A 57,671-nucleotide genomic window follows, 5' to 3' on the forward strand; every position below is an offset into this window, starting at 1 on the left:
CTTGCCAAACTAAGTGGCTTGGATCTAAGTTACAATAATTTCCCCTGTGTGTATGATTTTCTCAAGATGTTCGACTAATGGCATCAATACTCAAAATTCGATCCTGATGGGTGTAAACATTTAATCCGTTTCCACGGATAAACCCTACTGCCGTTATCCCAAGCTCATCAGCAAAACCGAGAGCCAGATCGGTCGGGGCAGATTTCGAAAGAATAATTCCTACCCCAATCTTGGCTGCCTTCAGCAGCACCTCTGAGAAGATTCTGCCGCTAAAGGCAATAAGCTTATCTTTCAAGGAAATCCGGTTTATAAGGCAGTGTCCATACAATTTATCTAAGGCATTCTGCCGGCTAATATCCGCTCTGGATAAAACAATCCCATCCGTTGTACATAAAGCTTCATTATGAACGCCGCCTGTTCGTTGGAAATGGCTTGAACTTTCCTGCAAATTTGCCATTAACTTTCCGCATTGCTCCGGTGCAATTGTTAATTTCGTCTTCACTGTTTTTGCTGTTTTGACATCATTATAAAAGTAAAATTGCAGGCCTTTACCGCAACAGCGCCAGATTGGCCACCTATTGAATTGGACTGACCCAGTGTTTTGGTGCAGGGACTTTTGAAATTTTTTGCGGCCCCGGATGTAATGTTTTTCCCATTCGCTTACCTCCTTGAAAATATTCCAATAAAAAACAGAATCATCCCTAATAAAAACGAACTCCTTTTAAAAAGAAGTTCGTCTTCCATCATAAAATTAATGACTTCCCTAAATAATTTAAGGTACTATATTCTCAGCAACTTCACTAGATACTTCTCTTGAACGATATGGAAACAAAGTCGTTAAAGCGTAGTATACAATCGCCCCAACAAGCGCAGATGAAGTAAAACTTAAATCAATGCCGCCGACGGCAGATACGAATGGACCGGTGAAAATGCTGGTGCTTGTAAACAACAATCCCACAATCAATCCAATCGTCCATGAAATAACAGCAGGAATGTTAAATCCGCTAGAGTACCAATAGCTGCTTGACGTAGAACTATTGTGTAAATCTAATGGTTTATAACGCCCTTTCACCAAGTAATGTCCGACAAGATTGATCGCTAACCAAGGTGACACACCCACGATAATGATAATAACAAACCCGTCGATTAGGTGTATCATATTGGACACATCCTGAACTCCGATGAATACCAAGAGAAAACCGACAATTGCCATAATTATGGTGGTTGTTACCCGTTTAAGCGTCCATCCGAGGGACTCGAGAGAAAGTCCGGCACTGTATAAACACAACCCACCGTTCGGCAGAGCACCAAATATCCCTGCAATCGTAATTGGAGCAATCCACCATGATGGAGCCCCCCCAATAATTCCTGTTACGAATGGAGTAGATAAATCCTTCACCGTTGACATCATAAATGATGCTGGTACCATTGCTAACCAACACCCGACAAACATTCCCAGGGATGTGGCCCCTGCCAATTTCGTCGAACTATGACTATTGGGAACATATCGGCTATAATCCCCTACAAATGGTGCATACGAAATAGGCACCGAAGCTACTACCAGCATGGCGAGTGCCCAAGTCGGCCAAAAACCTCCTAATAAATAATGACCACCTTCGTAACTAACATTGAACCTTGAAGCAAATATAAACACAGATAGAATGACAATACTTCCTACCAGGTAGGTTCCTATTTTTTCAAACAAAACTACTACTTTATGCCCCATTATTGCTACTATTGCGGTTATGACACTGACGATGATACAACCTATCAATAATGTACCTGTTCCTTCTGACCAGCCAAACAACCGGTGACCTCCCGCGACGAAGGCTTGAGCACCTGTCCAAACCATAAGAGCATAGAAACCAATCGCTATTACAATATTAAGAAGCGAACCAATAATACGGCCCTTTACCCCAAAATGTGCTCCGCTAGCTAGTGCTCCATTCGTACCTGTTCTCTGAGACAAAATAGAAATCGGTCCGATTGCAATGGAGCCAATCGCAAGCCCCACCGTCAATGCCCAGAATGCTGCCCACCAGCCAAGTCCGAACACAATCGGTAATGAACCGATTGCCATAATGCCAAAAGCAAACTGCGAACCACATAGGACGTAGAATACATTGGATGCCTTTGAATTCCGCTCATTCTCCGGAATCATATCGACACCCCGTGTTTCAATTGAAGAATGCTCTTTCATCTTAACCGTTTGGTTGCTCAAAATACATACCTCCGTTTAATGGTCATAATTTCTTTAAAAAGTACCATCTCTCGCAAAGAAGTTGTATTAAATCGCAGTAGAGTGATTCCATCTTTATTCAGTTTTTTCCATATTCAATGATACAAAATCATCCTTTTACCACAAGGGAATAATGAGTTTAGTAAATCAAGCCAGCTGTGGTTTAACAGCTTTCATTTCATCGATCACAATATCTCCATCTTTAACGATTAACTTGCCGTCCAGGTATAACGTACAATTTTTCATTGGCAAATCAAGATGGCATGGGGTATCGTTGTTCCCCCCTAATTCAGAGTTTGGCCCCAAGGAGAATAAGACATTTCCATAAAAGGCACGCCCATCCATGCCAAACACTTGATCATCGAAAGCGAGACTATGCCATTGTGCCCTTTCGTTAAGTCCCCAGCCAATGTGAGATATCGCGTAAGCTCGCGGGTCATTAAAACTTTCGATATAATCCCTCATCAGCATGGCGTCAAAACCGCCTTCAATGTCCGTAACAAATCCACCTTTTATCGTTAACTTTACTTGGTCTTGAAAATATCGGTTAAACGGGAAAAATATGTCCCCTTTATCCAAAACTACAACCCCGTCAACTCCGCCATCATTAGATGTCGCAGCAGAAAAACAACTTGGCAAGTGGTCCCATCTGCCTGGTTCATCAGCAAAACCGTATTCCGTAAGGATTGGATATTGACCTAGCTGATAGGTAACATCGCTGCCCGCCTTATTGGTGAATCTTAATTCTTTTGCATTCCTTAATAATTGGGTTGCATAAAGCACTCTCTCTTTGTCGCTTTCCTTTGGAAACATTCTTTTAATTACATCGAAAGGTTCGACAACCAGCAGAATTCTTACTCCTGCATCCTGCAGTTCCAATTGTTCTTTAGAAAAAAGGAGGAGAACTAAGTCAATGACAAGGTCAGCCTTCTTCAAGCACTCAACTGCAACTCGGTTATCGGTTAACGGTGTAATGCCAAACGAACCAGAAGCTCCTTGTTTAGCTGGCGGCAGTTTCAATTCAAAGGCGTTCGCCCCGATCTCGGAAGCTGCCGTCAGGAACGCTTTCGCATAATCTGCTCTAATCTCGCCCGAAGTTAATACCGCCATCGTTTCAGACCGCTTTAATTTACACAATTCAAGTTGTTTTTTAAACAGGGAAACCATTTCTTGAAATTCAACAGTCATTTATTAACACCTCGTTTATTTTTTTGTAATTCCTTCAATAAATGAAACAATATAATCAACTGTTTGTTCTGGTGCATCTTTATACACCATGTGGCTTACTCCTTTAACCCTTTCAACCTGCATCGAAGAGTTGATCGTTTTCAAAACCTGAAGTTCGTTTTCACGAATGGTATCTCCATGTTCTGCCGCTAATAGGGATGCAGGGACTGAAAGCATTTTGATATATACTTGAAAAGGCTCCAATAACAGAGATTGGTAGGATTCAATAATCGCTGGCAAACTATTATTTCGATATTCTTCCGCTCTTTCAGCTATTTGTTCATCTGTAAATGAAGGAAAGAAGCTGCGGAATAATTCCATATCCCCTTGATCAACAGCCTCCTTTTGTTTTAAAAACATCGACAATGGATTAGGATAGATCTCTCTCTGTCCTGGTCCGTTAATAGGAGGATCGATTAATACGATGCCGGAAATGAGAGACGGATATTGGCTGCCAAATGCAGCCGCAATCCGGGCTCCCATGGAGTGGCCAACCAATACCGGAGCAATGGGATTATCTATTAAAGCGTTTACAATATTCAGTAAGTCCTCTGTATAATCTTTTAATAGATAGCCTTCCTTAGGACGATCGGACAGCCCTCTGCCCCTGGCATCCATTGATAAGGAATAATAGTTTTCAGGCATTAAATTTAGGACTTTTGCAAATGAAAGGCTGTAACTAGTAATTCCCGGCAAAAAAATGACGGGAGTACCGGCCTTATCTCCTTTAGTAATGAGGTGAATTTTTGCATTTAGACCGTTTACAAAAAGGTCCCCAAAAGAATGATTTTGCTTCATATTTATATCTCCTCTCAGGCGAACGAACCCAAATTAAAGCTATTCTTCTATCAAGCGACTTCCATTTTCACTAGTGATTACACTTCTTTTGGAAGACCAATAGATTTACGTATTTGGTTCATAAAAGGTGTTCGATCGTATTCATGGTATAGACGCTCACGAAGCAATGGAGCTGGGAGTGCATTGACGTTTTCAAAAAGACCAACACGACCTGCATGAGAATCTGTGGTAATATCCCAAATAAAGTTCATCAATAAGTTTTTCTGCTTGGATGTTAAATCCCGTCCAACGAGAAGTTCCTCCAGTTTCCCGCCAATAAATGGATGATCATAGTCTTTTTCAGAGAATCTCATGACCAATCCCTGTCCGCATAATTCCTGAAGATGATGGATAATCCGCGGATAGTGTGTAATACCATAAAGTCGCCCTGCGGTAAGCATATTGACATCTGGCCACATCACGTCATCTTCAGTTGGTTTAGCCAGTTCCTCTGAGGCCAATACATATGCTCTCAAGGTTTGAGCATACTGAATCACTTCTGATACGATAGAACGTACACCTGGAATCTTCCCCGTTCCCAAAGCATCAACAATCAGCTGGGCAGCTCCGGCATACATTTCCGCTTTGGTTGCCAAACGAGAGAGAATATGCCAGTGCGCTCCTAATACAACCCCTCCATATAATTCATTAAGTTCTGGTACTCCATAGTTAAAAATTCTCCACTTTTCCACGAAAACGTTATCAAAAATCAAGAAGGAGTCCATTTCTTCTCCTCGTGATTTAACCGGGTGATCATAGGTACTTGCCGCATCGGAAGAGACTGTTTCCCGACAGACAATGTGAATGCCTGGTGAATTTATCGGTACTGATAACCATAATGACTCTTCAGGTAACAAACCAGGACGCATCAGATTAGAGAGGATCATCTCATTTCCTTGGGACGAAATGGAACCTACCGCTTTCGCTCCGCTAATATAGATTCCTTCTTCCGTTTCCCTCACCACCCGGAGTAAAGCAGGAGTAGAATCGCCGCCTTTTATTTGGCTCCCCAATTCGACATCAAACAGGCGGGCACCAGCTGCCGCGGCTTTTGAACGGTCATTTTGAGGATCAACTAATACCTCAGGACCCATCAAGTTATTTTTTTGGGCATAGTCAATATAGTGGAGGACATTATCTGCATATTCAGGCCTTTTGCTGCGGAACTTTGAAAGATATGCCGCCATTCCCACAGGCACGAGAGGCGCTAAATCAAACGGGCGGCCAAACACCCCGAAGGTTTCCTGAGCAATATAATCCGTTAATTCCCTTCGGCTCTTCAAATCTTCTTTTGTTCTAGGAATCATCCAGGCTTTGGTCACTCGTTCCCCTATGTCTGACCTGATGTACGTAAGCTTATCTTGTGTTTCTGGGTTATGCTGGGCATCAAAGATGTTAGCCATAATATTTATACCACCGCTAGTGGCTGGGTGAGTGGTTACATCCTGAATCAGTTCGCCCTTATAATAAACGGTCCTGTCATCACGAAGACTCTCCTTATACATCTCGCCTGTTTTTAAATACTTTGAAACTACCGAAATATTTTCCATCCTTCTCCCCCTAAAAAATATTTACGAGAATCCTTGCCGATCACATTTTGAAGTTATCGAAGTTTAAACAGCTTATTATATTAGCCTCAAGTTGCTAAACTTGTCGAATTTATCATAGATAAAGTCTAAGGTGAGTATCAAAAAGTGTCAATATTCTAATAAATTCTCACAATATAGTATAATGAAATGAACAATTTAACTTAGTATAGAATGACGCTGGATAGCTATTTCTAAGTCAATTTCCTTAGGAACTGCTGTAGACACAGACTGAAGAAACTCTAAAGTAACCCTATCTTTAGAAAAACAATTAATCGCAGCCTGGTCTAAATTCATTTCAATAAATTGATTGGTAGGGAAAATAATTGCTTTAGTAAAGTATTTGTTAGTAGAATTTTTCAGATTGACCCAATACTCCCCTGCAGGCGGCAGAATAAGGGCGGCATCTGGCACAAATAGTCCTTTATAATCATTCAACCTCTGGACAATCCTGCCGCACATTTCGTGTTGTTTACCCATAAGATCAGAAGCAAGCTTAAGATCGCCATTATTTATCGCCTGGCGCACTCTAGTGCTGGAGATACGCTCATCACCCAAATGAGTAAATTCGAAAATATCCGTCTCAAATCCCAATCTGGCACCTGTTTGTTTTAAAACTTCGGGGGTTCCTGAACCTTTATAGCCAAACCTAAAGTCCTTTCCAACAAAAAATTTTTTAGGGTTTAAACCCAATAGAACGCTGTCAACAAAATCATCGGAGCTAATGGTTGAAAAGCTATTATCAAAAGTATATTCAATGAGGATATCGACTCCAAGAGCAGCTATTCTCTCCGCTCTGGTGTGCGGACTGGTAATAAGAGACGATGGTAATTCAGTGTTGCTAAAAAAGGTTTTCGGTAGAGGGTCAAATGTTATGACAATCGTGGGGTAGTTATTTTTTTTACCCTCCCCTACAGTGCTTGAAATTAATTGCTGATGGCCTTTATGTACGCCATCAAAGGAGCCAATCGTTATATAAGAGCCATGTTCTAATTCTGCTAAATGCGGGTTGAATAGGTTTTTATAATATTTCAGGATTTTCCCTCCTCACTATCTATTGTTTTAGTTATAAGGGAATCCAACCTGGCCTTCTTTTTCATTAATCAAAAACGTTTAAGGCCTAAAGCGTTGATTGAAAAATTTATTCTTTTATTAAAGCTGTAAATGAACCCTTAGGATATTTAGCAGATACTGTTGTTATGATTTCCTCGGTAGTTAATACATCGGCATATTTCTGGCGCATATCGATAATACTTTGTTCATGGGATGCTAATGAACGATCCCCTACAGCATCCTCCACAACGATTGGTCTGTATCCGTATTGCAGCGCATCAACAGCTGTAGCACGAACACAGCCACATGTTGTACAACCTACAATTATCACAGTATCAACATTCTGTGCATTCAGACGTGCAATTAAATCGGTCCCAAAAAATGCAGAAGCATATTTCTTAACAATTAAGCCGTCCCCATAACGAATATCCAATCGGGGATCCACATTCACCGCACTGGTACCTGCTTTTAAAGTCTTTAACCCCTCCATCTTTTGGTACCATAATCCTGAATCAGCAAATGTATCATCATCATAAGAAATGGTAGTAAAGAATACTGGCAGATCCTTATTACGGATAATTTCCAAAAGCGCATTTACTTTATTTATTTGCAAGGTTAAATCGGAACCCATAGGCATACTAGGATCAGTAAATCCTTCAATCATATCAACAACGATCAACCCTGGTTTCTTACCAAAACCCAATAATTTTCCAAAACCTCTTTCTTTATACAAATCCTCATCACCTTGCTGATGCACCACAACAACTCTCCCTCCATAACCCTCCAAGACTAGTAACATACCAATCTTGGAAAGTCATTCACTTGAATTAGTTCCTTACAGCTGGATTAAATTCTCCAAATTGTCTATTAAAATGAAGCAATGGTGATTTAGATTCACCTAATATCACATCTTCAACGAACCCGATAAAAATAGTATGATCACCAGCTGTCACTGTTTGTTCAACTCTGCAATGAACATTGGCTAGAGCATTTTTGACATCATAATTAAAACTGCCCTTACTTTCTGCAAACTCCTCAAAAAACTTTGGTGCACCTGCTTTTGCTCCAGATCTTGCTACTTCAATTTGATCCTCAGCAAGCACGCTGACACTGAAACGTTGGTTATTAATTATCGCTTGTGTACTAGCTGCTTGTGTAGCTAGGCTTATTAAAATTAAAGGCGGCTCCATTGAAATTGAACAGCACGCACTAACAGTTAAGCCCCAAGGCCGGCCCTCGATTTCAGTCATGACAATTGTTACTCCAGTAGCAAGCCGGCTCATCGACTCTCGAAATTTATTTTTTACTTCATCCATTATAATTTCCCTCCTCAATTGGAAGTTTAGAGATGATATCCCCTGATAGTAGCTTACCCGCATTTGGCACATACGGGTGCAGATCAAGAGTTTTAAGAATGTTGTATACGGTTGCAACAGCTGCTGAAAGCACTGGTTTTCCGATTTCATTCTCAACAAGCTGAATTGCTTCTAATGAAGGCATCTGAACACAAGCGGATAAGACAACCAAATCAGCTTGGCTAATATCTAATTTTTTAACAATCTCTAGTAAACGCATAGGGTCTTGACGTCCAACTTCCAAATTATCAGGGATTTCCAGACTAATCGAATCTGTTACTTGTATGCCGCTTGCCTCAATATAGTCAATCACCTGTTTGGTTAAAGGCTTCATATAAGGGGTAATAATAGCGACTTTTTGAGCTCCTAATGTTTTAATGCCATCTACCAGAGCACCAGCACTGCTAATAACCGGTGTAGCTGCTCCATTTTCTTTTGTTGCATTAAATAGGCGCTGTTCAGACTCCATATGATAACCGGGCCCCTGGCACATAATAGCGACAAGGCATGCATACGCAAGAACATCACATCTGGCATCCGAAAGTTCGACAGCACAGCGGTCACTTTCTACATCCATTGCTTTTAATTCTTCTTTTGTAACATGTTTCATTCGCATCCTACTTGAGTGAAAAGTAAACGACAAATTCGGATCAACTTGTTCTCTCCAACGAAGCATTGCTGGAATTTCCGTTTCCATCGTTGTATTGGAACTAGGAACAACTAATCCTATTCGGTAATTTTTTTTCATTTACACGCCTCCAAAATAGATAGAACCTATTAAGCTATTGTTCTTATAAACTTCACCTACATAGGAAGTCCGATCGACTTACGAATATGGTTCATAAACGGTGTTCGATCATATTCATGATACAAACGCTCACGAAGCAGCGGTGCCGGCAAAGCATTAACGTTTTCAAATAGAGCGACGCGGCCTGCGTGGGAATCTGTAGTAATATCCCAAATGAAGTTCATCAACAAGTTTTTCTGCTTCGAAGTTAAATCGCGTCCAACCAGTAGTTCCTCTAATTTTCCTCCAATAAATGGATGAGCATAATCTTTTTCAGAGAATCTCATGACCAGTCCTTGTCCGCATAATTCCTGGAGATGATGGATAATTTGCGGATAATGCGTGATACCATAAAGGCGTCCAGCTGTAAGCATATTGACATCCGGCCACATAACGCCATCTTCAGTCATTTCAGCTAATTCTTCAGAGGCTAAAACGTAGGCTCTTAACGTTTGAGCATATTGAATAACTTCCGATACGATAGAACGAACTCCTGGAATTTTTCCTGTTCCAAGTGCATCTACGATTAGCTGAGCAGCACCGGCATACAATTCAGCTTTGGTAGCTAGACGGGACAACACGTGCCAGTGTACTCCTAATACAACGCCGCCGTACAATTCATTGAGTTCTGGGACACCATAATTGAATATTCTCCATTTTTCTACGAAAACGTTATCAAAAATTAAGAAGGAATCCATTTCTTCTCCGCGTGATTTAACCGGGTGATCATAAGAACTGACAGGATCTGAAGAGACCGATTCACGGCAGACAATGTGGATTCCTGGTGCATTGATAGGAACAGCTAACCAAAGAGATTCTTCCGGTAACAGCCCTGGACGCATAAGATTGGAGAGAATCATTTCGTTACCTTGGGAAGAAATCGAACCTACTGCCTTTGCACCGCTAATATAAATCCCCTCTTCAGTCTCTTTCACTACCCGGAGCAAAGCAGGTGTGGAGCTGCCTCCTTTTATTTGGCTTCCTAATTCAACATCGAATAGGCGGGCACCCGCAGCGGCTGCTTTGGAACGGTCATTCTGAGGATCTACTAGTACTTCTGGACCCATCAAGTTATTTTTCTGAGCATAGTCGATATAGTGAAGAACATTTTCAGCATATTCTGGCCTTTTACTGAGGAATTTCGAAAGATGTGCGGCCATACCCACTGGAACAAGAGGAGCTAAATCGAATGGTCTGCCAAACACGCCAAAGGTTTCCCGAGCTACATAGTCAGTCAATTCTCGGCGGCTCTTAAGGTCTTCCTTCGTTCTAGGAATCATCCAAGCTTTACTGACTCGTTCACCTGACTCTTGATTGATATACGTTAACTTATCCTGAGTTTCGGGGTTATGCTGAGCATCAAAGATCTTAGCCATAATATTGATACCGCCGCTAGTAGCTGGATGAATGGTCACATCTTGAATTTTTTCCCCCTTATAGTATACTGTTCGGCCATCACGAAGACTTTCCTTGAACATTTCACCCGTTTTCAAAAACTTTGATACTACCTGAGTATTTTCCATTTGTACTCCTCCTAAAAATAATAGAAAATCATGAACACCGATAGTTTGAAGTTATCAAAGTTGTATTCTTTCTCTAAAAGTTACCTCAATCTACTAAACTTACCAAAGCTTCCATGGTTTTATTTTATCTCACGGCACTATTAGTGTCAATATTCAATTTTATTAAATTTTTCTAAAAATAAAAAAACCATGATTACCTGAGGATAATCATGGTTTTATTCAAATGCGCTGCTCATGGTTTCATACCTTTAAGAACCTTATCCAGATTCATTACGTCTGCATACCTTGCGTTTAAATCTACTAATGTTGAGTTCTGTAAGGTTTGATTTCGATCTCCTACAGCCTCTTTAGGAATGATAACTCTATAACCTCTTTGAAGAGCATCTACTGCAGTTGCTCTTATACTCCCACTTGTAGTAGTCCCAGCTAATATTAATGTATCAATTTGTCTGTCTTTCAAGAAATCATCTACTTGATCATCGTACAAAGAAGATATATATACAGTTGCTTTAATCAAATCATATGGATAGTCAGATAAATCTGGATGAATATTGACCCATGTACTTTCGCGGTCTAAAATTTGAAGCGAGGGGAATTTTTCACACCATAATCTAGAAACCTTATTTTCAGTTTCATAAATCGTTTTACTAAAGATTATCGGAAACTTATCGGTAAGAGCTTGTTCAATAAGTTGTTGGGTAGCAGTGATTTGATGATCCATTTTAATAGCTAATTGGGAATGCGGTTCAGTAAATGCTATGGTAAAATCACGAATTAACAGAGCAGGTTTTGTACCAAATCCAATTTGTCCGGAAAACCCCTGATTAGAGAAAAGCTGTTGAACCTCATCAAGAATATATCGTCTTTGACCGCCAGGGGTATAAATAACCTTTAAGCCATATTCTTCAATATTTCCAGTTTTCTCCATCCGCCTTAATGTACTCGGCGACACTCCCAATAGCTTGGCAGCGTCAGATATATTTAACAGGTTTTCAAACATATGTAATCCTCCCGGCTTAAGTCAGCAATAAACTTTCTAAAGTTACAATAAATTACCCATTATGTATTAAACTTACCATCATTATAGCATAGCAAAATAATTACTGGAACTTATTCCCTATAAATAGTAGAATATTCTTGTGTTTTTCCTGCGATGCGTTTGCTTACTTAAATATTTTCACTATCTCTTATAACTTATGAACACTATAAGAGGCTTCTCACAATCTTGTGAGAAGCCTCTTTTTGAAAAATTCAATTTGTTTTTTCTAATTTAGAGATAGATAAAAAAACAACCACCTTACCCCCGATTGACTGTTGGGATAAGGTTATTGTATTGATTTAATCATCACTTTTAAAGATTGGCGGCAGTAGTGGTCGTAATAGAATTTACCACGTTCTTTGGACTTCCGGCGACAAACCCTTTTATATTATCCACTGCCAAATCCAAAAGACGACTCCGTGCTTCCTTTGTAGCCCAAGCGATGTGAGGAGTGATAATACAATTTTTTGCTTTAAGCAAAGGGTTGGTATCTTCTGGAGGTTCCACCGCCAGTACGTCCAATCCAGCGCCGGAAATAACTCCTGCATTGAGAGCCTCCGCTAAATCCTTATTGTTAACAAGTTTCCCGCGCGAAGTATTAATAATGAAAGCGGATGGTTTCATCATGGATAAATTTTCTGCGTTAATTATACCTTCTGTAACCGGGGTTAACGGACAGTGCAAGCTGACAACATCGGATTGTCTCATTAAATCAGGCAGATCCGCCCATTGAAAATTGGGCAGGTCAATATTCCGATGATTGTTGTTATATGCAAGTATGCGCATACCAAAAGCAGAAGCAATCCGTGCCGTCTGAAGCCCGATTCGTCCAAGACCGACGATTCCTATTGTTTTACCGGCTAGTTCAACAAGTGGGTAATTCCAGAAGCACCAATCAGGATTCCTTCCCCATTGTCCTTCCATAACAACATCACTGTGACGTTGAACATGATGGCAATGTTCAAGCAGCAGTGCAAATACCATTTGGGACACCGATTCCGTCCCATATGTTGGAATGTTGCTGACTACGATTCCCCGTTCTTCAGCAGCCTTCGTATCAACTATGTCAAAACCGGTTGCCAAGACTCCAATATACTTGAGATTTGGCAGTTTCTCCAGAGTTGCCTGGCATAAAGGAGTTTTATTGGTCAAAATAATCTCTGCGTTTGAAGCCCTTTCTATGATGAGGTCTTCCGGAGTCCGATCGTAAACCTCTGTCTTACCGATCTGCGACAATCCGTCCCAGCTTAAGTCACCGGGGTTCAAAGTATATCCATCTAAAATACAAATATTCATAAAATCACCCCTCATTTAATTGTTTAATGGCATAGGCAATTTTTTTACGCCAAATTCACAACCTTTTTGTTCAAGTGTTTGATCTACCCATGAACGGTTAACCGTACCGTTTTGGATTGACTGGAGTATATCCTCCTCTCGAATTTGTTGTTCCTTTATTAATTTTAATAGTTCTTCCGCGTGTCCAAGAGGAACAACCGCTAGGCCATCTTCATCTCCAACAATAATATCTCCGGGATGTACAACCAACCCTCCGACGGAAATGGGTACATTGATTTCGCCCGGCCCATCTTTATATGGGCCGCGGTGTGTTACTCCTCTCGCATATACCGGGAAAGTCTCGGATCTAATGGCCCCTGTATCCCGTATAGCACCGTCAATAATAAAACCTGCAATTCCTTTTTTAATTGCTAACTTTTGCATGATTTCTCCTACAATTGCATTGGTGAGGTCACCTCCGGCATCGACAACAATGACATCTCCCGGTTCGGCCAAGTCAATGGCCTTGTGTACCATTAAATTGTCGCCAGGCCGTGTTTTCACCGTAACAGCAGTACCTACGAGTTTTCCTTCTTTATGATATGGTCGAAGTCCGGAAGCGATCGCGTGCATGCGGTTTAAATTATCACTGATATGCGGGGTGACCACATTTTCAAACTCCTGTATTAATTCTTTGCTTGGACGGGCTTCAATGGGATAAATGCAAAATCCTAGATTCATAGTTTCTCCTCCTGGTCATTTTCTCCATGGCAGTGCTAACAAAGCGATTAACTTACTAAAGAACGCTCCACAATCTCAGCAATATCCAACGTTTTAACTTGTTCTTCTACTTCTTTTGCCTTAGTCCCATCACTGAGCATCGTTAGGCAATATGGGCAGTTGCTTCCAATAACGGTGGGATTTAACCTCAAGGCTTGTTCTGTCCTCTCGATATTAATTCGTTTCCCCTGTGTCTCCTCCAACCACATCATTCCGCCACCAGCCCCGCAGCACATGGAATTTTCACGATTTCGCTCCATTTCTGCTACTTTGACTCCAGGAATGGCTTTTAGAATTTCTCGTGGAATATTATAGATTCCGTTATAACGGCCTATATAACACGAATCGTGGTACACAATCGTTTCATTCACTTCACGGGTTGGTTTTATTCTTCCTTCTTTTATTAACTTGTGGATCACTTCCGTATGATGGTAGACCTCTGCCTCCAACCCAAATTCCGGGTATTCGTGCTTAAAGGTGTTATAAGCATGCGGATCGATGGTGACGATTTTTTTCACGTTGTTAGCTTGAAAGTTTGCTATATTTTCTTGGCAAAGCTGTTGAAATAAGAATTCATTCCCTAATCGTCTCGCTGTATCTCCTGAATTCCGTTCTTCATTTCCTAGAATGGCAAACTTAACGCCCGCAAGGTTGAGAATCTTTGCAAACGATTGGGCAATTTTTTGACTTCGATTATCATAAGAGCTCATGGAACCGACAAAGAACAAGTATTCAAATTCTTCCATCTCCTCAACCGTTGGGACATTGACATCGTCTCTGCTTTCACGCCATTTAATCCGCTCCCTGCGATTAAGTCCCCAAGGGTTGCTTTGACGTTCAATATTTTGAAAGTAGCGTGTGGCCTCATGCGGCATTTTCCCTTCAGTCAATACAAGAAACCGGCGCATATCGATAACTTTTTCAACATGTTCATTGGCTACCGGGCATTGATCTTCACAATTTCTGCATGTCGTACAAGCCCATAATTCTTCTTCTGTAATCACATCTCCAATTAGATTTGCCGTTACAGCTTCCGACGTTGCCGCTGCCTCATGACCTGGAAAAGCAAACGAAGGCATCCATGGTGTTCGCGAGGTAATTGCCGCCCCCTTTTCGGTCAAATGATCGCGCATTTTTTTCATTAATTCCATCGGAGACAGGGTTTTTCCCGTTACAGATGCAGGACACATACTGGTACAGCGCCCACACTCTACACAGGCATAAAGATCAATTAACTGGTTTTGACGGAAATCTTCAATTTTCCCTACCCCGTAAGTCTCCAGGGATTCGTCTTCGAAATTGATCGATGTCAGTTTTCCCACCGGCTTTGTATCACGTAAATACACGTTAACTGGAGCAAATAAAACATGAGCATGCTTTGACTGCGGTACATAAACAGCAAAACTAAGTAACGTAATAAGGTGAAGCCACCAAAAAACATAAAAGCCTACGCCGCCTGCCTCTCGGCTCAAGCCCGAAAACCATCCGGCTATCGTACTGGAAATAGGTGCGTATGGAAGGAAACCTTCTTGCCCCAACCATATATGTTCAAAACTTAGACTTAAAAAGATAGATAATACCAAAGTGGTTAAAAAAATGATAACCAAACCCGACTTAAATCCACGCTTTAATCGCTTTAGCTTTTCTATGTAGCGGCGGTAAAAGGCATATAGGACGGATAATAAAACGAGAAAAGTGGTTATTTCCTGAGATAAGCTAAAAAACTTTTGGGCTGTGCCAATTGGATATTCAAACCCTTTAAAAAACCCTTTAATGATCAGCTCAATGGCCCCAAACTGCAGGATAATAAATCCATAAAACATAATCACATGCATGACGCCGCTCTTGCGGTCTTTAAAAAGTTTTCTCTGTCCGAAGACGTTCACCAGTACTTCATTGACTCGCTTCTGAGTGTCTTTCCTCAAGTTCGCTGGTTTCCCCATTTTAATGAACGTTACCCGGCTATATACAATGTTGGTAAACAGATAAATTGCGTATCCTGTGATACCCAGAAAAGCTATAAAATTTATGAGACCGATCACCATATTCGTTTCTCCTTTCCTGTTACTTGTGTAAAAAAGAAGCTTTTCGCTTCTCAAGAAAAGCATTGACAGCTTCTTTCACATCCTCGGTTTCATGTAGCATGTAGAAAAGCTCTTTCCCTTTATCCATAAATGTGGAAGAATCAGCAGCATACAGATTGATTGCTTTTTTAATGGCTTTTAAGGCAACACCTGGCAAGTTGGCTAAATATTGCGCCAATTCTTCGGCTTTTTTTACCCCATCCGAACTTTCAACGATTTCAGAAGCAATCCCAAGTTGAAGGGCCCTCTCGGCCGATATTGGCTTGCCGGTCAATACCAGGTTCATCGCCTTAGCTGGACCCACCAGTGAGATTAATCGCTCTAATCCCCCATTTCCAGGGAAGACACCGCGCAATACTTCTGGATACCCGATTTGAGCAGTGGATGAAAAGATACGGATATCAAAGGCACTGGCAAGTTCCGCACCCCCTCCTAAAGCATTGCCTTGAATATAGGCAATGGTAGGTTGAGGTGCATTCATTACCTCTGCCAGCATCTCATGTCCCCGCGTCCATACCTCACCGGCCGATTTATTGGCAATACGATCCGGGAACTCTTTTAAGTTGGCACCACAGCAAAAATGATCTCCTTTGGCGACGAAAAGGAGTACACGAACCCCAGAATAATCAGTAATGATACGGAACGTATTCGTTAACTCTTCTTTCACCTTTTCAGAAAGTATGTTCAACGGAGGGTGATCGAGTATTACCTTGGCTATTCCATTTTGAACAGAGAAATCAACTGCATTACCCATTTGCTCCTATCCTGCTTTGCTCTGCTGGCCACTCATATTCCTCCGCAGACATGATTCCGTCCACTTGCCTAATTCGAATGCTTTTTTTCCAATTGGCATCATCTTTTTGCGGGAAGTCTTCGCGATAATGACAGCTTCGACTTTCTCTTCGAAGTAACGCAGCCAACACGATCGACTTGGCTGTAATGATCATGTTACGCAATTCAAGTGCGGACTTGATGGTATCCAATCTTACAGAATATTTACCCTGCTCGAGGTCTTGTTCGGTTTTCAGTAAATACTCCCATGCATCCATCAATCGGGCTTCATTGCGAATAACCAGGCAATTCCGATACATATTCCGGCGAAGTTCATCAATGCTTTCAAGAACATCTTTTGTTCCATTTTGGCTATTTTCAATCCACTGTTTGATCGTTTGAAATTCCTGGATGCACCATTCTTGTGACGATAATTCCTTGCCGTGCTTCATTGAATAGTGTGCAGCTGCTTTTCCTGTTCGGTAGCCATAAACTTGCCCTTCTGCGAGAGAGTTGCCCCCGGGCCGATCCGGGCCTCGTAAACCTCCAGCCGTTTCTCCGGCGATGAATAAACCCAATATGTCAGTTTCACCATCTGGAGAGGTGATTTGTGTCCCGCCGTTCATACATTGAGCCACTAGACCGACTTCAAATTTATCCGAGTGTACATCAATGCCTTTGGATTTTAACACACGTTTTGTCTTCGGCATTTTCTCCTCAACAATCGCCTCAGATCCGGGAGCCATCTTACACCATACGCCTCCGTGCGGTGATGGATTGTCTTCTGATTCTCTTTGGATGGATGTGTCCAAATAGAAGGAATGATTGGATACGGTAAATGGAAAGGCCTTGTGGTTATTAACGTCCTTCACATTTACACCTGTTGGGAGATATCGCTCCAGGAACCGCTCCCCCTTCTGATTTGAAAGAATCGGATGTGTCTTCCAAACCGGTCCTGAAAGTAATGTCACCGGAGGGTTGATCACTCCCGGGCCGATTTGCACGAATTCCATATTTACAAGCGGAATCCCTTGCTGATACGCCATTGCATACCCATCCCCCGTCATATCCGGCGTACCTACACCATAAGTGTAAAGGAAGTGGGCGCCGCCACACGCTAAGATGACAGACGATGTTTGATAGAAGACAAATTCATTTTTGTCAATATCAAAAGCGATGGCACCAACGATTCTCTTTTCGTTATCTGTTACTAATTGAAAAACCATCATCTGCTCATCAATCGGAACGTTATTCTTTTTTAATTCCTTCGCAATGATGTTAAGAATATGTCTTGCCGTGACACCATTCACCCTGCATGTACGGGGATAAGTAGCAAAATCACTCATACCCTGAACAAGTTTGCCATTTTTTTGTTTATCAAAATTAAGCCCTAAATCGATCAGGTCATTTATCCTTTTGGGAGCGTCTTCAGCTAACGTTCGCACTAATGCAGGGTCAATAAAACCTCGTCCCGCATCCATAGTGTCCTGATAATGAATTTCCGGTTCGTCCCGCTCGTCCCCATGGCCAATCGCGGCCGCAATCGCAAGAAGCTCCGAAAACGCTGTTGCTGTGGATCCACCTTTAAGCCAAGGGGATTTAACAGCTATTCGAACCTGTGCTCCAGACTGATATGCAGTTAATGCTGCTTTTGCAGCTGCACCGCCGCCGCCAACTACTAAAACATCACATGTAATCGTCCTTGTTATTTCCCATTTTCCCAATGATCTGACCTTCTTCCATTTGCTTATTTGAATATATCTGCATCCATTTCTCTCAGGTTTGGTGAAATATTTACTTTAAAATCTATATGTGAAAGGATATCACGCTCAATATCAACCCCTGGGGCATATTCAATTAATGTGATCCCTTGGTCTTCCAATCTAAATACAGCTCGTTCCGTTAAATAGAGGACTTCCTGTTTGTTTTTCAGAGCGGCCTTCGCATTAAAAGTTAATTGCTCTACCTCAGGAATGAATTTCTTATGTTTTCCTTCATTTAATATATTGACTTTTCCTTGTTCGATCGCAACATCCAACTTGCCACTGGTGAGCGTTCCGCAGAACATAATTTTTTTCGTTTTATGGACGATGTCGATAAAACCGCCGGAGCCTCGAAAAACACCGTTAAACATACTCACGTTTACATTTCCTACACGATCGATTTGTGCAAACCCTAATAATGTAGCTGATAATCCCCCACAATGGTAAAAATCAAACACTTGGGGAGAACTTATGATAGCGGTAGGATTAATATGGGCCCCGAACACCTCTTCACCCATCGGGACACCACCGATCGCCCCGTGCTCCAAAGAGAATGTAACATCATCAAAAAATCCTTCTTCTATAGCTAACTGCGGTAAACCTACAGGAATCCCGACTCCAAGGTTAATGACATCCCCCTGCTTCAGTTCCTTGGCCGCCCTCCTTAATATCACCTTTTTGGAATTCAATGGGAGCGGCTTATATACTTGTTCTAACGGAAGTTTGATTTCGCCGGTCCAGCTTGGATCGTCCTCATCAAGCAAGCTTTGTTTTTGGTCCGGATCGATTACCACTGCATCCACCAGAATGCCAGGAATGGCTACGTCATGAGGATTCAGGGTATTGTTTGGCACTACCTGTTTCACCTGGGCAATTACAAATCCCCCACTGGCTTTGGCTGCCATGGCCATCTCCAAGCCGCTTAATGTAACAGGTTCATTTTCCAGCGTAATATTTCCGTTCTCATCCGCTGTTGAACCGCGAATAATCGCTACATGGATAGGAATGCTGGGGTAAAATAGATTCTCCTCGCCGCCAATCTCTATGACTTTTGATATATTCTCTTTGGTATGCTCATTCAGGCGTCCGCCGTCGTAGCGTGGATCCACATATGTATGCAATCCCACTTTCGTCACAAGTCCTGATTCGCCTGCAGCCATGGCCCGAATCCAATGAAAGATCGTTCCCATTGAAAAGCCATAGGCCTCGATTTCGTTTTCGCGGATCATCTCAGTAAGCCGTGGTCCTTCTTTTACATTAAAACTGCCGCTAATTAATCTTTTGAGCATTCCACGATTCGCCACATGTTCTAATCCGGTGCTGTGTGTTTTGCTCCAGCCTACTCGCACGGGTGTGATGACCGTTAAATCTCTTGGTTCTCCAGTGGAAAGGTAACGCTTCTCCAGCTCTGCCATTACTCTTTCCGGACAAAGAACAGAAATAAGGCCGCTGATTGTAATGTTTGCACCGTTTGGTATTTTGCTGACGGCTTCTTCGAAAGAGATTACCTTTGATTTCGTAGTAGTAAGCATTCTCGTTTTCCCCTTTCTAAATTTATAATTTGCTAACCTTAGTGATTTCGTATGAAGCAGCTGGGGCATCCCCCGGCTGTGCTGTGTGCACAGCCGCAGTGTTTATCGGGTCTGTCCCGGAAAAGAAAAGATTCTATTTTCGCTGGTCAAATTTTCTTCCTAATACTTCAGCAGCCAGCATCGTGCGATGAACTTGAACAGTACCTCCGGCAATGGATGCAGCCCGTACACAACGGTAATACCATTCCAAGGGATACTGTTTGGAGAATCCGTATCCACCATGAAGCTGTAAACAATCATCTGTAATCTTTTTAGCCGCCTCTGCTACATAAACTTTAGCAACACTTGCTGCATGCTTATCCGGCTTATTATTTGCTGCGGCCATACCCGCACGGTACAACAAAGTTCGTGCTGCTTCCAATTGCATAAACATGTCAGCTACCATCCATTGAATCCCTTGAAATTCGCATATTTCTTTACCAAACTGCTTCCGCTCCTGAATATATTGAACGGTTCTATCGAATGCAGCTTGGGTAATTCCTAAGGTTTGGGCAGCAAACCCTAAACGTACCCCGTTATAGACTCCCATTAGGGCTTTGAAAGCATTACGTTCCGTCAATACATTTTCTTTTGGTACTAAGGCATCATCGAAATAAAGAGCCGATTGGAATTCACCACTCATATTTTCTTCAGGAACACCTACTGTAAAGCCTGGCGTTCCGCGTTCTACTAAAATGGCGCCAATATCGGATGTCCTTCCAGTGTTTCCAAAGCGTGCATAGACAACAAACAGATCAGCTAAATGTGCCTCACTAACCCAAATCTTGGATCCATTTAATCGATAATGATCTCCTTCATCGACCGCAGTCGTTTTCATGTCTGTGGCCGCACTCCCTGCGTCAGGCTCACTCATTCCAAGTCCCACGAATAATTTCCCGGCCGTTATTTGGGGAAGGTATAATTTCTTTTGCGCCTCTGTGCCAAGGTGATTGATGAAGGAGGCGATTCCAATACTTGAGTGATATACCTGTCTCCCGCTGGTTGGACATACCTTGCACAATTCTTCTATCATTAATAGGGCATCAAATAAAGTTTGATTTAAACCGCCATACTCTTCTGGCAAAGTTATTCCCAAAAAGCCCTGTTCCGCCAACATACGGGCATTTGACCAATATTCCTCACCTTCGAGCCAATGTGTCCCCATTTGTAATTTGCGAGATGCAAAATCGCGGGCTACATCTTTCCATTCTTGATTTGTTTCTGTCATGAGCATGTTTACATCCCCTTTATTTATTTTGATGCTGAATAAACCACTTTAAGATCAGTAAAGAAATCTTTTGCAGTTACCCCAATGGAGTAAGGACCAACCGCTGAATTTTTCAAGCCGCCAAATGGAACATGGGATTCACTAATGGTTCCGTTATTGATATGTAACATCCCGGTTTGTACTTCGTTGACGAATTGTTCAGCGTACTCCATGTTATTGGTAAAGCAGGAAGCTGCAAGTCCGTATTCTACATTATTCGCTATTTCAATAGCTTCTTTAAAACTATCTACAGGAGTTACAGTTAATACTGGGCCAAAAATCTCTTCTTTAGCAATTTGCATATCAGGTGAAACATCCGTAAAAATAGTTGGTTCATAGAAGTAACCATTTTTCTGACTCTCTACCCTTTTACCACCCTGAACCAACGTTGCTCCTTCATTGACCCCTATTTGGACATACTTCTCGATTGTTTCCAAATGGTCTTTTGAAACTACCGGGCCAAATGTGGATTCAGGGTTCATTCCGTCACCAATGACGTAGGATTGACACTTATCTATTAAATGACTAACGACTTCATCTACTACCGACCGCTCTACCAAGATACGGCTAATCGAAGTACATCTCTGGCCAGTTGCTGCAAAAGCGGCACCGCAAATTTGGTTAACGGCTCCTTTTATATCATTATAGTCATAGATAATGCCGGCATTTTTGCCGCCCATTTCCAATTGGACCGGAATTAATTTTTCTGCCGCGACTTGATAAATCGACCTGCCAACACCAGTAGATCCTGTAAAGGTTACTCCCTTGACCAGCGGATGGCCGATTAGAGGTGTACCAACTTCTCTGCCAGATCCAATTACTAGATTTAAAACACCCTTAGGCAAACCGACCTTTTCAAAAATTTCGACGAATTTAGCCGCAGTTCCGACAGTTATACTTGCAGGCTTAAATACTACCGTATTTCCAGTTGCCAATGCCGGAGCTATTTTTCGAAGCGGTGTTACGATCGGGAAGTTCCATGGAGAAATTGCGGCAATAACTCCCTTTGGTACTCTTTTTGTCTTTACCTCGATACCGGTTCTTTCACTTGGGAGGGTCTGACCGTCCATTCTCGTAGCTTCTCCTGCGGTATAGCGTACTTCACTAATTGTCTTATTGATTTCCCCTAATGCCTCGTTTAACGTTTTCCCTTGTTCTTTCGTAATGATTTGAGCAATGGATTCACGTTCGGTGTATAATTGTTCAGTGAAACGATACAGCAAATCTGCGCGCTTAGGAGCCGGGGTACTGGACCAATCAGCAAATGCTCTTTGCGCCGCCTCCACGGCATGATTCGTATCTTCTACTGTTGAATTGGGTGCGATGATCACAATTTCTTCTGGATTCGCCGGATTTTCTCTTTGATATGTTTTCATATTTGATGACGGAACCCATTTACCATCAATATAGTTTTGAATTTTAATTGGAAATACGTTTGCCATGGAAACTCTCCCTTACCACTATTTTTTAAAGTGCTTTCCTCAAGATATTTTTCAAATCCTCTAAGGTAGTTACCTTTGGATTTGCTGCAGCCACGCCACTATCCAATGCTTCCTGGGCAACAATGTGAATTTCTTCTTCAGATAAGCTGACATTGTTTGCTCCGAGTGTTGGCGGAATATCTAAATCGGCAATTAGCCCTTTTACCGCGTCAACAGAGCGTAACGCTGCCTCTCTTGAGTTTAAGCCTTCGACATTCTCCCCTAGCAGAATCGCAATCTCTTTAAATTTTTCTTGATTGGAACTAGCATTGAATTCCATAACAACTGGGAGGAGGATGGAATTTGCTAAACCATGCGGAACTTTATAGCGACCACCTAATGGATGGGATAAAGCATGAACAGCGGCTACCCTTCCCCATATAAATGCTGCGCCGGCAATAGTACTAGCCAACATCATCTGTGAAGCCGCTTCCAAATTGGTGCGCTGAGCTACGAAAGGTCTAAGATACTTTGCAATCAGTCGAATAGCATGTAATCCCAGTGCTTCTGTGATTGGCTGTGCCTGATTGGACGTATAGGATTCAATAGCATGACTCAAGGCGTCCATTCCGGTAATCGCTGCAAGGCCTCTAGGAAGCGTGGTGAGCAGCTGTGGATCGAGGATCGCCGCTTTCGGATGCAAGTTCTGGCTAAGGATTCCCATTTTATATTTACGTTTCGTATCTTTCAGCACCATTGCATGGGTAACCTCAGATCCAGTTCCTGCAGTAGTTGGGATGGCTATTACATCGGGTCCGCGATTTGGAAGTTTGTTCTTTCCTTCATATTGGCCAAGATCTCCAGGATTAGCGACTGCTGCAGAGACTCCTTTTGCAGTATCAATCGAACTTCCACCGCCTATGCCGATCACAGCATCACATTGATTATCTAAGAATAATTGTTTAACGGTGTCCACCACTTCAAGTGTTGGATCCGGTTGTACCTCTTTAAAAACGGCGTATTGAATTTCTCCGCTGGTTAAAATTTTTTCCAACCGCTCTAGTAATCCGGAGTTAGCAAGTCCAGGATCTGTAACGATCATCACTTTTTGATAGTTTTCAGCCTTTAGAATGTCAGGAAGTTCATTAAGTTTTCCAACTCCGTAGTGAATTTGAGTAAGTACGCCGAACTCAAATGAATCGATAAGTAGGTTCATGATTTTCATTCCTCCATAAAATCTTTACTTATTATCGGTTATCGATAATATATTTTTAAAATAGCACCAATTTTCTGATTTGTCAAAACAATATTATCATTTATCGATAATATATAATCTAAAAAAGGGTTATATCTCCCCTGTGTTCCATGCTTCTATTAAAAAAATAACAAATTAAAAAATTATTAATCTGTACAAAGTGTTTCACTTTTAAATTTAATTAAAAACTTTTGTTTTTTTCATAGTCGACGTGTTCATGCAATGCTTTAATACAACCATTCAAATCATGTGATTTTATAGCGTTTAAGAAAGGTTCATGAATGGCAGCAACTTCAGAAAGATTGATGAAGCACGCTTGGCTTGTAAGATACCAAATTCGATTAAGTTTTGACACCAACGTCTCCCACACACTATACATGAATTTATGTTCTGCCATGTGAAATATTTTTGAATGGAAATTAATATCGGCTACTCTTAAGGAGTCCAAATCATTGGTTTCACCAGCTCGAACCATCTCAAGGTAAAAATTTTCAAGGTCCCTTAAATCTCCAGCTTTCAATCTTTCCAAACTTCTTTTGATCGCTAATTCCTCCATTATGATACGGAAACAATATAATTCCTCCGTTTCTACCATCGATATGTTTGATACAAAAGTTCCCTTATACCGAATGCTTACGACCAGGTCTTCTTCAGCCAGCTTTAATAATGCTTCTCTAACAGGGGCTTGGCTCACACCGAAATCTCTTGCTACTTCCAATTCAAGGATCCTGTCTCCCGGCCTAAGTTCTCCTTTAATGATTAAATCACGCAAAGCTTCATGAATCTGGTCAGAAAGCGATTTGTTCACAATAGATCTCTTCATAAACGCCTCCTTTTGAGTAAATTCGAAATCGAGTAATTATCGATAATATATAATCTATAATCAATATAACATTGTTATTGTAAATCGTCAAAATTTTTTTATATTTAAAAATCCTGTTTAACTAATTTATTCTCCTGGTATAAATCGTCAATTTCCTAGATCATTAGCAATTGAATAATGTAATGAATGGATATTCATTACATTATGTGGTACAATACTATAAAATTAATTTCGATTAACGATTATCGGTTATTAACAAGAAAAAGGAGGGATATTATGAAAAATTCCATTGTTAATAAAACTCTCTCAGAGCAAATTTTTGAAGCACTGCGAGAAAAAATAATTAAGGGAGAACTTCAACCTGGGGACCGTATAGTTGAATTAGAAGTGGCAAAGAACTATGGTGTCAGTCAGGCACCTGTTCGTGAAGCATTTTTAAAATTAGCTGAAGAAGATTTGGTCGTTACCCAACGAAACAAAGGCACATTTATTTCGAATTTCTCACTTGATGAAATTGATCAATTATATGATTTTCGTCTCACGGTGGAAGAATTCGCAATTAAAAGAGCTTTTGAAAGATTAACTGACGAAGATATAGAAGAACTCAAAAATTATTATAATGACATGGTTCATGCTGGAGTAAACAATGATTTAGAAAAAATTAGGATTGCAGATGAGGACTTTCACACAAAAATATATAAAACGGCAGACCATAAATTCCTGAGTAACGTTTGGGAAACCTTGTCTTCCAAACTAAGTCGAATATGGTACCTAAACAGCCAAGTGTATTTTACTGACCTGTCTGAATTAGCGAACATTCACGAACCCATATTAAGGGCTTTCCAAAACAGGGATTTGGATGGCTGTATCCATGCATTTCATGAGCATGTTAACTATGAGCGACAACAAAGAGCTTCCCTTCCTTCAAGTTCGGAAGTACAATCCAATAATCATAAATGAATTCGCAAAAAAAAAGGCCGACCTAAGTTCATAAACTTGTCGTCAGCCTTTTTTATTGGTCTGCGGTTAGTAATTAATATCTAAACGAAACTTGTTTTGAATGGGTAATTTTTAATTAAACAGTCCTAGTTTGTACAACTTCCTCTTTGGCCGCTTCTGATTGTAACGGTTTTACAAAAAAGGCGACTGCCAGCGCACCAATTACACCCAAGCCTCCCGCTAGGAGGAAAGCACTTGTAAAATGTCCAGTAAATTGGACAATAAATCCGGTGACTGCTGGACCTATAATTCCTGAAATATTTGCCAGCCCATGTACAAAGCCACTGACTCCTCCAACCTTTTCACCGCGAACTACATCCTGAATAATCGACCAATAAATTGGTGCAGTTAAGTATGTGAAGCCAACACCAAATGCCATAAATATAACAATACTGGTTACAGATGAAGCGATTCCTGCTAAACCAACACATATAGCTGCGCCTATCAGAAAAGTAACTAACACCAATTTTCTTGAAAACATGAGTTTCCCTGTTTTTTTGAATATATAATCTGTCAGCATCCCCCCGCCAATCAATCCAATCGCGCCAGAAGTCCAAGGTATCATGGTTACAACACTCATTTTCATTATACTCAAGCCTTTAGACATAGTCAGATAACTTGGAAACCAGGTCAAGAAGAAAAAGATGATGTAGTTATAAGCAAAGAAGGATACTGCCATTACTAATATAGTAGGTTGTTTAAGATAATAAGATAATGGAAGGCTCTCTGAAGATGACGTATTTCCTTGCATTTGTCCATCTCTAATCACTTTAAGTTCATCTTTGCTCACTTTTGGATGCTCTTCCGGCTTGTCCGTGACTGTTTTGATCCAGAGAAGCGTCCATAACAACCCGATCAAAGTAATGACTACAAAGGACCACTCCCAACCGAACTTCAGTGCAATAAAGCCTACTATCGGTCCCGAAAGAGCACCACCAATTGGAAGACCTGCTTGATTGATGCCAACCGCACGCGCCCTTTCCTTAATTGGAAACCAATTGTTAACGGCTTTATTTGCAGTTGACGAAAAAGGACCTTCACCTACACCGAACATTAAACGGACAATAAATAAAGAGATAAAGTTGAAAGCAGTCGCTGTTAAACCACAAAAAATCGACCAGACCACCATAGATGTACCAAAAACTTTCCTTGGTCCGAAAACATCCGAAAAATATCCGCCTATGAAGTTAAACAATGCATATCCAATGAAGAAACTACTTAGAATTAGTCCCATTTCTGCAGGCTCTAGGTGAAATCGCTTTGATATAAAGGGCATGGCTACGGATAAAGCACTACGATCAATATAATTTATAATCGCGGCAAGAAAGAGCATAAAGACAATATACCATCTGAAATTCCGAAACATACGAACCCATCCCCTATTAGGTAATTTATACAAACATGGTCATGTGTGTCTTTGGTGTGTCTTTGCTTAAGTTGAAACAGGAACTTCATTTTGAAGCGTTTTCATTTATGGAAAGAATAAGAAATAAAGCACTTCTTTTTCTATAAAAATATAATCAACTATTTGACTTGACTTAATAAAATTTTGGAAAATTCATTGGTCAATTGTGGGACGATCTCGAACAAGTCTCCTACGATTCCATAGTCAGCCACTTCAAAAATTGGGGCCTCAGGGTCTTTATTTATTGCAACAATAAATTTGGAGTTGGAAATGCCCGCAACATGCTGGATTGCACCAGAAATTCCACATGCAATGTATAAATCAGGCGTTACAACTTTACCGGTCTGACCAATTTGTAACGAATAATCACAGTAATCTGCATCGCAAGCTCCACGTGATGCACCAACAGCCCCTTTTAATACATCTGCTAATTCTTGTAAAACTTTAAAACCTTCGGCACTTTTTACTCCTCTCCCGCCTGCAACAATCACCTTGGCTTCCGTTAAATCAACTTTTTCAGCCGCCCTTCGAACGATCTCTTTGATTAGCAGAGTAAGGGCAGGTTTCTCAACTGTATACGGAATAGTTGACGCCTCAGAACCATACCGGATAGGTGTTATATTATTAGGACGTATGGTCAAAAATATCGGAACACTATTAAACTTTTTCTTTTCAAATAGTTTCCCAGAATAAATAGAGCGTGTAACCACAATTTTATCACTGGCATCCAAATTTATGTCGATACAATCACTAGCCAAACCAATTTCTAATCTTGCCGCTGCCCGTGGAGCAAGGTCTCTGCCGTTTCCAGTATGCCCCATAACAATAACATCAGGTTGAGTTTCTTGAATAATTTTAACTACAGCATGAGTATATAATTCAGGATGGTATTCATCATAATCGGAATCTTCAATTATATATACCTGCCCAGCACCATATTGTGAAAGCAAATCCACTTGTTTTGCAGAATGGGTTCCAAAAACGGCGGAAATTACCTCCCCTCTCCCAGCAACTTGCTTCGCAGCAGTTAGGGCTTCAAGGGAAACATTTCGGATTTTCGATCCTTTCATTTCTCCGATAACGAGAACTTTTCTGTCCATAATTTACCTCCTAAAATATTTTAGCTTCTTCAAAGAGGAGCTTGACCAATTTTTGGCTAGCTACACTTGGCTCTCCCTCTATTCTGGTGCAAGCTTTACGTTTCTTGGGTTTATATCTTTCTACGACATTTGTTTTTTTAGATATATCCACGCTCTTTTCAATTAGATCGGATACATCTAAATGCTCCAGTGATTTGCGTTTTGCCTTCATTATATTCGGCAAAGACGGATATCTAGGTTCATTAAGCCCTTGCTGACAAGTAACTAGAACAGGTAATGGAGTTTCAACTTTATAGGTTTCACCTTCCACATCTCGCTCCGCCAATACCCTTTGATTCTCGATTTGTAGTTTGACAACGGAGGTAATGTGGGGAATTGAAAGCTCTTCCGCAACCCGTACACCAACTTGGCCTGCACCATTATCTATGGATTGATTCCCAGTTAAGATAAAATCAAAATTTTTATCTTTTACGTATGCAGCTATGACTTTGGAGATGATAAATTCATCACTTTCTACATCTTCAATTAAAACAGCATGATCAGCCCCCATTGCCAGTCCATGACGTAAAGCACTTTCAGACCTTTCCTTTCCAATTGTTAGAACGATGACTTCTCCCCCGTGCTCCTCTTTTAATCGAAGTGCCTCTTCAATGGCATATTCATCATATGGATTAACAATCCATTGACTTGTTTCTTCGACTATTTCTCCTTCTTTAAGTTCAATTTTTTCTTCTGTATCAAAAGTTTGTTTAATACAGACCAATAGTTTCATGGAAACACACCCTTCTTCTACTTTTTATTATAGATTATAGATTATATATTATCGATTATATATAGATTATCATACGGCTCATTATTTGTCAAAATATTATTCCTATTCTGTCAAAAACTATCCTACTTTTTCCCTCACCCCGTATTCCGCTCGCTATCAAGTTATTAAAAAAGAGGCTTCAGAATTTGAGCCTCTTTTAACAGATGGTGATATTTTCCAATCTTTAAATAGACTTTGGCGTTACTTGGTGCTAAACAAGTTTTCACGCATCTAATGCATACATTTTCCTTTGCATTAGGGGGGATGACCATCTTATTTTTCAGTTGCTTCGAATTGTTGCACTTGGATTGGTGCGCTTAATAGTCCTGGGGCGGCATTGACAAAGTTTTGAAAATGAGCGGTTCCCTGATGGACGTCAATTACTCTTGATCCTGCCACTTTTCTACAAACACAAAAGTGTTAGGCTGTTCTGGATTTTCGTAATATTGATAGCTAATATTACCGTCTAAATTAGGAAAATATTAAGACCATGGATTGGCCAGTGACCCCTTTGGTCTCAGGCTTTTCCCTTTACTGGGAATGGATTTTTAACACATTAGACCTAAATTTTATTCCTTCAAGAGAAAATAACGGAAAGTTTTAAAAATTCCAAAGAACATAACCCTTCGTATTACACTTGCAACTCTCCTATTTTGCAGGTTGTTCATAATTTAGCCATACAACCTTCTGAAACATTTTTTGAAAATTTGGCATATGTCGTGTTTGAATTTATTGTTTCCTATTCTTCTACTTGTGTTATTTTCCCTTTTGCAATCAACTACATATTATTATTAATAATTTTTCAAGCTGCTAATTTTTGTATTACTATGTTGTTAATACCACAAAAAAAGTTCTAACTTTTCCGTTTTACGGGAAAATTAGAACCATAAAACTTTTGACACTCCCCCCTAGGGTATCAGGACATGAAAAAAAAAGTAGTCCCCAATAATTCATAAAAACAATTATGAAATTAACTCATTTAAAATATAAATGCTCTAATCTTTCCTTTTAAACTTATAAAATTCAGATTATTTTGTTTTCATTTTTTTGAACTTGCCAAGCTGTTCCCTGTGAGTTAGATCGAAATAATTTGGATTTTCGTTTCGGATTATAGCTGCAATTTCTTTTACCAGAATGATTGGAACTTACTTAAAGAATATTAATTTGAAGATCTATGATGCTGTTCACTTTGTGTTGACGGTATTCCACCAAATTTTTTTTTGAATACTAAATTTTTCATATTTTTCCTAAAAAGACTGCCTCCTTCAAGGTAACCAATTATCAATACACTGATAATTGTAATACCATTCACTAAATAAAGGATCCATTGATCAATCCCCAGAATTAAGAATCCATTTGAAATCAATGTTAGGAAAAAAGCGCCGAGTAACGTACCGATAATATTGCCTCTTCCTCCGGTTAGTGATGTACCACCCAACACAACCGCGGCAATAACTGTCATCATTGAATTGGTAATCATCATGGGTGATGCATTAGATGCCAATCCAACACCCAATATTCCACCTGCTCCTGAAAATAATCCAGCCAATCCAAAAGTAATAATGTATGCAGTTTTGATTTTTATTCCTGAAAAGAATGCAGCATTTTTATTCTCACCAACAAAACTGATATTACGTCCAAATTTCGTTTTATGTAGAATAAAATAACTAATAAACAGGAAAACAATCATCCAAACGGCCATCAAAGGAAAGAGACCTAAAGAACCACTAATAACTGAAAGTATCTGTTCGTTAGATACAACTTTTGTAGTCTGATCTGAAATAATATAGGCTATACCCGAGACAATCATTGATATGGCCATGGTGATAATGATACCTGGCAAATCCGTATAAGATACGATTAATCCACTGATGATGCCAACGCAAAGTCCTGTAATCAAAGCAATCAGGATAATCAAATATGGATTTAAGCCTATATTTAATAGAAATGGAATCATACATCCTGCCAAGGCAGGTACACTAGCTATACTTAAATCAATTTCACCCATAGTCAGTATAAAGGTCAGACCAAACCCAATTACTGCAATAATTGACATTGATCTTAATATAGAAACGATATTTCTTGTAGAAAAAAAGCCATCTGCAAATATTGAAAATAGTAAAAAAATGACAATAGTGCTTATTAAGACCACATTATTCTTTGAAAATACGATTCGAATGATACTTTTTTGATCAGGCAAGTTGTTTTCCGTCATAAACTCAAGTTCCTCCTTTTCGTACTTCAGGATCTTTCCATCTCAAACTTTCGTTTCTGGTTCAAACTACTGATAGATAAAACAATGATTATAACAATACCTGCAATAATACCCCCAGTCCAGGCATTGACTGAAAGTCTGAAAAGGCCATAGGATATACAACCGACAAAAAAGGCTCCTAGGAATGCTCCCTTAATACTACCTTTACCTCCCTGGATGGATGTACCACCTATAATAGCAGCAACAATCGCACTCAGTGTATACGATTCACCCTCACCAGGCGTTGCAAAGGTAGACCTTGATACCATTATCATTGCCGCAAAAAAAATAAAAACTGCGTTTATAATGAAAGTAATGATGATGGTTTTATTTACATTAATACCATAAAGAATGGCTGCATTACGATTATCCCCTACACACTGGATGTTTCTCCCTATTTGAGTTCTGTTCATAAGAATGATTGCAGCAAAAAACATGATAGCAATCCACATAATAACGACAGGAATCATATATGGACCAAAATTTATTTGACCACCAAAAATATTCAACAATGCTTTATCTTCCACTTTGATTGGGTTGTTATTCGCGATGATTCGGGATAATCCCATTGCGATACCATTCACACCTAATGTAGCGATGAAACTCGGGATTTTCACTATAACAGTCAGGACAGCACTGATGAGACAGAGTAAAACGGTAATGAGAAACCCGATGATTGAAGCTGACAGCATTGAAAATTGGCTCTGAAGCAGGACCGCAATAACGACCGTTGGAACTGATAGTAACGAACCAACGGATATGTCCCATTCACCAGCAGTTAACATAAAAGTCTGCCCAAAAGATAAGATCATAATGATTGCTACGGTTTCAATAATTGTAGTAAATGAAGAAAATGCCAGAAAACCAGGTGAGGCAATAGAAAAAATGATAACAGCGACCAAAATACTAATTATCAATAATAAAGCTTGCGATCCTGTGATCCGATTCATTTGTTTTTTTAAACCGTACATTAATATTCCCCCTAACCGACACTAAGTTCGATAATCAAATTGCGATTTTCCTCGCAGGCATCAACTTCATTAGTAATTTGTCCGTTTCTCAATATAATCGCTCTATTACAAACTTCAATGATATCATCGATCTCAGAAGTGACTATGATGATAGAAGTGCCAAGCCTAGCCTTTTGGAGAAGAGTTTCCTTGATTTCCTCTTTAGATCCGATATCAATCCCTTCTGTTGGTTCATAAACGATTAGTAGATCCGGATCAATTGACATGCATCTACTAACAAGAACCTTTTGAATATTCCCCCCGCTCAATTGATGTATCTTATCTTTAAAAGAAGAAATTCCGCGCACATTGTAGTCCTTTACCATTTCAGTTGCAAACGATTGGTCATTCTTCTGATTAAGAATAAAACTTGATTTGTGGAAATTTTGTTTTAACAAAATGAAATTTTCCAAGATTGACTTTTGCTTGAACACTGTCTTTTCACCTCGGTTGGGTAAATAAACAATGCCATTTTTCAGGGAATCGACCGGGGATTTAATCGATATTTTTTTATTTTTATACCTTATTTCACCACTTTTTATCAGATTGTATGCACCAAAAATTGTCTCCATTAATAGAGCTTGGCCCTGGTTTCGAAGACCATATATCCCAACAATTTCACCCTTTTTCAAATCGAAGGAAATATTTCTAAGACTATTATTCTTAGTAGTTACATTGGTTACGGAATAAATAACATCACTAGACGGAGTTGCTTTATCCACTTGGTTGATAGTTACATGTTTACCGACTATTAAGTCTATTAGTGCTTCTGATGTCAATTCACTAGTTTTAGCAACGGTAATAAGTTTTCCTGCTCTCAATATGGTCACAGTATCTGTCAATTCCATCATTTCAGAGATAATATGAGAAATAAATATAATACCAATTCCCCGTTTGGCCAGGTCACGAATTATTTTAAACAATTCAATACGTTCATGTTGAGCCAACCCCGCCGTCGTTTCATCAAATACAATGACCTTTGCTCCTGCATCAAGACATCTGACAATTTGAATTAACCTCTGAGTTACAGAGTCAAGCGTCCCCGCTTTGGTTTTGGGGTCAATATCAACATTAAAATATTCTTTCATCAACAGCCTGGCTTTTTGATTATTGCTTTCATCATGTACGAGCCCAGCTTTTGAAGAATAATCATTCCTTCCGATAAAAATATTATCAGAAACACTCAACTGTTTTGAAATTGTAATTTCCTGAGGTATAACATAATAGCCTTTTTCATATGCATCTCTAGGAGAATGCAAGAGGGCCTCTTTATTTTCAAAAAAAATCTGACCAGAATCGGAAGGAATGAAACCGCCCATAATTTTACATAACACACTTTTTCCTGCACCGTTATGCCCAGCTAGAGCCATTATTTCGCCCTTGTGTAAACAAAATGAAACATTGTCAAGTACTTGCATCGTTCCAAAACGTTTGGAAATATTTTCTAATTTTATCAACTCTAAATTTTCGAAGGTATCTGTTGAATTCATAATTGGCCCCCAGACTTGTGTTTATTAGAATTAATCTGTTTTAAATAAAATGGATTCCTCGAATACTTTTAATCCATGAAAGTAGTTTTTTGATAAATATGGATCTATCAATATATTTATTAGAGGGTGACAATTAGTTTCATTTATGCCACCCTCCATTTGCCTCATTTATTATTTGATTTGATAATTACCATTGATCAGTCAGGCTTGTAATATCCTTTGGAATTTTATAGCTTGAAGGAACTGACTTTTTATAAACGGATTTAATATTGAAATGAGTCGCAATCGGCTCAGGTGTTGAAGCGATAAAGCCAGGAGTTTTATCAGGATATAGTAATTTATAAACGTACTGATAAACAGAGTCTCTGCCAACATTGTACCAAGGCTGGGCAACAAGAGCATTGGCCATGCCATTTATTTCACTAGCCATTGGAACAGCAGTTGTATCATCAAGATCAATGAAGATCACACGAATGTCATCTTTTGTATATCCCATTTCTTTTACAACCTGAAGGGCCTGATTGCCAGCCGGATTGGACCAGTCAACCAAAAGAACCTTAATATCAGGATTTTTAGACAGAAGACTGCGGGTTACACCAGCCGTATCATCCGGAGCAGAATACCATGCCTTATGAACCTTAATGTCTGGGTAATTTTTCAAGACGTTGTCCCAACCATTGTACCTTAACTGACAGGTTAAAAGAGAGCCATTATGTCCGTTGACAAAGCCAACCGTACCGATGCTCCCATCAGTCTTTCCAAGAAGCTTAACCGCAGCTTTTGCAGTCATTTGACCTGCCTTATAAGCATCAACATCCGCAACACCGACGAAGTTCTTGTCTTTCCAGTCAACACCATAAGGTGCAGTACTCATGTAAGCAACCGGGATTTTCTTCTGAATCTGCAACAGCACTCTACTCTGAGATGCAGCATCCATTGGCAGCGTAAACAAAGCATCATATTTTTCTGTAACTGGCAGAATTTTCTGATAATCTGCGAGTTGGTTTTCGGTTTTTTGATCTGTCGCATACCAGGTATCTTTAATAGTGATTCCAAACTTTTTGGCTGCCTCTTCAATACCAGCATTCATCCATTTATACGTATCGCCATTTGCACCAAATTCAACCGCTACTTTTAAATTCATCGCTTTGATTTTTGCAATATCTTCATCAGAAAGTTGGATTTTATCATAGGTCACGCCAGTGATTCCCTCTGCCATGGTTTTATCTTTATAAACAGCAGTTCCCAGGTCCTTTGATATATCCTGTACGTCATCTTTCGTTAATTCATGGAATCCACCTTTGGAGTCCGAAGCACCTGAAGATGCTGTATTTTTATTGCCCGAACAGGCAACCAATGATATTGTCAATAGTAAAGATAATAAAGTAATGTTAAATTTCTTGAACCTAAAGTTCCTCACCCTAGTACCCCCTTTATCAAGTTTAAATGCACCATGATCCATCACTTTTATAGTAGTTGTTGGGAGGATCATGGTGCATTCTTGTTTTAATTAGTTACAACTTCATGAGAGGTCATGAATTCTAGGAGCATATCTGCCAACTCCTGTGGACGTTCCAATGAGAGACTATGCCCGCAATCAAGGATTTTGCAGGTAACATCATCAGACACACGCTGCATCTGGCGATGTACTTCCTCAGCAATAAAGTGTTTGCTTCCGATAGCCATGACAGGCATTTCCAATTTCTTTTCACTCATTCTTTTTGTATATTCCATATTTTCGAAAGTCCTGCGATAAACTTCGAAAATTGGGCGCAATCCTTCAGGACCAGAGCTGCAACGGACTATCTCATCTACAACATCATCATCAAGTGCGGTCGGATCATTACATTCTCCCTTTGACCAATTCCCCCAGAACTCCCTCTCCTTGCCAGCAATCAGAAACTCTGGAAAACCAGGAACATGGAAGAATACGATATGCCACAACCAGTGGGTTGAATTGACATTCTCCTTAGTGAGGTAAGCCCAATCCTCCAGACCATAGCCAGGAAGCAGCATTTCGCAATAGCTCAGCTTTTTGACCTTCTTTGGATAAGAGGCAGCTATTGCATAAGCAAATGCAGCTCCCCAATCTTCACCATGAAGAAAGAAACTTTCGAACCCAAGATGCTCCATCAGCTCAACACAGTCTTTAGCGATATTTTCCATTTCATAGCCTAGTGCAGGTTTGGCCGAATCTCCAAAACCCCTGACATCAGGAACAACTACTGTATAGTACTGGGATAGGATGGGTACCAGCTTGTGATAAAAGAAAGATGTTTTAGGAACACCATGAAGTAGTAGGAGCGGTTCGCCTTGACCTGCGATCATGTAGTGTAACCTAACTCCGTTTACGATAGCTTTCGCATGTTGGACTGGTTCTCCTTTGTAGTCAAATGTTTTCTTTGTGCTCATGTTTTTCTTTTCCCCTTTCGATGAAACAATAATTATTACTACATTTTCTATAGTACAGGGAATATAAATAATAGAAAATTAATAAAATTGCGAATAAAAATACATATTATTGTTAACGCTTTCTAAGTAAAAGCTGCATTTTTTCATGAAACAAAAATAGCCTCTCCATTGGTATGGAAAGACTAGCTGCGAGAAATAAGTTTTACAGACAGAAGAAATTCAAATAGATGTAATCCATTACATCAAGTGTTAGTTTTCCCTTTACTTTTGGAAAAATCAGAACTAGATGTAATAATCCTTCTGTATTTACCTGGCGGGTTACCTGTTAATTTTTTAAATAGAAGATTAAAATAATTTGGATTCTCATAACCAATGATAGATGCGATTTCTCTTACAGATAGATTAGATTGCTTAAGTAATCGTTTTGCTTCTTCTATACGGCAATAAATCATGTATTGTATGGGAGGCACTCCCATTTCTTCCTTGAAAACATGAGCTAAATGGTAGGGGCTTACATAAACTAGATTAGCTAAATCGTTTAATGTCAGCTCTTGTCTAAAATTTTCTTCTATATATTTCTTTACCTCAAGGCAGACTGGAGAAAAGGAATGATGATCGGAATCTTTCAAGAGACGAGTAATTTTAATAATAACCGCTTGTAATATTGAAGAGATAACGTCTTGATATCCAGCATGTTTCGTCCGATATTCCCTTAAAATATCTTTTAAGTAGTTATCAATCTCCTTTTTTTCATCTTGCAAATGAATAATAGGAAGATCATTAGAATGGGTTAAACAACCTTTATCATTACCATTAATATGCAGATTCGAAACACAGATATAAATCCCTTTGAGAGGATTGTCTGTACAAGATTTACCTTCGATATGACTAAATGGGGGAATAAATATAAGGTCTCCTTCTTGTCCGATAAAAGGTTTTTCTTCAAAGATAAACTCTCCACACCCCTGTTGAATATACACAATCTCTGTATAATTAGGATCGGAATGTTTTTTAATCCAATTTGGACTGATTTCTTTTATTCCTTTAATATTGATAAACCGGGGAGTATTTATTAGGACTGAAGATTTTCTCACGCCGTATGTCCCCTTTCATTATAAATAGCATTCTAAGTAATCCATTTTTGACCAAAGGTACACTCCGACTGCTTTATTTGATAAATAAGGAGCTTTTACAGTAAAAGAGGCTCTAGAAATCGAGCCTCTTTATTATTACAGCTGGTTGTTTATTTTACGGCACCTTGAATAGATTTTTGGTGATTTTAATTACCATGTATCTAATACATTTTCTTTCGTTACTAATAACGCAAGGACAGCTACTAAGAGTTAGGCACCTTTTATTTCGCTTACATCGAAAAGTTGTACTTGGATTGGTTCACTTAATAGTCCAGGGACGATATTAACGAAGGTTTGAAAATGGGCGGTCGCTTCGTGAACACCAATCGTCGCTTGATCCTTCCACTTTTCCACAAATACAAAGGTATTAGGCTGTTTTGGATTTTCAAAATATTCATAACTAATATTACCTTCTTCTGCTTGAGATCGTTCCGCTACTAGGTTAGCCTGATCCAGGAATACTTGACGTTGTTGTGGTTCCACTTTAAAGTACGCATGAATAATAATCATCTATAAATTCCACCTTTTATACTTAATATCTTTTATGATAGTGCCTCAACAATTTCCTTCATATGTTTAATAGATTGCTTTGTGAAGTCATCAAAAACATTAGCTTCCCCTTGAAGGCCTGAAGCCACATAAGGATTTGACACGGCAGGTAGGAACTCCATCGTAATATAACCCTTATAACCAAGTTCTTTAAGCAGGGAAATCACTGGTGCAAAATTCGTTTGTCCTAGTCCAGCTGCCTCCCTTGTATTATCAGCGATGTGGACATGGGCAAGATAACGTGAAATCTTCATTATCGAATCCCTCATATCTCGTTCCTCTATGCTCATGTGGAACAGATCCGCCATAATCCCTACACCTTCTACATTCACTTCCTCCACAAAACGTAAGGCTAAGGTGAGGTTATTAACTAAGTAGGTTTCATAACGATTTAATGCTTCAATGGCTATGGTGATTCCTTGTTCCTTTGCATACAGCCCCGCCTCTTTCACACTTTGAATGGCATTATTCCATTCTTCCTCAAGCGTCGTTTCTGGGCTAAGTTTACCAACACAAGTAGGAACGACAATTAGGGTTGATGCGTGTAAAGTCTTCGCTAAATCAACCGACCTTTTCACATATTCGACTGCCTTTTTTCTAATTTCGTCGTTTGATGAGGAAAGATCCCTTTCAGGGGTAAAAATTCCACAAATAGAACTGCATTCAAGTTCATACTTTTTTAAGAGTTCTTTCGTTTCCTTAATATCAATGGTATACGGCTCGCCAGCGATTTCGACTCCTTGATAACCATATTTCTTCAACCTTTTTAAGCTATCTTCTAAACTTTCATTTCCGAATATCCATTGTGTGGCACTATATTTGAACATTGAATTCACCTCTTAGATAATGAAAAAATCAGAGTTCCCATACAAACCGTCGAGAACTCTGTCTACCTGTATATTAATCTGAGATTTTAACTACAGTTTTAAGGATATCCTTATTATGCTCTGCCGTTTCAATTCCGTGTTTCACATCTGCAAATTCAAAATGATTTGTGAAGATTGGAGTTGGATCAAAACGCTTGCTTGCAATTAAATCAATCGCTTTAGAGAAGGTATCATATGTTCCTGCATAGGAGGAAACAATGGTTAATTCACGGCTGTAAATTTCAAATGGACTTACAGGAATTGTTACATCTGCAGGGGCTGCTCCAAATACCAGTATTTTTCCGCCTTTTCTCACTAATTTAAACGTTTGCGCGTAAGTATAGGCAGAACCTACCGCTTCAATAACAACGTCAGCACCGCGTCCGTCTGTTAATCTTTTAACAGCTTCTACCGGGTCTTCTTCACCTGCATTGATGACATAATCAACACCAATATTTTTAGCTGATTCAATTCTCGCAGGATTTAGTTCGGAAAGGATTACTTTACTAGCACCTTTCAATTTTGCAAGTAAGGCATGAGCGATACCCATTGGACCTCCGCCAATAATCGCGACTGTTTCACCGTATTGGACATTAACTTTATCCTGACCGCTGATTGCACATGCTAATGGCTCAATATAGGCTCCATGGATCCAAGACATAGAATCTGGCAACTTATGAATATTACTCTCTGGAACTCTTACAAATTCAGCAAATGCTCCGTTAATGTGTACCCCTAATTGAGTAATTTTTTCACAATGCAATTTTTGACCATGGCGGCAGTAATAGCATGTACCACAAGCAATATTGATATCTGCTGTCACGCGGTCTCCTGGCTGTACAAAGCTCACTTTAGAACCAACCTTTGCCACTTCACCGGAAAATTCATGACCTAAGATAAGTGGAAGCTTTGCAGGAAAACGCCCTTCATAAATGTGCGGGTCAGTACCACATACTGCTGTATACTTTACTTTTATCAATACATCTTTATCCCCAAGTTCAGGAACTGGTACTTCTTCTAATCTTAAATCCTCTTTACCATATAACACAGCAGCTTTCATTACTTTTTGATCAAACCCTGCTTCTAAATTTTCATTGTTTACTACTGTTTCTTGTGCCATTTTATTTTTCCTCCTTAAAAAGGTTTTTTAGGAAAGTAATTGACTCTTTAGTGTATTGATCATAAAACTCTTCGCATCTAGTGCCATTAAAAGGATCGGCAAACGGAGGCAATAGCTCCATCGTTAAATAACCGCTATAGTTAATATCACGTAAAGCCTGAGCGATTGGCTCAAAATCGATATGACCACGGCCTGGTGCCGCTCGATTACTATCAGCGATGTGAAGGTGATATAATTTATCTCCAACCATTCTGATTGTGTCGGCAATATCGACTTCTTCAATATTCATATGATAGGTATCACCCATCACACCTACGCTTGGAAGATTCACACGATTGACCAGCTCAAGTGCTTGCTCCAATCGATTGATTAGATAGTTTTCATAACGGTTCCATGCTTCTACCGTTAAACAAACCCCATGTTCTCCCGCAAAAATACCAGCTTCCCGTATTCCTTCCTCAGCCCATTTCAATTCTGTTTCTCGATCCGCCTCTCCATAAATTTTCATACAAGCAGTTGGAGTCAGGGAGATTCCTTTTGCACCGATTTTGCTGGCAAAATCAACGCAGCTTTTTAAATACTCGACTGCATTTCTTCTAATATTTTCTTTACTAGAAACTAAATCTCTTTCAGCGTTATAAATGGCACAAATAGTGGAAGCTTCAATATTATATTTTTCCAATAATCCTTTAATGCGGTCTGTATCCATTTGCTCTGGCTCGCCTACAAATTCCACACCGTTATAACCATATTTAGCGAGTCTAGCAATACTAGTTTCAATATCTTCTCCTGCATATACTAGCGTGTTGTAAGAGTACTTAATCATTTGAACATCTCCTTATCACTATTTTGTCTATGTACACTTCCTCTGGATTTTAAATAGGGGCCGCATGTAAAAGCGGCCACTATTTAACTTCTTTTCTAGGAAGTTTGTAATCTCTTTTCTGACTGGTTAAGCGATGACTATTTTGCTGCCTTTTGAATAACTTCTGGGGCATCTTGACGATAAGCCATTTTCCAAACCTTTAAGACGTTTTCCTTTGTAACTTTCATCGATGGAACAACATAGTATGGATCTAATTGTTTGCCAAGTAATGAATATCCGGCAACAAGAGCTTGCGCAGCTCCGTTTTCATATGGTAACTGTGCTCCAAGACCTTTTACATTCCCTCCAGAAGCAATTTGAAGCGCCACGTTCGTTCCTAAATCAACTGTAGTGATAACTAAATCATTTTTCCCTGCTGTACGAGCTGCAGCAAGTGTTCCTTCCGCTGGTACATCCCAAATCGCAAAAATCCCATCTAAATCTTTGTGTTTTGTTAACATACCTGAGGCTACTTTTTCAGCATCGTTAGGAGTGATAATTCCACCATGGGCAACAATTTTAATATTTGGATATTTTTCTTTAATGGTTTTCTCAAATGCTTCTTTACGTTGGTTATTTACAAAGAAATTAACATCGTGGAAAATAACACCGATTTTCCCTTTTCCTTTTAGTTCATCACCCATAATTTCACCGGCAAAGATACCGTTTCCATAGTTATCTGATGAAACAACGCTGACATAATCTTTTCCAGCTTTGAACCCTTTTGGTACGTTATCCATGAAGACTAGTTTTACACCGGCTTCCGCAGCCTTTTTAAAAGCGGGAGCAGTAGCAACAGGATCAACCGGCAGAGCTACGATAACATCTGGCTTTTTAGCCATGATGGTTTCGATATCTGAAATTTGTTTTTCAGGCTTGAATTGGGCATCCGTAACGGCCACAACTTTGATGCCCATTTTTTCAAAAGTGTCTTTTACACCATTGATGATGGCAGTTGAGAAATCATTTCCTGCATAGTGCATGGAAATAGCGGCTTTGAATTTACCTTCTTTAATTTTCTTTACGTCCTCTTCAGACAATTGCAAAGTTGCTGCAGGTGTGGCTGTTTCTCCATTTGGACCTGTACTTAAAATTTTCTGATTGCTTGGTATTTCAGGGTTAATGGTAAGAGGATAGGTAACTTTTACTGATGCTTCTTTTTGCTTACCTGAAGCAGTTGAACTTTGTTTTCCACACCCAATAAGAGCCAAACTGCTAATTAAGAGTATCGTTACGATTAGTAAAGTAAGTTTTTTCATAGTAACCCCCAATAATAGATTTAGATAATAATAGTGTTTTTATTATTTAGCTGCCCCTTGGATGGACTTAGGTGCCTCTTGGTGGTAAACAAGTTTCCATGCATCTAATACATTTTCTTTCGTTACATTTAAAGCTGGAACAGCTACATAGGCAGGTGCTTCCTTACCAAGTAAAGAATAACCAGCTAAAATCGCTTCTGAAATCCCCTGGTCATATGGCAGCTGAGCACCTAGACCTTTAATCAAACCATTTGATGCAATGTCTAAAGCAACGTTTGTCCCTAAATCAATTGTCGTAATGACAAAATCTTTCTTTCCTGCCGTTCGTGCTGCTGCCAATGCACCTTCAGCTGGAACGTCCCAAACGACAAACATTCCATCAAGGTCACGATTTTTGGTCAGCATACCTGATGCTACTTTCTCTCCATCGTTAGGGCCAATGATACCGCCGCGTTCAACGATTTTAATTTTTGGATATTTTTCTTTTATTGTTTTTTCAAAGGCTTCTGTACGCTGTTTGGTCACAAAGTAATCAGCATCATGATAGATTACGCCGATCTTCCCTTTTCCACCAAGCTGTTTCGCCATGATTTCAGCTGCTTGAACACCATTGCCATAGTTGTCTGCAGATACAACGCTCACATAATCCTTGCCGGCTTCTAATCCTTTTGGTTTATTATCCATGAACACGACTTTGACTCCTGCATCTGCCGCTTTCTTAAAAGCGGATGCAGTTGAAACAGGGTCTACTGGTATCCCCACGATAATATCCGGCTTTTTAGCTAAAACTGTTTCGATGTCGGATACTTGTTTCTCAGCCTTGAACTGGGCATCAGTTACAGCTACGACTTTAATTCCCATCTTTGCAAAGGTTGCTTTTAAGCCATTGATTTGTGCTGTTGCCCAGTCATTACCAGCATAGTGCATGACAATGGCCGCTTTGTATTTGCCTTCTTTGATTTTTTGCACCTCTTCTTCAGTAAGCTGCAATGTTTTTGCTGAAACAGCGGATTCTCCACTAGGACCTTTACTTAAAATTTCCTGATCGGGTATATCTTGATTAATCGTTATTGGGCCTGAACTTGCGGTTGTTTCTTCTGTTTTTGTGTTCTCTGTCTCTTTGCTTGTGCTGCTAGTTGTGCTATCCTTGCCGCAGCCGACAAGTGCGACGCTAGTGATAAATAGAATCATAGTAAAAACACTTAGTAACTTTTTCATGACTTGCCCCCTTTTCATCGTTGTAACTTTTAATCCATTGATAGAAATACTGAAGTATTTTTATCGTTTTTATGTATCACATCCTCTCACTTAATGTAATCGATTACAATTTTCCGTTAATTAATTTTTTACTGCTTTTCTCGGTGATTATATAATCGATTACAATTTTGGTTTTAAATTCACTTAAAAGAGGGGAAAAACACTTATTCTTATTATTAGCCCTTTTGAATAGATTAACTGGGCGAACCAGTGGCATTTAAACGTACTGCATTCGCCCGGATAATGCTTTTTTCAATTAGGTTATTACTTACATCCAATTCCTTTTAACTTTTCTGTCAAGTAATCAATGGATGTTTTTGCATACCAATCAGGATCTGCTTTTCTAGTACCAAATCCAATTTCCATTGAGAGGTAGCCCTTGTAATCGATTTCCTTTAATGCTTTTAATACGGAATCCCAATTTACCGTTCCTTGTCCAGGCGGTAAACGATCGTCATCCGAAATATGAACATGATGCAACTTATCTTTCATTTTATAAACATAATCACTCGGTACTTCATTACGATATAGGGCATGGAACGTATCAAACATCACTTTCACATTGGATTCACCTGATTCTTCTGCCAACTGCAGGGCATCATCTGCCGATTCAATTAAATTACAATCAGCAGCTTGAGGTTCAACTACTAATGTGATTCCAAGGTCTTTCGCATATTTTGCCACATCTTGCAAACCTTCGCGGCTATACTTCCATGCTTCTTGTTTGTTCATACCAAAACCAAACCAGCCGGCAAGCCACATCACAGTTGGGCATTCCCAGTCATGCGCTAAACGAATGACTTCCTTATAATGATTGATCGTAAATTCACGCTCTTCTTTCAAAGCTGAACTTGGATTCACTCCAGGTCCTCCTCCAGGTGCGGGAAGCATTGCAGCTACATTAAGATTATTTCTTTTTAAATGCTGAAGAATTTCCTTACGTCTTTGTGTGGATAGATAATCAGGCCATGCATGCGGACTCGCACAACCTATTTCAATTCCATCATATCCAAATGCAGCAATTCGACTAATCACTTCTTCTAATGGATAAAAGGGCAACATGGATGGAAAAGAATTATAAACCCAAGTATTAAATGAAAGTTTCATTTTTTGATCCTCCTCAAAAATTAAGTCATAAAGCAAATTTTTGTTATTCAATGTGATTATTCCCAAACAAACACAGCTTTTTCCGTTTTTCTTTCGTCAAACAAACGGAAAGCTGTTTCCGCTTCTTCCAATTTAAATTGGTGAGTAACCAACTTTTCTACAGGCAGATTCTTTCTAACAATAAACTCCGCAATTTCATCAAATTCTTGAATTGGGAAGTACCAAGAACCCATTACAGAAATCTGTTTTCGAATTAATTGCGCACTTGGTTTGATTGTTGTCTCTTTACTTTCGCCGATAAAAGCGACACGTCCATGTGCTCTCACGCAATCTAATGCATCATTCTCACCGTAAGGGCTTCCGGAACAATCAATCGCAGCATCTGCACCAAGACCCTTTGTAATACGAGCGATTTCTTCTTGAACATTCATTGTTTTACCATTGATGGTATAGTCCGCACCCAATTCCTTCGCAAGCTCCAAGCGCTCATCCAGCATATCAACAGCAATAACGGTTGCGCCTAATCCTTTAGCGATCATCACACCAGCGCCGCCCATAGGTCCCATTCCAAAAATAACCAGGTAGTCTCTTCCTGAAATCCCCAATCTCTTTTGCGCGTGGTAAAGGGTTCCAACAGCGTCAGTTGAAACAGCAGCCGTTACGAAACTCATGCTATCTGGCAATCTCATACAGTTTTCAGCTGGAACGACCATGTACTCTGCGTCACCGCCGTGAGAGTCAAAGCCGATACATTTAAATTCTTTACAGAACATTTTGTAGCCGCTCTTACAATGTGCACATTCACCACAGCCAAGAGCTAAGTAAACAGCAACTCTGTCACCCGCTTTGTAATTGGAAACGCCAGCTCCTACTTCCGTGATAACTCCTGCAGGTTCATGCCCTGGTACCGTGCATCCGCATTTTGTTCCTTCAAAAACGGAAGTTCCATAATATAAGCTCATATCGCTTCTGCAGATCGCTGATGCTTTTAACTGAACTAATACTTCCCCTTGGCCAGGCGTTGGAATTTCAACCTGGCGAATCTCTACCTTTTTATCTCCTGGAAAAAATACAGCATTCATTGTTGTCATTGTACTGCCTCCAATCATTCATCATTAATTTTGAAAAACAATTATCCTATCATATTTCCTTGAAATGAGCTGCGGGAGGGAACAGCCCCTCCCTTTGGAAGCAAGAGAACCGTCCCCATGCTTCCAAAAAATTAAGCCCACCACATCTCGGTAATTTTCTCCTTGAACATGGCCCCTTTTAAGAGAGTAATAGCTTTGCTTAGTCCCTCGTCGGTGGAAGCAAGCATATCTTCATGTTCGATGGAAATGACATAATCGTATCCGACCGCTTGAAGGGCACTTACTATGTCTTTCCACATTTTTTCGTCCGAGCCGTATCCGACTGATCTAAATGTCCAAGAGCGGTCTAAAATTTGGCTATAATGCTTTGTATCTAGAACACCATTAATCTTTATATTTGCTTGATCTAAATATGTGTCCTTCGCATGGAAATGGAAAATCGCATTTTCCCTGCCCAGCTTCTTTATCGCCTCGACCGGGTCAATTCCTTGCCAAACGAGGTGGCTCGGATCAAAGTTTGCTCCAATGTTTTCTCCTGCATGTTCCCTTAACTTCAGTAAGGTTTCAGGATTATAAACGACAAAACCTGGGTGCATTTCAAAAGCAATTTGCTGAATGCCATGCTCTTTCGCGAATTTTGCTTCCTCTTTCCAATAAGGAATAACGACTTCGTTCCATTGCCAGTTCAGCACTTCTAAATATTCCGGAGGCCATGAGCATGTAACCCAGTTTGGATTTTTTGCACTGATATGATCACCCGGACAGCCGGAGAAGCCATTGATAACAGGAATTTCCAAAAGTTCTGAAAGTAATACCGTTTTTCGCCAAACGTCATGTGACTCTTGAGCAATGTTTACATTTGGATGAAGCGGGTTACCGTGGCAGCTTAAGCCGCTGATCGTTATTCCCCTAGTTCCAAGCGCTCTCAGGAATGATTTTCTTTTTTCAGGAGATTCAAGCAATTCATCCGGATTACAGTGATGATTGCCGGGATAATTCCCTGTCCCCAATTCAACGGCCTCCACACCCATGGCTGCCAGTTTATCCAACATTTCTTCAAAAGGCAGGTTCTGATACAAGGGGGTAAATACACCTAATTTCACGCAAGTACCTCCTTGCTAGCCTGAACCTTCACCCATTTCTGCTGCTGGTTACTTTCTAAGATTGCGTCTGTGATACACATCGAAAGGTGCCCGTCTGCAAATGTCGCAAAATTAGACTTGTCTGTTTTCAAGCTTTTGCCATCGCGAACAAACGAGTAGAAATTCAACATCATATTTTTCAAAGCATCTGGCCAGCCTTCATTATGCCCTCCAGGATGATGAATAGCAGACCTTGCCTCCGGCGAAAACAACGCAGGATCCGCTAATAGAACTTCATTTGCTTTATCCCGGTGCCCGATCCATAGCTTCTCTGGTTCTTCTTGGTTCCAGAATATTGAAGCTTGACTTCCATTAATCTCAAAGCTTAATCTATTTTTCCGTCCCGCACTGACTTGAGATACCGTAAAGACTCCTCGTGCTCCATCTTCAAACCGGACAAGAACAGATGCATAATCTTCTGTATTAATTGGTACATCTTCATATTGCATATCTTCCGCCGTCTGTGCCCCAAAAGTAGCTACGTTTCCTGTCGGTTTCTTTCTTACTGGAACAACAGTTGATAAATCGGCAAAAACTTCGACAATCCTTTTGCCTGTTACAAATTGGACGGTATCACACCAATGGGAACCAATGTCCGCTACTGCGCGTGACTTTCCGCCTACTTCCGGCGCCAAACGCCAGTTGTAGTCGGTTTCATATAATAACCAGTCCTGCAAGTAGCTTCCGTGAACCAAGTTCACTTTCCCAAGATCACCTTCAGTGATTTTCGCTTTTAAGTTTTGCACACTCGCATGCTGTCTGTAATTAAAGTTCACCGCATGGATGACGCCTTGTTTTTCTGCTAACTCCAACAATTCTGCTGATTCATCACTGTTCATAGCCAGTGGTTTCTCTGAGACAACATGCTTTCCAGCTAAAATAATCTCTTTATTAATGGCAAAATGAAGATGATTTGGTGTGCAATTGTGCACTACCTGGATTTCACTGTCTCTCAGCATTTCTCGGTAATCACCAAAGGCCTTCGGAATTCCAAGCTCAGCTGCCTTTTTTTCAGCCATTTCTTGACTGGTTTCCGCCAAACCAGCTACTTCTACAAAACCAAGCCTTCTAATGGCTTCTATGTGAGTCGGCCCGATAAAACCAGTACCGATGATACCAACTTTAATCTTCTCCATATTTCTTCCTCCTGTTCAAAAGTTGATCGTGTTGTTCAAGGATGCAAATTTATAGACCTTATAGAGCCATTCCGCCCGCCGCTTTTATCATTAATTCCGCCAATTTCCGAGGAAATTCCGCCATTTTTCTCATTAATTCCGTCAATTTCCGGGGGAATTCCGCAGAATTTTGCTATTATTCCGCGGAAACCTCTATTAAAAATTACCTCTTCAACGCTTTCTTACCGAAAGCCACCGCCAAGATAATGATAATTCCTTTGATAATCATTTGCTGGCTGACATCAAGACCCATGATAATCAAACCATTGTTGATCGTACCAATCATTAAGGAACCAACAATCGTTCCGATAATCGTTCCTACACCGCCAAACAAGCTTGTCCCACCAAGGATAACCGCAGCAATAACAGAAAGCTCATCCCCTTCACCGAAGGAAAAACGTCCGGCATTCATACGGCCTGCATAAAGGAGACCAGCTAAACCAGCCATTAAACCAGTTGCAAGGAATACCATTAGCTTGATCTTCATTGTCTTTACGCCAGAGAATCTTGCCGCATTTTCGTTACCACCTGTCGCCAATACCTGACGGCCAAAAGATGTTTTACGAAGTAAGATATGAGCAATCACTGTAAATACTAGAGTCCAAATAAGTAGAACTGGAATCGGCCCAATGTCCCCTGAACCAAAGATGAAATTGAAATTTGCGTCTACAATCGGAACTGGAGCAGTATCTGTAACCCACATCGCAGCACCTTTAACAGCTCCCATTGTTCCAAGTGTTACTAAGAAAGAAGGAATCGCTACTTTTGTTACTAGCAAACCATTGATTAATCCAACCACAAGTCCAGTACCTACACCGCCGATGAGTCCACCAATAATGCCATAACCCGCTTGGATGGCTAATGCACCGACTAGAGAAGAAAGGGCCGCAATGGAACCAACAGAAAGGTCAATCTCCCCTGTACTAATAACAAATGTCATTGCCAACGCCATCAAAGAAATCGTCGCTGTTTGTCTAACAATGTTTAATAAGTTCCCTGAGGTTAAGAAACCTTCATCACTTAAGCTGATAGAAAAATAGATTAATACGCCCACGAAGGCAAAATAGACAATATAATTACGCCACTCGAATCCTTTCAATGAAGGAGTTGCTGGCTTTTGAATACTAGAAACCTTGGATTGCATATTGTAATTCCTCCTCTGATTTAATCTCCCTGCGGGTCATTTCCTTTTTAATTTTCCCATCATGCATGACGATCACACGGTCACTTAAAGCAAGCAGTTCTGGGAGTTCGGAGGAGACCACAAGGATTGCCTTGCCGTTTTCGGCCATGGCTCTAATAATCTCCACAATTTCCGTTTTTGCACCAATATCCACACCAATCGTTGGTTCATCTAACATCAAGACAGTAGGGTCGTTCGCCAGCCATTTAGCTAGAACGATTTTTTGCTGATTACCGCCCGATAACAACCCGGCCTTTTTAAAAATATTATCCGTTTTAATATTTAACTTCCTTACAAATTCATTACTAATCTCATTGGATTTCTTACTATCAATAAAAGCTCCTTTTTTCACCTTCGAAAGAATTGGAAGAATCATATTATCCTTGACACTATGTTCAAGGACCAATCCTTGCATCCTGCGGTCCTCCGGAATCAGTGCAAGTCCGGCTTCTATGGCATTCTTAGGATTCTTAATGGATTGTTTTTGACCACTGATGTAGATGTCTCCACTCTTAATTGGGTCAATCCCAAAGAGATTTCGAAGTAATTCCGTCCGGCCGCTTCCCATTAACCCGGCAATTCCAACGATTTCACCCGGCTGAATTTTTAGATTAATATCTTGGACATGTTCGGCACTTAAGTTTCTTACTTCAAAAATGGGCGGCACGTCCGTTGCGTAGGAACGTTCTTTCCATTCAAACGCTTGGTCAAATTGCATACCGACTATATGTGAAATTACAGTATCAAGATCGGTTTCACTGCATTTTTCTGTTGTGATATATCGGCCATCACGCATAATCGTGATTCGGTCACATATTTCAAAGATTTCATCCATCCGGTGAGAAATATAGATGATGGAATAACCTTTTGCTTTCAATTTGTTAATAAAACTAAAGAGTACTTCCGTTTCATTTTTGGTTAAGGACGAGGTTGGCTCATCCATAATCAGAATCTTTGCTTCTTGGGAAAGTGCTTTGGCAATTTCCGTCATCTGCCAATAGCCAACCCCCAAATTTTGAACTACATCATTGGGTCTAATATCTACGCCTAATTCTTCAAGCAATTTTTCTGTTTTCTTCTCACAATCCTTATCATCGAGCAGCCCTAATGATGTTTTCTTCTCACGAGTAAGATAGATGTTTTGGGCGACGGTAAGGGTAGGAATTAAACTAAACTCTTGGAAAATCATCGATATATTATTCTTTTGAGCATCATCATAACTTTTAATGCTTACCGGTTTTCCTTCAATTAAAATCTCGCCGCTGTCTGCAGAGTATACGCCTGTGAGGATTTTCATTAACGTCGATTTCCCGGCACCATTTCCCCCCATCAAGGCGTGAACTTCACCTTTTTTGACGGAAAAATGGACATCGTTTAAAACGGTAATCCCATTAAAAGCTTTATTAATACCTCTCATTTCGAGAATCGGTTGTTCCATCCAAGTTCACCTTCTTTTTATGTTAGAGGCTGCTTTCAAAAGCAGCCTCTATCCTTTTTTTAAAATTATTTCATCGCATTTTTTACTGTGTCAGGAGCCTCTGTTCCGTAGATTAACTTCCATTCATCTAATACATTCTCTTTCGTAACTTTGATTGATGGTGAAGCAACATACGCTGGTGCTTCTTTTCCTATTAGGGCATAGCCGGCAAGGATCGCTTGTGCCACACCTTGGTCATATGGCAGCTGTGCTCCAAGACCTTTAACAATTCCATCTTGTGCAATAGAGATTGCTACGTTTGTACCTAAGTCAACTGTTGTAACAACTAGGTCATCCCTGCCAGCCGTTCTTGCTGCAGCCATAACACCTTCAGCCGGTACATCCCATGGAGCGAAGATACCATCAATATCATGGTGTCTTGTCAACATAGCAGATGCTACTTCTTCTGCCTGATTTGGACCAGTAATCCCACTTTTTGCTACAATCTCAATATTTGGATATTTTTCTTTGATTCTTTTTTCAAAAGCATCAGAACGGTTTTTGGTTACAAAGAAGTTTACATCGTGATACACAATGCCGACTTTACCCTTTCCGCCAAGTTTTTCAGCCATAATGTCTGCTGCGGTTGCTCCGTTACCCATGTTGTCACCAGACACAATACTGATGTAATCTTTACCTGCAACTAAACCTTGTGCAGCACCATCCATGAATACTAACTTTACGCCTTGGGCAACAACCTTTTTATAAGCTGGTGCGGTAGATACGGCATCAACTGGAACAGAAATCATAATGTCCGGCTTTTTCGCTAAAACGGTTTCGATATCATTTACTTGCTTTTCCGCTTTGAACTGTGCATCTGTTACAGCAACGATCTTGATGCCCATCTTCTTAAATGTATCCTTCATCGCACCAACTGCGGCATTCATATAGTCAGTACCAGAGTAGTGCATAACAATCGCCGCTTTATAATTACCTTCTTTAATCTTCTTTAGCTCATCTTCCGTAAGCTGCAATGTCTTAGCTGAAACGGCCTGTTCTCCGTTCGGCCCTTTATCTTGTACCGCTAAATCAGGAATCTTTGGATTGATCGTTAATGGTCCTGAAGCTGTTTCTGAGTAGTTTTCATTCTTTTTCGTGCTCGCTTGTTCAGATGTAGATTTTTTTCCGCCACACCCTGCAAGAAAAACACTTAAAACAAGTAACAGTAAAACTGTAATAGAAAAACTCTTTTTCATTTGATTACCCCCACTATAGTAGTTATTTAGTTGAAGCTCGTTATTTGTCGGTACCACCTTACAATCTATAAGTGTGGCACCACCCCCTTTTCATAAATGTAAGCTTAATAGAATATTACTAGTAATGGATTACATTCATTTAAGTTATAAAACCAGGCTTCTATGGACTTCAAAAAATGTAATTGATTACATTTTTTTCTAAAAAATTTTCAAATACTCCTGACAAGACTGTCTTACAATCAACTGGTTAGCTAAAAACATTTGCTCGTGTTGGATTTCCTCTTTGTTGATGAGCCTCAATAGTAATTCCGCCACTTTCTCACCAATTTCAAACGCGGGCTGGGCAATCGTTGTCAGACCTGGTTCGAATATGGACGAGAATTTCAGATTATCAAAACCGAGAACCGAAATATCCTCTGGCACCTTAAGCCCCTTAGATTTAATGGCTTTAATGACTCCCATTGCCATTTCATCATTTGCAGCGAAAATCGCAGATGGGAGTTGACCAATGGCAAAAAACTTCATCATAAGGTTAAAACCGCTTTCAAAAGAGAAATCACCTTCCTGGACTAACACAGGATCCACGATAAGGTTGTTGCTTGACATTGCTTGATAAAATCCTTTGAGACGGTCTCGGTTCAAGACACTATTGAGAGGTCCAATAATGCAGCCAATTCTTTCGTGTCCCAAATCGATTAAATATTCCGTTGCATTTCTGGCACCGCTTATGTTATCAATCGAAACAGTTGTGATGTTGGAACCTTCCATATACTCACACGCAAGGACCAACGGAAATCTTTGGGCCACCTCTTCAACGGTTGCTGCATCCGTTTGGGCAGTTAATAAAGCCATTCCATCTGCTTTTTTTTGATGCAAAAGGTTTAAAAACCACTTTTCTCGTTCCAGATCATTGCCTGTATCGCCGAGTATAACTTGATATCCATTTGTAACCGCTACTGCTTCAATCCCCCTAAACACCTTTGAAAAAAACGGATTGGTAATGTCAGGCACAACAACTAGAATGGTTTTAGCAGAAACAATTTCCTTCTTTGCTACATCTACAATCCCTACCATCTTTGTTATTTGTCCTTTCTTGTTTCTATATTTAAATTGTAATCGATTACAAAATTGTCGTCTAATCATCTTCCGACAAGGTTTTTTTTCAACTGAAGTCGTTTTCTATCCTTTTGGACACAATAATCGTTCATTCGGACAATAAAATCATAAATTTTTTAAAAAAACAAAAAAATTGAGGTCCGGTAAACCCGGACCTCACAACGATTTATTTTTTTGTAATTCTGCTAACTTATTCTTGGAAACTTTTGCTGTCTCCTCATAATTTTTAAAATATGCTTTGTACGTTTGCCCTGCCGTTTCAATCCTCTTTAAATATTGCAAATTAATAATATAGGAACGATGGGAGGCTACAAAACGGGAATCAAGGAGTTCTTCAAGATTCGTTAACGCCTCATTTACCTCTATTTTTTGATCAATTGTATGAATGACGGCCTTTCGGTCCGCTCGTTCAATAAAAATAATGTCATCTAACGGTATAAAAGAAAACCGATTGGACTGTTTAACCATTAAATCCTTCTTAACGGTTGGGCGCTCGCTTTCGGCTGGAGTCTTAGCAAGTGCAGCTGCTCGTCCTAACGCTGCATAAAGACGGTCACGGTCAATAGGTTTGACAATGTAATCGATTGCATTTACACTAAAAGCTTCTAAGGCAAACTCATCATGCCCGGTGATAAAGATAACTTGCAATGACGGGACTACTTTTTTACAAGATTTCACCGCTTCCATCCCATTCAACAATGGCATATTAATATCAACCAAAATGATGTCTGGCTTTTCAATCATCACCTTGCAAATTAAATCCTCACCATTAACGGCTTCTCCAACCATTTCATAACTCTGCAAAGGTTTAATGAGATGCTTCAATAGTTTTCTGGATGGTGCATGGTCCTCTGCAATTAAAACTCTCAAAAGATCACCTCATATTAAAAGCTTCTATTTAAGTGGAACATTAATATAAAAATTAATAGATAACATACTACCATTTGAAATCGCTGTCAAACTAACTACTCTCAGTATAAGGCAGTTTAAGCAGGATAGGAAGTATTTTATTATTAAATAGGTATGGCGGTTTTTTGCAGTTTTAAAGAAGAATTACTGTGGACTATACTAAAGCTACGGCTTCAGAAAAATGCATGATTATTCTTTCGGAAGGCAGGGTATAAAAATGGAAATCACCCCTAACGAAAATTTATATAAAGAAGTTTTACAAACCATGTCTGAATGCGTCATTATTCATAAAAAGTCGGGTAGAATGATTGCGCTTAATGAAAATGTTGAAAAAGTGCTAGGTGTTAAATCCGAATTATTAACGGAAGCAAATGTACGCCAATTAGATTATGTAAAAGAAGACGGATCCTCCCTACCCTATTCGGAATTGCCTGGAATCATCACCCTCGAACAGGGGATTCCTTTCCATGATTATGTCTTGGGAGTAAGCGATCGAAATAATGGGACTAAATGGCTTTCCATTACTTCAAAACCACTTAAATTACATAAAGACGGGGAACAAGCCGCGCTTGTGACCATATCGGATATTACCGAACGAAAAAAGATGGAACAAACAATCATTCAGGCAAAAGAAGCGGCGGAAAAAGCGAACTTAACCAAAACCGACTTTTTGTCCAAAATGAGCCATGAACTCCGGACACCATTGAACGGAATCCTTGGTTTTGCCCAGCTATTAGAAATAGATGAGTCCTTAAATGAGGAGCAGCTGGACTTCGTCCAAGAGATCTTAAGCGGAGGAAAGCATCTATTAAGCTTAATTAATGATATTTTAGATTTATCCAGAATCGATACAGGCCAATTAAAAGTTTCAATTGAAGAGGTAGATCTGCTGACCATTATCAATGAATGTATCCATATCGTGCAGCCGCTTGCCATGAAAAAAAGAATTACAATTCATAATCAAATGGACCATTCGCAAACCGTAACCGTTCTTGCCGATCCGATTCGCCTAAAACAAATCCTACTTAATCTTCTCGATAATGCCATCAAATATAACCGGGAAGACGGCAAAGTCATGATTTTCTCTTATATGAAACAAAACGAGGCAGTTATTCATATCGCCGATACAGGAGTCGGGCTTTCAGTTGAAGAATATCAGAAAGTGTTTGTCCCATTTTATCGGATTAAAGGGACACAAGAGGAAGGTACGGGCATTGGATTGTCTTTGGTCAAGCAGCTTGTCCAGGTGATGGGCGGAAAAATCAGTGTGACAAGCAAAAAAGGAATAGGCAGTGATTTTTGCTTTCGACTCCCTCTTCCCTATGAATTAAAGGCCGCGATGCAATGGGGTGAAGAAGTGATCGATCATCCAGCTAAGAATGGCAAGACTGATCACTACTGTTTGTTATATGTGGAAGATAATCAATCTAATTTAAATTTGGTCATGAGCATCCTGAAATCGGAACCCTCCTATACAATCTTAACGGCACGTTCCGGAAAAGAAGGATTAGAACTGGCTAAGACTGAAAAAGTCGATTTAATTCTGCTGGATCTTAACCTCCCGGATATCCATGGTTTCGAATTATTTGACCGTTTAAAAAAGGATGAAAATACGAAAGATATCGCGATTATTGCGGTAAGTGCAAATGCTATGCCCCATGACATCCAGCATACATTAAACAAAGGGTTTGATAATTATGTGATAAAACCCATTAATGTGAAGGGATTCTTAACAACGGTAAACGAGACTCTAACGAGTACGATCAATCAAAATATTCCCGAGCGTAAAATTTTAAGTACAGGTCCCTACGGTGAGGAAGCTGTTTCTGCTAAAACACTACAGTTATCGGTAAAGGATCTAAAGCAACTGAAGGATAAAAAATATAAGGCTGCCATTTCCATGCATTATACAGATAATGATTGGTCCAGGTCTCAAGTGGAAGGGCTAAAAGCTACTTTTAAGAAAATAGGTATTGAGGTAGTTGCGGTGACAGATGCACATTTTAAATGGGAGAAGCAAGTGGAAGATATTGAAAACATCTTAGAATTAAAGCCAGATATTATAGTAGGGATTCCTGTTGATCCGGAAAAAACGTCAAACACCTTCCAAGTTGCGTCGAGAACTGGGGTTCATCTGGTCTTTATAGACAATGTACCAAAGGGATTACTGCCTAGAAGGGATTATGTTAGCATTGTATCAGCTGACAATTATGGAAACGGTAGTGAGGCAGCACATATTATGGCCGAGAAATTATCTTACAAAGGCAAGATTGGGGTTATTTATCATGCTGCCGACTTCTTCGCCACAAAACAAAGGACAGAATCATTTGAAAATATGATAATGAAACATTATCCAAACATAAAAATTGTGGACCGTAGAGGGATTGTAGGTCCATATGAAGGAGAAATTGCAGCAACTAGTATGTTAACGAAAAATAAAGATTTGGCCGGAATCTTTGTTGTATGGAGTGATCCTGCCGAAGGAGTCATAGCTGCAGCACGTAAGGCAGGCGCTGATCATCTAGTTATCACAACGATTGATATGGGGGTTAATGTTGTATTAGAAATGGTTAAAGATGGACTTATTAAGGGATTGGGTGCCCAGCTGCCCTATCAACAAGGAGTGGCGGAAGCCATCTTGGCAGGTTATGCACTGATTGGAAAACAGGCTCCAGCTTATGTAGCTGTTCCCCCTTTAAGAGTAACAAAAGAGAATGTTCTTGATGCTTGGAAGTTAGTTTATAACGAGGAAGCTCCGGATATTATTAAAAGGTTTATAACTAATGAATGAAATATATAAATAAAACAGGAGAAAAAACCAACCTTTCGAGGGTTGGTTTTTTCTTAAAGTTCGACCGGCATGGGTGCAGTCTCTAGGGTGAAAGTCCCGAGCCATGTAGGCAGTAGTAATGGTTAGCTTAACGCAAGGGTGTCCGTGGTACGCGGAATCTGAACGAAGCGACCGGCAACCCTCCGGTCTGAGGAACACGAACTATAAGGCTAGGTATCATTGGATGAGTTTGCTTTACAAAACAAAGTCCTTACTGCCGAAGGGTACAGAGTAAATGAAGCAGATCTAAAAAGCTCAGAGTCTCCTCCCTTCAAGTATTGGTTAGATTAAGTGCTAACATTTTACACATCCATACTAATTAATATATTTGTTAATTAATACGTATTATCATTAATTATAGTAGAGTATAATCGAAATTGGTATGATAATCTCTGAAAATTATTTAAACACTGCGTCTGTTTCACAGCCCATATTACACGCCTGTTTAATCATTTAGGTTTTATTCTAGCAATCGTAATCTTCCACTAGACTAATAAAATATGAATATAAAAAAAACGGATGGCTTCTCCGCCATCCGAATGCTACTTTTTGTTTTATTGTTCCGATTCAATGGGCAGCCAGGCTTGTGACCATTTCTCAATTTCTCTAATTATGGGCTCTAAGGCTAGTCCTTTATCGGTTAGGGAATATTCAATACGTACTGGTGTCTCGGGGAACACCTCGCGTTTAACAATTCCTTGATTCTCCAATTCCTTTAGACGCTCCGAAAGAACCCTTCCACTAATTCCCATAGAAGATTCTAGTGTGCAAAAGCGCTTCGACCCTGTTAGCAGCTGGTAAATCACAAGACCTGTCCAGCGCTGGCTCATCATCACCATGGCTTTTTCGAATCGAGGACAAATTTCAGGTTGATTCATGGTTTCCCCTCCTATTCATATTTATCATATTACAAATCACAACAAAATTACAATACATAATGAAATTATTTGACACAACTTAATTTCAAAAATATAATAAGTTACATAAAGTAAGTTAGTTATTAAGTCGTATGATATAATAACTTCAGCAGCATTATAATCATAATTAATAGTTCTTTACCGATAAATTTTTATTACATTAATCTATATATATACAGACTAAATAAGGTGGTCCTTAAACATGAAACTTGAAGCAGATGTTTGCATTGTCGGTGGGGGTCCGGGCGGCGCATTATTAGGGTATTTGCTTGCGAAAAAAGATATATCCACCATCGTTCTCGAACGTCACACAGGGATCGACAAAGAATTTCGTGGTGAACA

The 57,671-nt window shown here is 39.9% G+C and carries 49 protein-coding genes and 1 pseudogene (1 of these 50 only partly in view); 3 read left to right on the forward strand and 47 right to left on the reverse strand.

Annotation, left to right across the window (positions count from 1 at the left end; translation table 11 throughout):
• Positions 1-61 precede the first annotated feature (61 nt).
• The 21 genes and pseudogenes from fdhD to M3226_RS12680 all read right to left on the reverse strand — a co-directional run.
• Positions 62-568: pseudogene (gene fdhD, locus M3226_RS12580) on the reverse strand (formate dehydrogenase accessory sulfurtransferase FdhD); the annotation flags it as partial.
• Between the two features lie 204 nt (positions 569-772).
• Positions 773-2,221: a purine-cytosine permease family protein gene (locus tag M3226_RS12585; protein ID WP_251565836.1), complete on the reverse strand. Its 1,449-nt coding sequence runs from the start codon at positions 2,219-2,221 to the stop codon at positions 773-775.
• Between the two features lie 165 nt (positions 2,222-2,386).
• The gene (locus M3226_RS12590) at positions 2,387-3,427 is read right to left on the reverse strand and encodes a leucyl aminopeptidase (protein ID WP_144563567.1); all 1,041 of its coding nucleotides are present in this window, start codon (positions 3,425-3,427) and stop codon (positions 2,387-2,389) included.
• A 15-nt stretch (positions 3,428-3,442) separates the two neighbouring features.
• A complete protein-coding gene (locus tag M3226_RS12595) occupies positions 3,443-4,264 on the reverse strand; it encodes an alpha/beta fold hydrolase (protein WP_251565838.1) in 822 nt (273 codons plus the stop codon).
• A 77-nt stretch (positions 4,265-4,341) separates the two neighbouring features.
• Positions 4,342-5,853 carry a 4-hydroxyphenylacetate 3-hydroxylase N-terminal domain-containing protein gene (locus M3226_RS12600; RefSeq protein ID WP_251565840.1) on the reverse strand — a complete coding sequence of 504 codons (1,512 nt, stop codon included), beginning with the start codon at positions 5,851-5,853 and terminating at the stop codon, positions 4,342-4,344.
• Between the two features lie 195 nt (positions 5,854-6,048).
• On the reverse strand, positions 6,049-6,927 hold the full coding sequence (locus M3226_RS12605; RefSeq protein ID WP_308211943.1) for an FAD synthetase family protein: 879 nt from the start codon (positions 6,925-6,927) through the stop codon (positions 6,049-6,051).
• A 103-nt stretch (positions 6,928-7,030) separates the two neighbouring features.
• Complete coding sequence (locus M3226_RS12610; RefSeq protein ID WP_251565842.1) at positions 7,031-7,702, reverse strand: isochorismatase family protein; 672 nt, start codon at positions 7,700-7,702, stop codon at positions 7,031-7,033.
• 67 nt (positions 7,703-7,769) lie between these two features.
• The gene (locus tag M3226_RS12615) at positions 7,770-8,258 is read right to left on the reverse strand and encodes a flavin reductase family protein (protein ID WP_251565844.1); all 489 of its coding nucleotides are present in this window, start codon (positions 8,256-8,258) and stop codon (positions 7,770-7,772) included.
• A complete protein-coding gene (locus tag M3226_RS12620; RefSeq protein ID WP_285857830.1) occupies positions 8,251-9,045 on the reverse strand; it encodes a maleate cis-trans isomerase family protein in 795 nt (264 codons plus the stop codon). Before M3226_RS12620 ends, M3226_RS12615 begins: the two co-directional genes overlap by 8 nt.
• Before the next feature lie 56 nt (positions 9,046-9,101).
• Positions 9,102-10,607: a 4-hydroxyphenylacetate 3-hydroxylase N-terminal domain-containing protein gene (locus M3226_RS12625; protein ID WP_251565846.1), complete on the reverse strand. Its 1,506-nt coding sequence runs from the start codon at positions 10,605-10,607 to the stop codon at positions 9,102-9,104.
• A 232-nt stretch (positions 10,608-10,839) separates the two neighbouring features.
• Positions 10,840-11,607 (reverse strand): isochorismatase family protein, encoded by a 768-nt coding sequence (locus M3226_RS12630; protein ID WP_251565848.1) that lies wholly within the window; start codon positions 11,605-11,607, stop codon positions 10,840-10,842.
• Between the two features lie 351 nt (positions 11,608-11,958).
• Positions 11,959-12,942 (reverse strand): D-2-hydroxyacid dehydrogenase, encoded by a 984-nt coding sequence (locus tag M3226_RS12635; protein WP_144563584.1) that lies wholly within the window; start codon positions 12,940-12,942, stop codon positions 11,959-11,961.
• Between the two features lie 15 nt (positions 12,943-12,957).
• Positions 12,958-13,662, reverse strand: coding sequence for an RraA family protein (locus tag M3226_RS12640; RefSeq protein WP_251565849.1), 705 nt, complete (start codon positions 13,660-13,662; stop codon positions 12,958-12,960).
• A gap of 47 nt (positions 13,663-13,709) precedes the next feature.
• Positions 13,710-15,746, reverse strand: a complete 2,037-nt coding sequence (locus M3226_RS12645) for a (Fe-S)-binding protein (RefSeq protein WP_285857831.1) — start codon at positions 15,744-15,746, stop codon at positions 13,710-13,712.
• Between the two features lie 19 nt (positions 15,747-15,765).
• Positions 15,766-16,539 (reverse strand): enoyl-CoA hydratase/isomerase family protein, encoded by a 774-nt coding sequence (locus M3226_RS12650; RefSeq protein WP_251565851.1) that lies wholly within the window; start codon positions 16,537-16,539, stop codon positions 15,766-15,768.
• Entirely contained in the window at positions 16,532-18,280 is a 1,749-nt protein-coding gene (locus M3226_RS12655) for an FAD-binding protein (protein ID WP_251565853.1), read from the reverse strand. The genes M3226_RS12650 and M3226_RS12655 overlap by 8 nt, the downstream gene beginning before the upstream one ends.
• Positions 18,281-18,303: 23 nt before the next feature.
• On the reverse strand, positions 18,304-19,851 hold the full coding sequence (locus M3226_RS12660) for an acyl CoA:acetate/3-ketoacid CoA transferase (protein ID WP_251565854.1): 1,548 nt from the start codon (positions 19,849-19,851) through the stop codon (positions 18,304-18,306).
• Positions 19,852-19,984: 133 nt separating this feature from the next.
• Positions 19,985-21,124 (reverse strand): acyl-CoA dehydrogenase family protein, encoded by a 1,140-nt coding sequence (locus M3226_RS12665; RefSeq protein WP_144563594.1) that lies wholly within the window; start codon positions 21,122-21,124, stop codon positions 19,985-19,987.
• Positions 21,125-21,141: 17 nt separating this feature from the next.
• A complete protein-coding gene (locus M3226_RS12670; RefSeq protein WP_251565856.1) occupies positions 21,142-22,599 on the reverse strand; it encodes an aldehyde dehydrogenase family protein in 1,458 nt (485 codons plus the stop codon).
• Between the two features lie 25 nt (positions 22,600-22,624).
• Positions 22,625-23,794, reverse strand: a complete 1,170-nt coding sequence (locus M3226_RS12675) for an iron-containing alcohol dehydrogenase (RefSeq protein WP_251565858.1) — start codon at positions 23,792-23,794, stop codon at positions 22,625-22,627.
• A 220-nt stretch (positions 23,795-24,014) separates the two neighbouring features.
• Positions 24,015-24,656, reverse strand: coding sequence for a GntR family transcriptional regulator (locus M3226_RS12680; RefSeq protein ID WP_251565860.1), 642 nt, complete (start codon positions 24,654-24,656; stop codon positions 24,015-24,017).
• A gap of 276 nt (positions 24,657-24,932) precedes the next feature.
• Here M3226_RS12680 and M3226_RS12685 point away from each other — a divergent pair, with 276 nt between their 5' ends.
• A complete protein-coding gene (locus tag M3226_RS12685) occupies positions 24,933-25,616 on the forward strand; it encodes a GntR family transcriptional regulator (RefSeq protein WP_251565862.1) in 684 nt (227 codons plus the stop codon).
• Positions 25,617-25,731: 115 nt separating this feature from the next.
• Here M3226_RS12685 and M3226_RS12690 read toward each other — a convergent pair whose 3' ends face one another.
• The 25 genes from M3226_RS12690 to M3226_RS12805 all read right to left on the reverse strand — a co-directional run bounded on the left by M3226_RS12690 (position 25,732) and on the right by M3226_RS12805 (position 53,543).
• Entirely contained in the window at positions 25,732-27,021 is a 1,290-nt protein-coding gene (locus M3226_RS12690) for an MFS transporter (RefSeq protein WP_251565864.1), read from the reverse strand.
• A 158-nt stretch (positions 27,022-27,179) separates the two neighbouring features.
• A complete protein-coding gene (locus M3226_RS12695; RefSeq protein ID WP_251565865.1) occupies positions 27,180-28,160 on the reverse strand; it encodes an electron transfer flavoprotein subunit alpha/FixB family protein in 981 nt (326 codons plus the stop codon).
• 10 nt (positions 28,161-28,170) lie between these two features.
• Positions 28,171-28,932 (reverse strand): electron transfer flavoprotein subunit beta/FixA family protein, encoded by a 762-nt coding sequence (locus M3226_RS12700; RefSeq protein ID WP_144563609.1) that lies wholly within the window; start codon positions 28,930-28,932, stop codon positions 28,171-28,173.
• Between the two features lie 419 nt (positions 28,933-29,351).
• The gene (locus M3226_RS32720; protein WP_374110593.1) at positions 29,352-29,429 is read right to left on the reverse strand and encodes a putative quinol monooxygenase; all 78 of its coding nucleotides are present in this window, start codon (positions 29,427-29,429) and stop codon (positions 29,352-29,354) included.
• Positions 29,430-30,130: 701 nt separating this feature from the next.
• Positions 30,131-31,186 carry an ABC transporter permease gene (locus M3226_RS12705; protein ID WP_251565867.1) on the reverse strand — a complete coding sequence of 352 codons (1,056 nt, stop codon included), beginning with the start codon at positions 31,184-31,186 and terminating at the stop codon, positions 30,131-30,133.
• A 26-nt stretch (positions 31,187-31,212) separates the two neighbouring features.
• The gene (locus M3226_RS12710) at positions 31,213-32,196 is read right to left on the reverse strand and encodes an ABC transporter permease (RefSeq protein WP_251565869.1); all 984 of its coding nucleotides are present in this window, start codon (positions 32,194-32,196) and stop codon (positions 31,213-31,215) included.
• 11 nt (positions 32,197-32,207) lie between these two features.
• Entirely contained in the window at positions 32,208-33,725 is a 1,518-nt protein-coding gene (locus M3226_RS12715; protein WP_251565871.1) for a sugar ABC transporter ATP-binding protein, read from the reverse strand.
• A 187-nt stretch (positions 33,726-33,912) separates the two neighbouring features.
• Entirely contained in the window at positions 33,913-35,145 is a 1,233-nt protein-coding gene (locus tag M3226_RS12720; RefSeq protein WP_251565873.1) for a substrate-binding domain-containing protein, read from the reverse strand.
• Between the two features lie 86 nt (positions 35,146-35,231).
• Entirely contained in the window at positions 35,232-36,137 is a 906-nt protein-coding gene (locus M3226_RS12725) for an alpha/beta fold hydrolase (protein ID WP_251565875.1), read from the reverse strand.
• A 242-nt stretch (positions 36,138-36,379) separates the two neighbouring features.
• Positions 36,380-37,231 carry an AraC family transcriptional regulator gene (locus M3226_RS32490; protein WP_251565876.1) on the reverse strand — a complete coding sequence of 284 codons (852 nt, stop codon included), beginning with the start codon at positions 37,229-37,231 and terminating at the stop codon, positions 36,380-36,382.
• 249 nt (positions 37,232-37,480) lie between these two features.
• The gene (locus tag M3226_RS12735) at positions 37,481-37,780 is read right to left on the reverse strand and encodes a putative quinol monooxygenase (RefSeq protein WP_251565878.1); all 300 of its coding nucleotides are present in this window, start codon (positions 37,778-37,780) and stop codon (positions 37,481-37,483) included.
• 32 nt (positions 37,781-37,812) lie between these two features.
• Entirely contained in the window at positions 37,813-38,646 is an 834-nt protein-coding gene (locus M3226_RS12740) for a sugar phosphate isomerase/epimerase family protein (RefSeq protein ID WP_251565880.1), read from the reverse strand.
• Positions 38,647-38,719: 73 nt separating this feature from the next.
• Positions 38,720-39,805 carry a zinc-dependent alcohol dehydrogenase gene (locus M3226_RS12745; protein ID WP_251565882.1) on the reverse strand — a complete coding sequence of 362 codons (1,086 nt, stop codon included), beginning with the start codon at positions 39,803-39,805 and terminating at the stop codon, positions 38,720-38,722.
• 1 nt (position 39,806) lies between these two features.
• Entirely contained in the window at positions 39,807-40,631 is an 825-nt protein-coding gene (locus tag M3226_RS12750) for a sugar phosphate isomerase/epimerase family protein (RefSeq protein ID WP_251565885.1), read from the reverse strand.
• A 137-nt stretch (positions 40,632-40,768) separates the two neighbouring features.
• A complete protein-coding gene (locus M3226_RS12755) occupies positions 40,769-41,929 on the reverse strand; it encodes a substrate-binding domain-containing protein (protein ID WP_251565886.1) in 1,161 nt (386 codons plus the stop codon).
• 42 nt (positions 41,930-41,971) lie between these two features.
• Positions 41,972-43,147 carry a substrate-binding domain-containing protein gene (locus M3226_RS12760; RefSeq protein WP_251565888.1) on the reverse strand — a complete coding sequence of 392 codons (1,176 nt, stop codon included), beginning with the start codon at positions 43,145-43,147 and terminating at the stop codon, positions 41,972-41,974.
• Positions 43,148-43,450: 303 nt separating this feature from the next.
• Entirely contained in the window at positions 43,451-44,293 is an 843-nt protein-coding gene (locus M3226_RS12765) for a sugar phosphate isomerase/epimerase family protein (RefSeq protein WP_026565962.1), read from the reverse strand.
• A gap of 56 nt (positions 44,294-44,349) precedes the next feature.
• The gene (locus M3226_RS12770; protein WP_251565891.1) at positions 44,350-45,384 is read right to left on the reverse strand and encodes a zinc-dependent alcohol dehydrogenase family protein; all 1,035 of its coding nucleotides are present in this window, start codon (positions 45,382-45,384) and stop codon (positions 44,350-44,352) included.
• A 131-nt stretch (positions 45,385-45,515) separates the two neighbouring features.
• Positions 45,516-46,487, reverse strand: a complete 972-nt coding sequence (locus tag M3226_RS12775) for a sugar phosphate isomerase/epimerase family protein (RefSeq protein WP_251565893.1) — start codon at positions 46,485-46,487, stop codon at positions 45,516-45,518.
• Positions 46,484-47,662: a Gfo/Idh/MocA family protein gene (locus M3226_RS12780; protein WP_251565895.1), complete on the reverse strand. Its 1,179-nt coding sequence runs from the start codon at positions 47,660-47,662 to the stop codon at positions 46,484-46,486. Before M3226_RS12780 ends, M3226_RS12775 begins: the two co-directional genes overlap by 4 nt.
• A gap of 202 nt (positions 47,663-47,864) precedes the next feature.
• Complete coding sequence (locus M3226_RS12785) at positions 47,865-48,845, reverse strand: ABC transporter permease (protein WP_251565897.1); 981 nt, start codon at positions 48,843-48,845, stop codon at positions 47,865-47,867.
• Entirely contained in the window at positions 48,826-50,322 is a 1,497-nt protein-coding gene (locus tag M3226_RS12790) for a sugar ABC transporter ATP-binding protein (protein WP_251565899.1), read from the reverse strand. Before M3226_RS12790 ends, M3226_RS12785 begins: the two co-directional genes overlap by 20 nt.
• A gap of 65 nt (positions 50,323-50,387) precedes the next feature.
• Positions 50,388-51,557: a substrate-binding domain-containing protein gene (locus tag M3226_RS12795; protein ID WP_251565901.1), complete on the reverse strand. Its 1,170-nt coding sequence runs from the start codon at positions 51,555-51,557 to the stop codon at positions 50,388-50,390.
• 198 nt (positions 51,558-51,755) lie between these two features.
• Positions 51,756-52,631 carry a substrate-binding domain-containing protein gene (locus M3226_RS12800; RefSeq protein ID WP_251565903.1) on the reverse strand — a complete coding sequence of 292 codons (876 nt, stop codon included), beginning with the start codon at positions 52,629-52,631 and terminating at the stop codon, positions 51,756-51,758.
• Positions 52,632-52,829: 198 nt separating this feature from the next.
• Positions 52,830-53,543, reverse strand: a complete 714-nt coding sequence (locus M3226_RS12805) for a LytR/AlgR family response regulator transcription factor (RefSeq protein ID WP_144563665.1) — start codon at positions 53,541-53,543, stop codon at positions 52,830-52,832.
• A 256-nt stretch (positions 53,544-53,799) separates the two neighbouring features.
• Between M3226_RS12805 and M3226_RS12810 the strand changes: the two genes are divergently transcribed.
• Complete coding sequence (locus M3226_RS12810) at positions 53,800-56,373, forward strand: substrate-binding domain-containing protein (RefSeq protein ID WP_251565905.1); 2,574 nt, start codon at positions 53,800-53,802, stop codon at positions 56,371-56,373.
• A 593-nt stretch (positions 56,374-56,966) separates the two neighbouring features.
• On the opposite strand, the gene M3226_RS12815 is transcribed toward M3226_RS12810, so the two are convergent.
• Positions 56,967-57,290, reverse strand: a complete 324-nt coding sequence (locus M3226_RS12815) for a winged helix-turn-helix transcriptional regulator (RefSeq protein WP_251565907.1) — start codon at positions 57,288-57,290, stop codon at positions 56,967-56,969.
• Between the two features lie 241 nt (positions 57,291-57,531).
• Between M3226_RS12815 and M3226_RS12820 the strand changes: the two genes are divergently transcribed.
• On the forward strand, positions 57,532-57,671 hold the beginning of the coding sequence (locus M3226_RS12820) for an FAD-dependent monooxygenase (RefSeq protein ID WP_251565909.1). Its footprint extends 970 nt past the window's final position; only the first 140 of its 1,110 coding nucleotides appear in the window; the start codon lies at positions 57,532-57,534; the stop codon falls past the right edge of the window.

The sequence above is a fragment of the Neobacillus cucumis genome, from assembly GCF_023715505.1.

What these genes read in the sequence shown, in the direction of transcription:
- M3226_RS12705 (WP_251565867.1), bottom strand. Translation starts at nt 31,186, where the DNA reads ATGACGGAAAACAACTTGCCTGATCAAAAAAGTATCATTCGAATCGTA.
- M3226_RS12675 (WP_251565858.1), bottom strand. Translation starts at nt 23,794, where the DNA reads ATGAACCTACTTATCGATTCATTTGAGTTCGGCGTACTTACTCAAATT.
- M3226_RS12685 (WP_251565862.1), top strand. Translation starts at nt 24,933, where the DNA reads ATGAAAAATTCCATTGTTAATAAAACTCTCTCAGAGCAAATTTTTGAA.
- M3226_RS12760 (WP_251565888.1), bottom strand. Translation starts at nt 43,147, where the DNA reads ATGAAAAAGTTACTAAGTGTTTTTACTATGATTCTATTTATCACTAGC.
- M3226_RS12695 (WP_251565865.1), bottom strand. Translation starts at nt 28,160, where the DNA reads ATGGACAGAAAAGTTCTCGTTATCGGAGAAATGAAAGGATCGAAAATC.
- M3226_RS12680 (WP_251565860.1), bottom strand. Translation starts at nt 24,656, where the DNA reads ATGAAGAGATCTATTGTGAACAAATCGCTTTCTGACCAGATTCATGAA.
- M3226_RS12765 (WP_026565962.1), bottom strand. Translation starts at nt 44,293, where the DNA reads ATGAAACTTTCATTTAATACTTGGGTTTATAATTCTTTTCCATCCATG.
- M3226_RS12780 (WP_251565895.1), bottom strand. Translation starts at nt 47,662, where the DNA reads ATGGAGAAGATTAAAGTTGGTATCATCGGTACTGGTTTTATCGGGCCG.
- M3226_RS12645 (WP_285857831.1), bottom strand. Translation starts at nt 15,746, where the DNA reads ATGGTGATCGGTCTCATAAATTTTATAGCTTTTCTGGGTATCACAGGA.
- M3226_RS12745 (WP_251565882.1), bottom strand. Translation starts at nt 39,805, where the DNA reads ATGGCACAAGAAACAGTAGTAAACAATGAAAATTTAGAAGCAGGGTTT.
- M3226_RS12640 (WP_251565849.1), bottom strand. Translation starts at nt 13,662, where the DNA reads ATGAATCTAGGATTTTGCATTTATCCCATTGAAGCCCGTCCAAGCAAA.
- M3226_RS12770 (WP_251565891.1), bottom strand. Translation starts at nt 45,384, where the DNA reads ATGACAACAATGAATGCTGTATTTTTTCCAGGAGATAAAAAGGTAGAG.
- M3226_RS12595 (WP_251565838.1), bottom strand. Translation starts at nt 4,264, where the DNA reads ATGAAGCAAAATCATTCTTTTGGGGACCTTTTTGTAAACGGTCTAAAT.
- M3226_RS12715 (WP_251565871.1), bottom strand. Translation starts at nt 33,725, where the DNA reads ATGAATTCAACAGATACCTTCGAAAATTTAGAGTTGATAAAATTAGAA.
- M3226_RS12630 (WP_251565848.1), bottom strand. Translation starts at nt 11,607, where the DNA reads ATGTTTGAAAACCTGTTAAATATATCTGACGCTGCCAAGCTATTGGGA.
- M3226_RS12635 (WP_144563584.1), bottom strand. Translation starts at nt 12,942, where the DNA reads ATGAATATTTGTATTTTAGATGGATATACTTTGAACCCCGGTGACTTA.
- M3226_RS12740 (WP_251565880.1), bottom strand. Translation starts at nt 38,646, where the DNA reads ATGTTCAAATATAGTGCCACACAATGGATATTCGGAAATGAAAGTTTA.
- M3226_RS12800 (WP_251565903.1), bottom strand. Translation starts at nt 52,631, where the DNA reads ATGGTAGGGATTGTAGATGTAGCAAAGAAGGAAATTGTTTCTGCTAAA.
- M3226_RS12700 (WP_144563609.1), bottom strand. Translation starts at nt 28,932, where the DNA reads ATGAAACTATTGGTCTGTATTAAACAAACTTTTGATACAGAAGAAAAA.
- M3226_RS12725 (WP_251565875.1), bottom strand. Translation starts at nt 36,137, where the DNA reads ATGAGCACAAAGAAAACATTTGACTACAAAGGAGAACCAGTCCAACAT.
- M3226_RS12810 (WP_251565905.1), top strand. Translation starts at nt 53,800, where the DNA reads ATGGAAATCACCCCTAACGAAAATTTATATAAAGAAGTTTTACAAACC.
- M3226_RS12650 (WP_251565851.1), bottom strand. Translation starts at nt 16,539, where the DNA reads ATGGGTAATGCAGTTGATTTCTCTGTTCAAAATGGAATAGCCAAGGTA.
- M3226_RS12670 (WP_251565856.1), bottom strand. Translation starts at nt 22,599, where the DNA reads ATGGCAAACGTATTTCCAATTAAAATTCAAAACTATATTGATGGTAAA.
- M3226_RS12710 (WP_251565869.1), bottom strand. Translation starts at nt 32,196, where the DNA reads ATGTACGGTTTAAAAAAACAAATGAATCGGATCACAGGATCGCAAGCT.
- M3226_RS12665 (WP_144563594.1), bottom strand. Translation starts at nt 21,124, where the DNA reads ATGCTCATGACAGAAACAAATCAAGAATGGAAAGATGTAGCCCGCGAT.
- M3226_RS12815 (WP_251565907.1), bottom strand. Translation starts at nt 57,290, where the DNA reads ATGAATCAACCTGAAATTTGTCCTCGATTCGAAAAAGCCATGGTGATG.
- M3226_RS12590 (WP_144563567.1), bottom strand. Translation starts at nt 3,427, where the DNA reads ATGACTGTTGAATTTCAAGAAATGGTTTCCCTGTTTAAAAAACAACTT.
- M3226_RS12600 (WP_251565840.1), bottom strand. Translation starts at nt 5,853, where the DNA reads ATGGAAAATATTTCGGTAGTTTCAAAGTATTTAAAAACAGGCGAGATG.
- M3226_RS12795 (WP_251565901.1), bottom strand. Translation starts at nt 51,557, where the DNA reads ATGAAAAAGAGTTTTTCTATTACAGTTTTACTGTTACTTGTTTTAAGT.
- M3226_RS12755 (WP_251565886.1), bottom strand. Translation starts at nt 41,929, where the DNA reads ATGAAAAAACTTACTTTACTAATCGTAACGATACTCTTAATTAGCAGT.
- M3226_RS12690 (WP_251565864.1), bottom strand. Translation starts at nt 27,021, where the DNA reads ATGTTTCGGAATTTCAGATGGTATATTGTCTTTATGCTCTTTCTTGCC.
- M3226_RS12735 (WP_251565878.1), bottom strand. Translation starts at nt 37,780, where the DNA reads ATGATTATTATTCATGCGTACTTTAAAGTGGAACCACAACAACGTCAA.
- M3226_RS12615 (WP_251565844.1), bottom strand. Translation starts at nt 8,258, where the DNA reads ATGGATGAAGTAAAAAATAAATTTCGAGAGTCGATGAGCCGGCTTGCT.
- M3226_RS12660 (WP_251565854.1), bottom strand. Translation starts at nt 19,851, where the DNA reads ATGCTTACTACTACGAAATCAAAGGTAATCTCTTTCGAAGAAGCCGTC.
- M3226_RS12785 (WP_251565897.1), bottom strand. Translation starts at nt 48,845, where the DNA reads ATGCAATCCAAGGTTTCTAGTATTCAAAAGCCAGCAACTCCTTCATTG.
- M3226_RS12790 (WP_251565899.1), bottom strand. Translation starts at nt 50,322, where the DNA reads ATGGAACAACCGATTCTCGAAATGAGAGGTATTAATAAAGCTTTTAAT.
- M3226_RS12620 (WP_285857830.1), bottom strand. Translation starts at nt 9,045, where the DNA reads ATGAAAAAAAATTACCGAATAGGATTAGTTGTTCCTAGTTCCAATACA.
- M3226_RS12750 (WP_251565885.1), bottom strand. Translation starts at nt 40,631, where the DNA reads ATGATTAAGTACTCTTACAACACGCTAGTATATGCAGGAGAAGATATT.
- M3226_RS12625 (WP_251565846.1), bottom strand. Translation starts at nt 10,607, where the DNA reads ATGGAAAATACTCAGGTAGTATCAAAGTTTTTGAAAACGGGTGAAATG.